Origin of the sequence: Streptomyces sp. NPDC088350 (assembly GCF_044753545.1) — a bacterium.
In the GTDB taxonomy this organism is placed as follows: domain Bacteria; phylum Actinomycetota; class Actinomycetes; order Streptomycetales; family Streptomycetaceae; genus Streptomyces.
Window position 1 is genome coordinate 1 of the sequence record NZ_JBIVNL010000024.1, and the last position, 56,457, is coordinate 56,457.

The following is a 56,457-nucleotide window of genomic DNA, read 5'->3' on the forward strand; positions in this document are numbered from 1 at the left end:
CCCGTCACCCGCACCCCGCTCGGTAGGTCCGTCCCCACCGGCGGTTGGCCGCCGAGACGGCCCGGCGTGCAGGCGAGACGCGGGCGCGCCCCGCCCACCGGCCCGGCGCATGCACCGCAGCCCGGGATGCCTCCCCGATACGCCCGGGCGGCCTCCCCCGATACGGATGTCCCCACCAGGCGTTGGCCGCCGAGACGGCCCGGCGTGCAGGCGAGACGCGAACGCGCCCCCACCACCCCCGCCCGGCATGCAACGCAGCCCGGGCAGCAGCCCCCCTCCGTCAGTCCCCACCGGGGGTTGGCCGCTGAACCGGCCCGGCGTGCAGGCGAGAGGCGGGCGCGCCCCGCCCCCCCCGGCCCGGCATGCCACACAGCGTGGGCGGCATCACCCCCTCCGTCAGTCCCCACCGGGGGTTGGCCGCCGAGCCTGCCCGGCGTGCAGGCGAGACGCGAACGCGCCCCCGCCACCCCGGCCCGCAGCGCAGCCCACCCCACGGGATACCTGCCTGGCCACCCATTCCTCCGGGCCGCCCGCTCGCTTCTGAAACGGGCTGGAGCGGCCCGAGTCAAGGGTGGAGCGCAGCGGAATCGGCGTAGCCGACGCGACCGCAGGGAGCGCCCTTTACTCGGGGCGCGGAAGCCCGACACTGGCAAAGAAGCGGGCGGCCCAACGGCCACCTCCAACGACTCAGGGCCACAACAACACCGCCCCTTGCCTTCCCCTCCCTCTCACCCCACCCCCACTCAAATAATGCAAGCGCGCTTGATTGTTTATCCCGCCCCTGCCATGCTCCCCCCATGTCCGATCCGACGCACGTGTTCGATGACCTGCGTGAGGAGAGCGAGGAACTCGACCGGCTGGTAGCCGAGTTGAGCCCGGAGGGCTGGGCGTTCGCGACCCCCGCCGCCCGGTGGACCGTCGCCCACCAGATCGCCCACCTGGCCTGGACCGATCACTCGGCTCTGCTCGCCGTGACGGACGAGGAAGCGTTCCGTGCGCTGGTGGAGAAGGCGCTCGCCGCTCCGGAGTCGTTCGTGGACGAGGGGGCGGAGGAGGGCGCCGCGAAACCGCCGGCACAGCTCCTCAGCGGTTGGCGAGCCGGGCGCGCGGCCCTGCTCGACGCCCTGTACTCCGCACCCACAGGAACCCGGTTCCCCTGGTACGGGCCACCCATGTCCGCCGCCTCCATGGCCACCGGCCGTCTTATGGAGACCTGGGCCCATGGCCAGGACGTTGCTGACGCGCTCGGTGTGGTCCGGTCACCCACGGACCGGCTCCGGCATGTGGTGCGCATCGGTGTGCGGGCACGTGACTTCGCCTTCGGTGTGCATGGGCTCACTCCGCCGAGTGAGGAGTTCCGCGTTGAACTCCTTGCTCCCTCGGGTGAGTTGTGGGCCTATGGCTCCGAAAACGCTCCCCAACGCGTCACCGGTCCCGCCCTCGACTTCTGTCTCCTCGTCACCCGGCGCGCCCACCGCACCGACCTCGCGGTGGAGGCGGTAGGCCCGGACGCCGACCGATGGCTCGACGTCGCCCAGGCCTTCGCGGGCCCACCCGGCGCCGGGCGCCCGCCGAAGCCGAAGGGGGCCGGTCAGTGAGTCCCCGGAGTGAAGTCCCTCCCAGATCACCTCTCACACCCCGGCCCGCACCCCTCCGCATAGGCAACGCCTCCGGCTTCTACGGCGACCGCTTCGACGCCCTGCGCGAGATGCTCACCGGCGGCCAGCTGGACGTCCTCACCGGTGACTACCTCGCCGAGCTGACCATGCTCATCCTGGGGCGGGACCGGCTGAAGGACCCCGGTGCCGGGTACGCCCGTACCTTCCTGAAGCAGTTGGAGGAGTGCCTCGGTCTCGCCCATGAGCGCGGGGTGCGGATCGTCACCAACGCCGGGGGGCTCAACCCCGCCGGACTCGCCGACGCCGTACGGAAGTTGGCCGATCGGCTCGGGGTTTCCGTGCGCGTCGCGCATGTGGAGGGCGACGATCTTGCCGCCCGGTATCCGGATGCCCTTGCCGCGCACGCCTATCTCGGCGGCTTCGGGATCGCCGCCTGCCTCGACGCGGGGGCCGATGTCGTGGTCACCGGGCGCGTCACCGATGCCGCGCTGGTCACCGGGCCCGCAGCCGCCCACTTCGGGTGGGGGGCGGGCGACTACGACCGGCTCGCGGGGGCTGTGGTCGCCGGACATGTGCTGGAGTGCGGTACCCAGGCCACCGGCGGCAACTACGCCTTCTTCACCGAGTGCGCGCCCGAGAAGCTCCGCAGGCCCGGGTTTCCGCTCGCCGAGATTCATGAGGACGGCTCCTGCGTCATCACCAAACACCCCGGCACGGGTGGGGTCGTGGACGTCGGTACCGTCACCGCGCAGCTCCTCTACGAGACGCAGGGCGCCCGGTACGCCGGTCCCGATGTCACCGCTCGCCTCGACACCGTACGGCTCGGTGGGGACGGGCCCGACCGGGTTCGGATCGAGGGGGTGCGTGGCGAGGCTCCGCCGCCCTCCCTCAAGGTCGGGCTCAACCGGCTCGGCGGCTTCCGCAACGAGGTCACCTTCGTGCTCACCGGGCTCGACATCGAGCGTAAGGCCGCTCTCGTCCGGGAGCAGATGGAGGCCGCGTTCGGCGAGGGGAACGCCAAGTCCCGGCCCGGTGAACTCCGTTGGGATCTCGCCCGTACCGACCATGCGGACGCCTCCACCGAGGAGACCGCCAGTGCGTTGCTGCGGCTCGTCGTGCGGGATCCCGATCAGGAGACCGTCGGGCGGGCGTTGAGCGCGGCTGCCGTCGAGCTCGCGCTTGCCAGTTACCCCGGCTTCCATGTGCTGACCCCACCTGGAAAGGGAGCGCCCTATGGCGTCTTCGACGATGTGTATGTCCCCCATAGTGCCGTCGACCATGTGGCCGTCCTCTACGACGGGCGCCGGGTTGCTGTGGCCCCGGCCCACCACACCCTCGTACTGGAAGACGTTCCGCAGCCGGCCCTCCCCGAGCCGCTGCCGGAAGGGCCCACGGCGCGGGCGGCCCTTGGTGTGGTCGCCGGGGCCCGTAGCGGTGACAAGGGAGGCAACGCCAACGTGGGGGTGTGGGCGCGTACGGATGAGGCGTGGCGCTGGCTCGCCCATGCGCTGACCGTCGAGAGGTTCCGTGAACTCCTGCCGGAGACGCGTGAGTTGACAGTCGTCCGGCACGTGCTGCCTCACCTCCGTGCCCTCAACTTCGTCGTCGAGGGGATTCTCGGCGAGGGCGTCGCCGCCCAGCATCGTTTCGATCCGCAGGCCAAGGCCCTGGGCGAATGGCTGCGTTCCCGTCGTCTGGACATCCCGGAGGTCCTCCTGTGACCGTCCTTCCGACCGCCCTCGACACCAACGGTCCCGACTGCACGGCCAACCGCGAGGCCATGCTCGCCAAGCTCGGCGAACTCGACGCCGAGCACGCCAAAGCCCTTGCGGGGGGCGGGCCGAAGTACGTCGAACGGCACCGTGAACGCGGCAAGTTGCTCGCCCGCGAGCGCATCGAGCTGCTCCTGGACCCCGACACACCCTTCCTCGAACTGTCACCGCTCGCCGCCTGGGGGAGCGACTACGCGGTCGGTGCCTCGCTCGTCACCGGCATCGGCGTCGTCGAGGGCGTCGAGTGCCTGATCACCGCCAACGACCCGACCGTGCGCGGGGGAGCCAGCAATCCCTGGTCGCTGAAGAAGGCCCTGCGCGCGAACGACATCGCCCTCGCCAACCGGCTGCCCTGCATCAGCCTCGTCGAGTCCGGAGGCGCCGATCTCCCTTCCCAGAAGGAGATCTTCATCCCCGGCGGCGCCATCTTCCGCGACCTGACCCGCCTTTCGGCCGCCGGCATCCCCACCATCGCCGTCGTCTTCGGCAACTCGACCGCCGGCGGCGCCTACATCCCCGGCATGTCCGACCACGTGATCATGGTCAAGGAGCGCGCCAAGGTGTTCCTCGGCGGGCCGCCGCTCGTGAAGATGGCCACCGGCGAGGAGAGCGACGACGAGTCGCTCGGCGGCGCCGAGATGCACGCACGCGTGTCGGGGCTCGCGGACCACTTCGCCGTCGACGAGCAGGACGCGCTGCGGCAGGCGCGCCGCGTCGTCGCCCGCCTCAACCACCGCAAGGCGTACGGCGATCCGGGCCCGGCCGCACCCCCCAAGTACGACGAGGACGAGCTGCTCGGCATCGTCCCGGGGGACCTCAAGACCCCCTTCGACCCGCGCGAGGTCGTCGCCCGGCTCGTCGACGGCTCCGACTTCGACGAGTTCAAGCCCCTCTACGGCACGAGCCTCGTGACGGGTTGGGCCGGCTTGCACGGCTATCCCGTCGGCGTACTCGCCAACGCGCAGGGCGTGTTGTTCAGCCAGGAGTCCCAAAAGGCCGCCCAATTCATCCAGTTGGCGAATCAGCGCGACATCCCCCTCCTCTTCCTGCACAACACCACCGGCTACATGGTCGGCAGGGAGTACGAACAGGGCGGCATCATCAAACACGGCGCGATGATGATCAACGCCGTCAGCAACAGCCGCGTACCGCACCTGTCCGTCCTCATGGGCGCCTCGTACGGCGCCGGGCACTACGGCATGTGCGGGCGTGCCTACGATCCCCGCTTCCTGTTCGCCTGGCCCAGCGCCAAGTCCGCCGTCATGGGCCCCCAACAACTCGCCGGCGTCCTGTCGATCGTCGCCCGCCAGTCGGCGGTCGCCAAGGGGCAGCCGTACGACGAGGACGCGGACGCGGCGCTGCGTGCCATGGTGGAGCAGCAGATCGAGTCCGAGTCCCTGCCGATGTTCCTGTCGGGGCGGCTGTACGACGACGGTGTCATCGACCCGCGCGACACCCGCACCGTCCTCGGCCTGTGCCTGTCCGCCATCCACACGGCGCCCTTCGAGGGCGCGCGCGGTGGCTTCGGCGTCTTCCGGATGTGAGGCCCATGACCGACACGAGGGACCACATGATCGCGACCGTCCTCGTCGCCAACCGGGGCGAGATCGCCTGCCGGGTCTTCCGCACCTGCCGCGAGCTGGGCATCCGCACGGTCGCCGTGCACTCGGACGCGGACGAGAACGCGCTCCACGCGCGCATGGCCGACGCGACGGTACGGCTGCCGGGGTCGACACCCCAGGAGACGTATCTGCGCGGGGAGTTGATCGTGAAGGCGGCCGTCGCGGCGGGCGCGGACGCGGTGCACCCCGGCTACGGATTCCTCTCCGAGAACGCCGACTTCGCCCGCGCCGTCCTGGACGCCGGCCTGGTGTGGATCGGGCCGCCCCCGGAGGCGATCGAGGCGATGGCGTCCAAGACCCGCGCCAAGGAACTCATGGGCATCGCCCCCCTGGAGCACGTCACCGAGGCCGACCTCCCCGTGCTGGTGAAGGCGGCGGCGGGCGGCGGCGGACGCGGCATGCGCATCGTCCGCCGACTCACCGACCTGGAAGCCGAGTTGACGGCCGCCCGAGCCGAGGCGATGAGCGCCTTCGGCGACGGCGAGGTCTTCGTCGAGCCCTACGTGGAGGGCGGCCGGCACGTCGAGGTGCAGATCCTCGCCGACACCCACGGCACGGTATGGGCCCTCGGCACCCGGGACTGCTCCCTCCAACGCCGCCACCAGAAGGTGATCGAGGAGTCCCCGGCACCGGGCCTGACGGAAGAACTCACCCAGGAATTGCCCGAGTTGGCGATCCGCGCCGCCCGCGCCGTCTCCTACGAGGGCGCCGGCACGGTCGAGTTCCTGATCTCCCCCGACGGCACGGCCCACTTCCTGGAGATGAACACCCGCCTCCAGGTCGAACACCCGGTCACGGAGGCGGTGTTCGGCATCGACCTGGTTGCCCTGCAACTGAGGGTCGCGGAAGGCCGGCCCCTGGAAAGCAGCCCTCCCCACCCCCACGGCCACGCCATCGAGGCCCGCCTCTACGCCGAGGACCCCTCCCGCGACTGGACCCCCCAGACCGGAACCCTGCACCGCATGGCCGTCCCGAACGGCGTCCGCCTGGACACCGGTTACACCGACGGAGACGAGATCGGCGTCCACTACGACCCGATGCTCGCCAAGGTCGTGGCCCACGCCCCCACCCGAGCCGAGGCCGTCCGCAAACTGGCCGGAGCCCTGGACCGAACGACGATCCACGGCCCCCTCACCAACCGCGACCTCCTCGTACGCTCCCTGCGCCACAAGGAGTTCACGACGGCCACGATGGACACCGGCTTCTACGCCCGCCACCTCCCGGAACTCACGGAGGCCGCCCCCGATCCGCACGCCCCCCTCGCCGCCGCCCTGGCCGACACCCACGGCCGCTCCCGCTTCGCCGGCGGCTGGCGCAACATACCGTCCCAGCCGCAGGTGAAGCGGTACGCCATGGCGGGCGAGGAACACGAGGTCCACTACCACCACACGAGGCAGGGCCTGACCGCGGACGGGGTGCGCGTCATCCACGCGGACGCCGGTTTCGTCGTACTCGAAGTGGACGGCGTACGAAGGAAGTTCGAGGTAGCGCGCTACGACACCGATCAGGTGTACGTGAACACGACGACCCTGACGGCCCTCCCTCGCTTTCCCGACCCAACCGCCCAACTCGCCCCCGGCTCACTGCTGGCCCCCATGCCGGGCACGGTGGTGAGGGTCGCGGAGGGCCTGACCGTAGGAGCCGCCGTAAAGGCCGGAGACCCCCTCCTCTGGCTGGAGGCAATGAAGATGGAACACAAGATCACAGCTCCGGTCACAGGTCAGCTGACGGCCCTGAACGCAGTACCTGGCCAACAAGTACACCTCGCTGCCCTATTGGCGGTAGTGAAGCCAACTTAAGGGGCGCGGGGAACTGCGCGACCAGCCACAACGAAGGAGCCACATGCCCACGACCGAAACAGACGAGCACAAAGCCCTACGTGACGCTGTATCCGCCCTAGGCAAAAGGCACGGCCGCACCTACGACCGAGAGCAACTCTGGTCAGAAGCAGCAAAACTCGGCTACCTGGGAGTCAACCTCCCCGAGGAATACGGAGGCGGAGGCGGCGGCATCTCCGAACTCTCCATCGTCCTGGAGGAGTTGGGCGCCGCAGGCTGCCCCCTCCTCATGATGGTCGTGTCACCAGCCATCTGCGGCACGGTAATCGCCCGCTTCGGCACGGAAGAACAGAAGCAGACCTGGCTCCCCGCGCTGGCGGACGGCACCCGAACCATGGCCTTCGGCATCACCGAACCCGACGCCGGCTCCAACAGCCACCGCATCACCACCACCGCCCGAAAAGACGGCACGGACTGGCTCCTCACCGGCCGCAAGGTCTTCATCTCCGGCGTGGACCTGGCCGACGCGACCCTCATAGTCGGCCGCACAGAAACTGTGTCCCATAGAGAGGGCCGCACAGGCCACCTCAAGCCCTGCCTGTTCATCGTCCCGCGCGACGCACAGGGCTTCACGCGACGCCAGATGGACATGGAACTCACCGCCGCCGAGAAGCAGTTCGAGCTGACCCTGGACGACGTACGACTGCCCGCCGACGCCCTCGTCGGCGACGAGGACGCGGGCCTGCTGCAACTCTTCGCCGGTCTCAACCCCGAACGCGTCATGACGGCCGCCTTCGCGATCGGCATGGGCCGCTACGCGCTCGCCCGAGCCGTCGAGTACGCGCGCGACCGCACCGTGTGGGACGCCCCCATCGGCGCCCACCAGGCCATCGCCCACCCCCTCGCACAGGCGCACATCGACCTCGAACTGGCGCGCCTGATGATGCAGAAGGCGGCGTATCTGTACGACGCCGGTGACGACGTCGGCGCGGGCGAGGCCGCGAACATGGCCAAGTACGCGGCGGGGGAGGCATGCGTGCGGGCCGTGGACCAGTCGGTGCACACCCTGGGCGGGAACGGGCTGACGCGGGAGTTCGGACTCGCTTCGTTGATAACCGCCGCGCGCGTGGCTCGTATTGCTCCGGTGAGCCGGGAGATGATTCTCAACTACGTCTCCCACCAGACCCTGGGTCTGCCCAAGTCGTACTAGCGGCGAGCCCAAAGCCCGTGCTGTGCCAGGAGGAACCATGTTCCGCAGCGAGTACGCAGACGTTCCGCCCGTAGAACTCCCCATCCACGACGCGGTGTTGGCCCGCGCCGCCGAGTTCGGGGACGAACCCGCCCTGATCGACGGCACGGACGGCACCACCCTCACGTACACCCAGGTGGACCGGTTCCACCGCAGCCTCGCGGCCGGGCTGGCGGAGGCGGGCGTACGCAAGGGGGACGTCCTCGCCCTGCACAGCCCGAACACGGTCGCCTTCCCGCTGGCCTTCTACGCCGCCACGCGCGCGGGTGCCTCCGTCACGACGGTGCACCCGCTCGCCACGCCGGAGGAGTTCGCCAAGCAGCTGCGCGACTCGGCGGCCCGCTGGATCGTCACCGTGTCACCGTTCCTGGAAGCGGCCCGCCGGGCCGCCGAACTCGCGGGCGGCGTCCAGGAGATATTCGTCTGCGACAGCGCGCCCGGACACCGTTCACTGGCCGACATGCTCGCCTCGACGGCCCCCGAGCCGGTGGTCGACATCGACCCGGCGGAGGACATCGCGGCGCTCCCGTACTCGTCGGGAACGACCGCCCTCCCCAAGGGCGTGATGCTCACCCACCGCCACATAGCCACGAACCTGGCCCAGTTGGAACCGGCGGTCCCCATGGGCCCCGGCGACCGCATCCTCGCCGTACTGCCCTTCTTCCACATCTACGGTCTCACCGCCCTCATGAACGCCCCGCTGAGGAAGGGCGCCGCGGTCGTCGTCCTCCCGCGCTTCGAGCTGGAGACCTTCCTCGCGGCCATCGAGAACCACCGCATCACCGGCCTCTACGTGGCCCCGCCGATCGTCCTGGCCCTGGCCAAACACCCGGCGGTCGCGCAGTACGACCTCTCGTCCCTGAAGTACGTCATCAGCGCCGCCGCACCCCTCGACGCGAACCTCGCCGCCGCCTGCGCACAGCGCCTGGGCCTGCCGCCCGTGGGCCAGGCGTACGGCATGACGGAACTGTCCCCGGGCACCCATGTGGTCCCCGTACGGGACATGGCCACCGCACCCCCCGGAACCGTCGGCAAGCTCATCGCCGGCACCGAGATGCGGATCGTCTCCCTCGACGACCCCGACAAGGACCTGGGCATCGGCGAGGCCGGCGAGATCCTCATCCGCGGCCCCCAGGTGATGAAGGGCTACCTGGGACGCCCCGACGCCACCGCCGCGATGATCGACCGGGACGGCTGGCTGCACACCGGTGACGTCGGCCATGTGGACGCCGGCGGCTGGCTGTTCGTCGTCGACCGGGTCAAGGAACTCATCAAGTACAAGGGCTTCCAGGTGGCCCCCGCCGAACTGGAGGCCCTCCTGCTCACCCACCCCGGCATCGCCGACGCGGCGGTCGTGGGCGAGTACAACGACGACCACAACGAGGTCCCGCACGCGTACGTGGTCCGCCAACAGCCGGCCGTAGCCCCTTCGGACCTGACGGAGGGCGAGGTCATGATGTACGTCGCCGAGCGCGTCGCCCCCTACAAGCGGGTCCGCCGGGTCACCTTCATCGACGCCGTCCCGCGAGCCGCCTCCGGCAAGATCCTGCGCCGGGAACTGCGGGGCCGGGCATGACGTCGATCGGTCGTGCACGCGCGCGTGGCATCGAGACCCTGAGCCTGGACTCACCGTCCACCCGGAACGCGCTGTCGGCGCCCCTGGTGGCCGAGTTGGCGGACGCGCTGACGGAGTGCGCCAAGGACCCGGACGTACGGGCGATCGTCCTCACCCACACGGGGAACACGTTCAGCGCGGGCGCGGACCTGCGGAACCCACCGCACCCCGACGCCCTGGTGGCCGTACTCCGCCGGATCGTGGAACTCCCCAAGCCGGTGATCGCCCGAGTGACCGGCCACGTACGGGCGGGCGGCCTCGGCCTCCTCGCGGCCTGCGACATCGCGACGGCATCCGCGGAGTCCACCTTCGCCTTCACAGAGGTACGGATCGGAGTCGCCCCGGCGGTGATCTCCCTCCCCCTCCTGCCCCGCACGGACCCCCGCGCCCTGGCCCGCTACTACCTCACCGGCGAACGCTTCGACGCGACGGAAGCAGTCGCCGTAGGCCTGCTGACGACGGCGGGCAAGGACGTCGACGAGACTCTCACCCCGATCCTCGACGGCCTGCGCCGAGCCGCCCCCGAGGCCCTGGCCGAGACGAAACGGCTGCTCACGGCTAGGGTGCTGGAAACCTTCGACCGGGACGCGGCCGACCTGACCGCGCTCTCGGCACGGCTGTTCGCCTCCGCGCAGGCCCGCGAGGGGATGACGGCCTTTCTCGAACGACGGGATCCCGCATGGGTGGTGTGAGCGCGGCGGCGCCGACGGGCACGGTCGACCGCAGACCCAAGCAGGACCGCAGCCGGGCCACCCGGCAGCGCCTCCTGGAAGCCGCCGTGTCCTGCCTCGCCGAACACGGCTGGGCAGGCTCCACGGTCTCCGTCGTCGCCGAACGCGCCGGCGTCTCCCGAGGCGCCGCCCAACACCACTTCCCGACCCGCGAGGACCTCTTCACCGCGGCCGTCGAATACGTCGCCGAGGAACGCTCCACGGCCCTCCGGGCCCTGTTCCCACAGGGCGCCGAAGACCGCCGCATCGTGATCGAGGCCCTGGTGGACCTCTACACGGGCCCCCTGTTCCGAGCCGCCCTCCACCTCTGGGTAGCCGCCTCGAACGAGGAGCAACTCCGCCCCCGGGTAACGGAGTTGGAGGCGAAGGTGGGCCGTGAGACTCACCGTATCGCGGTGGAGTTGCTGGACGCGGACGAGTCGAGACCGGGCGTGCGCGAAACAGTCCAGGGCCTGCTCGACATGGCAAGAGGCCTGGGCCTGGCCAACCTGCTCACGGACGACAGGGGCAGGCGGGAGCGGGTGGTAGCCCAATGGGCAGCACTGCTGGAGCACGCCTTGGGGCGATCCACCTAGGGGCGCGGGGCTGTGTCAATTTGCGGCTCCGCCGCGCGGGCGCGACCAGCCACATCAGGCCCGCAGTCGCCCACGCTCCTCAAGCCCCTCTTCAGTGGGCGATATCCGAGTACCCCTCGATCGACTGAGGCCCACGAGACTCCGGCCCCACATACCGAGCAGAAGGCCGCACAAGCCTCCCCGTCCGCTTCTGCTCAAGAATGTGCGCCGACCACCCCGCGGTCCGCGCACACGTGAACATCGACGTGAACATGTGCGCCGGCACCTCCGCGAAGTCCAGCACGATCGCCGCCCAGAACTCGACGTTGGTCGCCAGCACCCGATCAGGCCGCCGCGCATGCAATTCCGCCAGCGCCGCCTTCTCCAACGCCTCCGCGATCTCGAACCGCGGCGCCCCCAACTCCCGCGCCGTGCGCCGCAGTACACGAGCCCGAGGATCCTCGGCCCGGTACACCCGGTGCCCGAACCCCATCAACCGCTCACCCTTGTCGAGCGCCTGCCGGACATACGCCTCCGCGTCCCCCGTCCGCTCGATCTCCTCGATCATCCCGAGCACACGAGACGGCGCACCCCCGTGCAACGGCCCGGACATCGCCCCCACGGCCCCGGACAGCGCGGCGGCCACATCCGCACCAGTAGAGGCGATGACCCGAGCCGTGAACGTCGACGCGTTCATGCCGTGCTCGGCGGCGGACGTCCAGTACGCGTCCACGGCGGCGACATGCTTCGGATCGGGCTCACCCCGCCACCGGATCATGAACCGCTCGACAACGGACTGCGCCTTGTCGATCTCCCGCTGCGGCACCATCGCGTTGCCCTGCCCGCGCGCGGACTGCGCGACGTACGACAGCGCCATCACGGCCGCGCGGGCGAGGTCGTCGCGGGCCTGCTCCTCGTCGATGTCGAGGAGGGGCTTGAGGCCCCACACGGGCGCGAGCATGGCCAGCGCGGACTGTACGTCGACGCGGATGTCACCGGAGTGCACCGGGATCGGGAACGGCTCGGCCGGCGGCAGCCCGGGGTTGAAGGCGCCGTCGACGAGCAGCCCCCAGACGTTGCCGAACGAGACGTGACCGACCAGATCCTCGATGTCGACGCCCCGGTACCGCAGGGCGCCGCCTTCCTTGTCCGGTTCGGCGATCTCCGTCTCGAACGCGACGACTCCTTCGAGTCCGGGTACAAAGGAGGGGTCGAAGTCGGGCATCAGGCGGCTCCTCATGCTGTGGCTCCACGGTCGCTCGGGACTCGCGGGCCGAAGATAGAGACATCAGCACCATAACGCCGAGTGCCACGCGGGGGGAGGGTCTGCGGCACTGAGTGCCACCCGAACTCGTGGCCGCACCCGGTCGTACGGCAAGATGACCGCCGTGACCGACCGCGATCCCACCGACGGTGAAGCCGCCGCCCGCGATACCGCCGCCCGTGATCCCCGCCTCGACCCCGCCGCGATGCGCGAGCAGTACCGCGCGGAGGGCCTCGACGAGAACGACGTGGCAGCCGACCCCATGGCACAGTTCGGCCGCTGGTTCGAGGAGGCGGCGCTCCAGGAGCTGGTCTACGAACCGAACGCCATGGTCGTCTCCACCGCCGACGCCGAGGGCCGCCCCAGCTCCCGCACGGTCCTGATGAAGCACTACGACGCACAGGGCTTCGTCTTCTACACGAACTACGGCTCCCGCAAGGCCCGCGAACTGGGCGTCAACCCGTATGTCTCGCTGCTCTTCCCCTGGCACCCGATGGCCCGCCAGGTCCTGGTCACCGGCACCGCCCGCCGCACCGGCCGCGACGAGACCGCCGCGTACTTCCGCACCCGCCCGCACGGCTCCCAGCTCGGCGCCTGGGCCAGCACCCAGTCCTCGGTGATCCGCTCCCGCACCGAACTGGAGTCGTCGTACGCCGACCTCCTCGCCCGCTACCCCGAGGGCGAACAGGTCCCGGTCCCCCCGCACTGGGGCGGCTTCCGCATCGCCCCGCAGACGGTCGAGTTCTGGCAGGGCCGGGAAAACCGCCTCCACGACCGCCTCCGCTACACAGCCGAGCCGGCCGGCACCTGGCGCGTGGACCGCCTGAGCCCCTGACCGACGGGCCCTGAGGGCAAACGCAGGCGACCCGCGAGCTCAGGTCCCTCCGCCTCACGGCGGGGGAGCCGGCCGGACGTACCGGCGAGCTCGCGGGTCGGGTGACTGCGTTGGGTTAGGCCGGCTGCGCGCAACTCGCACACGCTGGTCCGGCGCCGAACCGAGTACGACGGCGGGCCACTAGCCCGCAGTCACCTCGTACGTCCGGGTTTCACTCATGTACCCGATCACCTCCTTTCCTACGTAAGCCACACCCTAAGAAGCCGTCGGCCGTCGATCAACCGCTTTTCCCGGTTGTTGACCGCGCCGGTTCCGGCCTCGTGCTGTACCCGTATCCGTCGCCCCGCTGGAGGAGCCGCAGATTCCGGTGCGAGACGTTGATGCGGCCTCCCGGCGTCGTCAGACTGTGCTGCCCCCTGGACCGGACGGAGATGCGGCCGGTCCACGGGCCCGCCCACCTGCCGGAGGGCACCGTGGCCCGTACGAGATCACCGGTGACGTACCCGAAGTGCCGCTTGGCACGAGCCCGGTGAAGCCGCGGGAAGCCGAACCGATCCGGGGTCGTACGGGCGTAGGAGCCGCGCCCGGTGGCCGTGGCCACGAGCACCTGTCCGGGATGGCGCACGATGGCGTCGCCGCGCTCGTGACGCAGGCGGCCGACGGACAGCGCGTCGAGGGTGTGCGTCTTCGCGAGCCCCATGGCCTCGCGGTTCCTCTTGGTACGCCCGCCCGACCAGGCGTGTACGGGCCTGCCGAGGGCGCCCATGGCCTCGGCGAGACGCCATCGGGTCGCGTTCATGGCGGCGGCGTCACGGAGCGGTGCCCTGGTCTGTTCCAGGATTTTCGCGAGGCGGTCGGGCCGGTCGGCGAGGAACGTCTCGACCGGGTTACTGCCCTTGGCCTCGTTGCAGGGGACACAGGCGAGGACGAGGTTGGCGATGTGGTCGGAGCCTCCTCGGCTGCGGGGGCTGAGGTGCTCGACGTTCAGCGGTACGTCGGTGGCGTCGCAGTAGGCGCAGGCGCTGTTCCCCTTGGTGTGGAGGTAGGCGCGTGCGGTGGTTCCGGCGAGTGTGCCCTGCCCGTACTCGGCTCCGGAGAGCCGTCTCCCCGCACTCATGGAATGGGTGTCGAACGCGACGCGCTCGACGTGGACTTCGGTGACGGGTGCGTAGCGGCACAGGCGGGTTGCCAGGGACCGGGTGGTGTCGACCCGGTGGCGCAGGGAGGGCGGCAGCCATCCTGCGGGACGGGGACGGTTGTCCGAACGGGGCGCTCGGTAGCGGCAGTTGGCCGAGCGTCGTCTGCGCCGGTAGCCGGCGCGTCGCCGTATGCCCAGGTGGATCTGATCGCCGCGGTGCTGGAGTTCGATCGCGATCAGCCCTCGTCTGACGGTGATGGTGGCGCCCTGTCGGTCGACCTCCCTCTTCTCGTCGGTGAGGACGAGACCAGTGCCTCTTGAGCCCGGGTCGATGCGTAATTGCACTCCGTCGACTTCCGAGCCGGCGAGCGTGCGGTCTTTCAGCCGGATGGTGAACGGCACCCGCCGGGCGACCGCGGCCCGTCCCTTTCCCAGGAGTTCGCGGGCGCGGGCCGGATGGCAGGGCATGAGAGGCCGTCCGTCCTTGGCGAGCACGAAGACTCTGCTCGCGCCGATCCCACTCGTGTCCGACGGGTTGTGCGCGGGAGCGTCACCGCTCCGGTTCTCTGCCGCCTCCGCCGCCGTGGCAGCGTGCTCGGCGTGACGCCGACGGGCACCGGTACCGCGCCCGTCGGTCTCCCCTCGCCCATGTTCCCCGACGGTGCCCCGCGCGGTGGCGGGGTGTCCGTGAGCCGTTTCGTCCCTGCTCCCAGGGGTGTCTGCTCCCACGGATTCCAGAGCGGGCTGCTGAGGAAGCACAGCCTGGTGGGTCTGTTCGCCTGCGGGAAACGTAGTCATCGGGGTACCTCCCTGATCTCCTCGATCGTGATGACTGGGGCTGGCCACTCGGCGTCCGCCCGCCGGGCGGCACGGACTCCGGTCGATGTCCGGGGAGCGAGTGGCCTCCTTTCCGAAGTGTGTGGTCGACGTTAGGGAAGGAGATCTGCCCTGGGGGAGTGATCCAACCAAAGTCGCCCCTTCGTGCGAACAGATCGAATTGATCGAACGCGCGGCCGATCTTTCTGCTACCTAGAGACGGGGTGCGGCTTCGAGCCGTGCCGGATCGAGGCGCACGTGCGCAGTGGAGGGGTGACTGGTGACCGAGCTTCGGATCGAGTCGGTGGACGGGGAGGACGCGCTCCAGGACTGGCGGTACGTCCACAACCTGATCGTGCCGCCCGCCGCGCTGTCCCTCGACGAGGTGCGGGAGCGGAGCGGCCGGAACCGGCTGGAGAACGCGTACCTGGGGGACACGCTCGTGGGCTGCTCCACCGTCCGCCCGCCGCAGGGCGAGGACGCGGTGGCGACCGTCATCGCGCGCGTGCTGCCCGGGTTCCGGAGGCGCGGCTACGGAGTGGCCCTCTACGAAAACGCCCTCACGCGCGCGCGTGCGCTCGGCGCCGGGGTGATCGAGACCGTCGTCCTGGCCGCCAACGCGGACGGGGTGCGGTTCGCCGAGGCGCGGGGTTTCGTCGAGACCGAGCGGTATGTGCTGGACGGGGAGACCGACCTGTGGATCACTCTGCGGTTGATGTGGTGACGTGGGGACGGGCCGGCGTCGTACAACGATTCCCTCAATCTTGCGGGAACCCGGTGTGTGCTGCGTCACGTTCGAGTTGAATGAGGGGGAGTGAGTGAACCGACGCGTCGTGTCCGCGGACGCAGCCTGCAGGGGGTCCAGGTGAGTGCTTCCCGGCGTAGTGGGACCACCGACGAGTTGGGTCCCGACGAGCCCGAGCGGGACGGCGGGCCCGAAGCGGTCGGTGGGTCCGATCTGCTGGCCGCGTTGCTGGACGGGATGGACGCGGCACTGTGTGCCTTCGACGCGGATGGGGTGCTGACGCACTGGAACCGTGAGGCGGAGCGCATCCTCGGCTGGACCGCGGCCGAGGCCGTGGGGCGGCACGGGCTGGCCGGGTGGGCCGTGCGGAGCGCGGACGCCGAGGAGGTCGAGGGGCGGCTCATGTCCGCCATGCGGGCGCCCGGGCGGCAGGTCAACGAGTTCGCGCTGCTGACCAAGGATGGCGGGCGGGTGCTGGTGCGGACCCAGTCCGCCGCCGTGCGTGGGCCCGACGGGAAGCCCGCCGGGGTCTACTGCGCCTTCAGTGAGGTGCATGCCCAGATCGACCTGGAGAGGTCGATCGCCCTCAGTGAGGCCCTCTTTGAGGATGCCTCCTGGGGGGTCGTGCTCGTCGATGCCGATCTGCGGCCCGCCGTCGTCAACTCGCATGCCGCGCGTGCGCTCGGTACCGGGCGCACCTCCGTGCTCGGGCGGCCCCTCGGCGAGTTGCTCGCCCAGGGCGTCGAGGAGCTGGAGGCCGCGCTCACGCATGTGCTCGCCGAGGGCGCGCCACCGGCGCCCGCCGAGATCTGGGTGAGCGTACGGACGCCGGAGGGGCATCAGCGGCGCTGCTGGCGGAGCGGCTTCCTGCGGCTGGCCTCGCCGCTCACCGAGGAACCGGTGCCGCTCGGCGTCGGCTGGCTCTTCCAGGACGTCACCGAGGCCAAGCAGCTCGAACAGGAGGCCTCGCTGCTGCGCTTCCGCGCCCAGCAACTGCACCGCGCCGCCCGCGCCGCCGCCGAGTGCGAGGACCCGCGCGACGCGGCGACCGTCCACCTCGACTTCGCCCTCGCCGGTTTCGCCGACCACGCCATCGTCGACCGGGTCGTGGGCGGATCGTTGAACGACAACGACAACGAGGGGCCGCGTACTACGGGCGTACGGCTCGTCAGGGTCGCCGCCACGCCCACGGGTGCGCCGGGACCCAGCCTGCTCGCCGGCGCGGCCGGGCTGCCGGTGCGCTACGGAGAGGGGCATCCCGCCCTCCAGTGCGTCGAACGCGTCGGCTCCGTGCGGGCCAGCATCGGCACCGCCCCGCCCGAGCAGGCACGGGAATGGGCCCGCGTCCGCCAGTGGCCCGTGGACGCCGTGCACGCGCTGTGCGCGGTGCTGCGCAGCCGGGGGCGGACGCTGGGGGTCGTGACGTTCCTGCGCGGCGGCGGACGCAGCCCGTTCGAGCGGCCCGACTCGATCTACGCCGAGGACGTGGCCGTACGGATCGCGGCGGCGCTGGATCTCGCCGGGGAGGCGGGCGAGAAGCGGTAGGGGCGGCTCAGCGCTGGTAGAAGATCCGGTCCCGGTACTCCTCGAACACCCGGCCGTTCCACTCGTGGCCGCCGTCCACGTTCCCGGAGCGCAGCAGCGGCGGTTCGATGCCGCGCTCGGCCAGGGCCGTCGCCGCCGTCGCCATGACCGCCTGGAGGAGGGCCGTGGTGACGACTGTGGACGCGGGGGCGAAGGGGGCCGGGATGGCGTCGAGGGTGAGTTCCGCGTCGCCGATCGCGATCTTCGAGTCGAGGACGACATCGCAGTGGTCCTTGAGGTACGTCCCGGAGACGTGCCGTGACGTCGTCTCCGAGGCGTACGCCACCGACGTCACGCCGATGACCCGTACGCCGAGGGAGCGGGCCTTCATGGCCATCTCGACCGGCAGGGCGTTGCGGCCCGACAGGGAGATGATCACCAGGGCGTCGCCGGAGCGCAGCGGTGACGTCTCCAGGACGACGCCGGCGAGGCCGTCGACGCGCTCCAGGGCGGAGCCCAGCGTGGCCGGCATGACGTCGACGCCGACGACTCCGGGGACGGCGAGCAGGTTCATCAGGGCGAGCCCGCCCGCGCGGTAGACGATGTCCTGGGCCGCGAGCGAGGAGTGCCCGGCACCGAAGGCGAAGAGGCGCCCGCCACCGCTCACCGTGTCCGCGAGCAGCGTGCCGGCCGCCTCGACGGAGTCGGCCTCTTCGTCGCGGACCCGCTGGAGGAGGGTGATCGCGGCGTCGAAGAACTGGCCGGCAGGCGTACGGTCGCTCATGCGGAAGTCCCCTCGGTGAGTGTGTGTCGCGGATCACCGTGCGGTCTGGACCAAGGGGATGTCAATACGGCGGTCGGGGCGATCCGGCCCGCCGCGGAGCATGTCGGGAGGGGCGCCGCAGCCGGTTGTAACCGGCTGGTTCCAACGGCGCGGCACGGTTGTCAGTGCTATGCGTCAGAATTGAGTCCAGGGCCAGCGCACGCGCCGCGGAGCCGTCGAGCTTCGGGCAGAGGTAATCGAGGGGCACGTATGTCCGGACTGATCGACACCACGGAGATGTATCTCCGCACCATCCTCGAGCTGGAGGAGGAAGGTGTGGTCCCCATGCGCGCCCGCATCGCCGAGCGGCTCGACCAGAGCGGGCCGACGGTGAGCCAGACGGTGGCGCGCATGGAGCGCGACGGTCTGGTGGCCGTGGCCAGCGACCGCCATCTGGAGCTGACGGACGAGGGGCGCCGTCTCGCCACGCGCGTGATGCGCAAGCACCGGCTCGCCGAGTGCCTGCTCGTCGACGTGATCGGCCTGGAGTGGGAGCAGGTGCACGCCGAGGCCTGCCGCTGGGAGCACGTGATGAGCGAGGCCGTGGAGCGGCGCGTGCTGGAGCTGCTGCGCCACCCCACCGAGTCGCCGTACGGCAATCCGATCCCCGGTCTCGAGGAGCTGGGCGAGAAGGACGGGGCGGACCCGTTCCTGGACGAGGGCATGGTGTCGCTGGCCGACCTCGACCCCGGCGTCGACGGCAAGACGGTCGTGGTGCGCCGGATCGGCGAGCCCATCCAGACGGACGCGCAGCTCATGTACACGCTGCGCCGGGCGGGTGTGCAGCCCGGTTCGGTGGTGAGTGTGACGGAGTCGGCGGGCGGGGTGCTGGTGGGCAGCGGCGGTGAGGCGGCCGAGCTGGAGTCGGACATCGCCTCGCATGTGTTCGTCGCCAAGCGCTGACCTGTTCTTCTTCGCGGTGGGTCGTCAACTCGTGGGGCGCGAGGGGTAGTTGTGGCGTTCCGCGGGACCGGTCGGCGATCTCGGCGAATCCAAGATTCAGTGAGCTGAATCGCAGCGCTCGGACGCTTCGCGTGCCAGGCTGTCGCGTGAGGCATATGACCGTGAGGGGGCGGGAGGATGTGCCGCAATCGTGGAGAGGGCCCCGGCGCCGCACGGCGCCGGGGCCTGTCCTCCCCTGTGCTGACCCGGAGCCCCGAGCTCTCAAGGTCATCCCCTGCGGACCGGTTTCCCCGAGCGGTCCGCCTCCCGCTGAAGATCTCCCCTCGGCAGCGGCGATCATTCCTTGAGTCCGGTCACTCGAACGAGGGGTGTTGCGGCCGGAAACAGCGTTTTCGAATCTGTATTCGATAACCTGTGGGTGATGAAACGCGCGGGGCGTGAGCTGTAGGAAGAGACGAGCAAGAGAAGAGAGAGACGGAAGCAAGAAGAAACGGCACGAGCGGCAGAGCGTGGTTCACAGGACCGGTGGGCTCGAAGCGGGAGCGAGCGGTCCGTGCGGAGCTAGGGGGGTGCCAGGACCAATGGCGCGGCGCATCGACGTGACCGGAGCAGGCGGCGTACGCCTGGCCGCATGGGAGTTCGCGGACCCTCCCAAGTCGGGGGAGATCGAGCGGGCACCCGGAGTTCTCTTACTGCACGGCCTGATGGGCCGTGCCTCGCACTGGGCGTCCACCGCCCGCTGGCTCGCCGAGCGGCACCGGGCCGTCGCGCTCGACCAGCGAGGCCACGGCCAGAGCGACAAACCGCCGCAGGCGGCCTTCACCCGCGAGGCCTACGTCGAGGACGCGGAGGCCGCGCTGGAGCAGCTGGGGCTCGCCCCGGTCGTCCTCATCGGGCACGCGATGGGCGCGCTGACCGCGTGGCAGCTCGCCGCGAAGCGGCCCGATCTGGTGCGGGGGCTGATCATCTGTGACATGCGGGCGTCCGCGTTGGGGGCGGCGTCGCAGCGGGAGTGGGCCGACTGGTTCGAGTCGTGGCCCGTGCCCTTCGCCACGCTCGCGGATGTCCGTAAGTGGTTCGGCGAGGACGATCCCTGGGTGGAGCGGCCGAATCCCTCCCGTGGGGAGTTCTACGCCGAGGTGATGCACGAGTCTGCCGACGGGTGGCGGCCGGTGTTCGAGCCGGAGCAGATGCTGAAGTCCCGGGAGACGTGGGTGTACGACGCGCACTGGGAGGAGTTGGCTCAGGTGCAGTGTCCTTCTCTTGTGGTGCGGGGGCTGGACGGGGAGTTGGGGCGGGCGGAGGCGCAGGAGATGGTTCGGGTGCTGCCACGGGGGGAGTACGCGGAGGTTGCCGATGCCGGGCATCTGGTGCACTACGACCAGCCGGCGGCTTGGCGGGCGGCTGTCGAGCCGTTTCTTGATGGGGTGCTGGTGTGATTTCTGCGCCTAGGAGCTCGGGGGTTCTCTGTCGTGGGCGGGTGCGGGTGCGTTGGGGCTGGTCGCGCAGTTCCCCGCGCCCCTAAAAGAACGCGGCTCCCGTGGCCTGAAAAGTCAGCCCTTGCTTACCGCCGCCAAGATCTCCGGTAGGCGCCTCGCCGTTCCCGGTGCCGCCAACCGCAGTCCCGCATACGTGATCGTCGCCCCGTAACCCGCCCCCACCGGCAGCAGGACCCAGCTCCACTGGTCGCCGTCCGCGCTGACGTTGGCCCAGATCGTCAGGGCGATGACCGGGGCGCACAGGAGGGCCGCTGAGATCATGCCGCCGAAGATGGAGATCCAGGCGAGGCCGGACTGGCCGGGGGCGACGTTTTTGTGGCTGCCCTGGGGGATGGAGTAGGGGAAGCGGGCGGAGGTCCAGGCGCCGGTGGCGAGCATCGCGCCGAGGAGGGCGAAGGAGAGACCGAGGACTTCCGGGAGCCGGGGCCAGTCGCCGAGCATCGCTGTCGTCAGGACGGTCACGAGGACCGCGTACGGGAGGGTGATCACCAGCAACGCGAGGGCGCGGGCGCGGAGTTCGACGTAGGCGTCCCGGGTCGTGGAGATCGTCATCGCGACCATCCAGAACGCCGAGGTGTCCTGGCCGAACTGGTTGTACATCTGGATGCCGAGCATCCCGGCGGCGAAGCACGCGAAGTAGACGGAGCCGGTGCCCTGCAGCGCGTTGAACACCGGCACGATCAGGCCGATCGCCAGCGAAGTCACCCACGCGGCCTTGGTCTTGGGGTCGCGCCAGACGTAGCGCAGGCTGCGTTCCATGACCGTGCCGGTGCGGCCGGACGGGAGGAGACGGGCCAGGCCGCCGGTGGCTGTCCTGTCCTTCGCGGCCGGTTCGGCGGACTGGAGGGTGGAGCCGTCGGGTGCGGTCATCAGCCGGGTCAGCGTGCGCGACCAGAGGGTCAGCAGGCCCGCCAATGCGCCGACGGACAGGGCGAGTTGGGTTGACGCCAGGCCGTACGAACCCCTGCTCGCCGAGTCCACCGCGCCGACCGCCGACGCGGGTGGCACCCAGCGCAACACCTCGCCCGCCGGGTCGAGTTGAGCCAGTCCGGACGAACCAAGCCGCTGCGCGCCGAAGTTGACCAACTGCGCCCCGACCGCGATCACCAGCCCGCTCAGCACCGCCAGGTCCCGCCCCTTCCTGCTGGTCAGCAGGCGGATGTTGGCGGTGGCGACGGCCCGCGCGAGCGCCACGCAGATCAGCAGGGCGAGCGGGAGCGCCAGGACCGCCGTGACGTACGCGGCGGCGCCGTGCGCGACCGCGATCACCGACCCGAGTAGCAGCACCAGCGTGAACAGCGGCCCGATACCGACCAACGAGGCCGCCAGCAGCGCCCGTACCAAGGGTTGGGGCCGAAGTGGCAGCATCACCAGGCGAGTTGGGTCGAGGGTCTCGTCGCCGGACGGGAAGAACAGCGGCATCACCGCCCAGCCCAACCCCAGTACCGCCACGAGGAGTACGACCACGGAGTCCGCGTGCGCGTCCCCGCGCAGCGAGATCAGGCCGAGCAACTGGAGCGCCGCGAACAGCAGCGCCACCACCGCCGACGCGGCATACGCGGCCCGCCGGCCACCGGACTGCCGTAGACCGTTGCGGAGCAGGGACAGCTTCAGGCGTACGACGACGGGGGTGATCGAGGCGGGTGTCGTGGTGTCGTTCATCGGGTGCCGCCGCCGAGCCAGTCGAGGTCGGAGCCGTGGTCGCGGGCGCCGGCGCCGACGAGTTCGAGGAACGCCTGCTGGAGGGTGGGCGCTTGGCCGCGCACCTCGGCGAGGGTGCCCTGGGCGCGGATGCGGCCGGCGGCCATCACGGCGACCCAGTCGCAGAGCGACTCGACGAGTTCCATGACGTGGGAGGAGAAGACGACGGTGGCGCCGGAGGCGGTGTAGCGCTCCAGGACGCCCCGGATGGTCTGCGCGGAGACCGGGTCGACGCCCTCGAACGGCTCGTCCAGGAACAGGACTTCGGGGTTGTGGAGGAGAGCGGCGGCGAGCCCGATCTTCTTGCGCATACCGGTCGAGTAGTCGACGACGAGCTTGTGCTGGGCACCGGCCAGATCGAGCACGTCGAGCAGCTGCGCGGCCCGCTTGTCCACCTCGGCCCCGGGCAGCCCCCGCAACCGCCCGCTGTAGCCGAGGAGTTCCCGCCCCGAGAGCCGTTCGAAGAGGCGAAGTCCCTCCGGCAGCACCCCGATCCGTGCCTTCACGGCCACGGGGTCCGCCCATACGTCGTGCCCGACGACCTCGACAGTCCCCTGATCGGGCCGCAGCAACCCGGTCACCATGGAGAGGGTGGTGGTCTTTCCGGCCCCGTTGGGCCCGACCAGCCCAATGAACTTCCCGGCAGGCAACTCCAGATCGATCCCGGCAACAGCGACTTGCTGCCCGAACCGCTTCCAGAGCCCATGTACGCGCACAGCGGCTGACGTCATGAATCAACCCTACGGTCACTGCAGCGCCCCGATAGGGGCGCGGGGAACTGCGCGAGCAACCACAACGGACCCGCAGCCGCCCGACCTACCGATCCCGCCCACACGCATAGGCGAGCGGCGAGATCAACTCCTCCGCATCCGGCAGCCAACGGTTCGCCGCGGTCGGCCGGCAGGCCCACTGCACAGCCCCCCGAGACCCGAACCGGGTAGGCGGCGCGGCCACATACCCACCCTCACCCAGCACCACAAGATCCAACGACGCCGGCGACCACCCGATCTTCCGCACCAGATCCGGCACCTTCACCGAAGCCCCGGGAAGAACGAAGAACTCCATCCGCCGGGCCGGCGTCAACGTGACGGGACCCAGCGTCAACTCCATGCGCTCCATACGCGCCAGCGCGAGGAACCCCGCGGTCTCCGGAACGGAAATCGCGTCGAAGGTCCGCCCGGTCGGCAGCAGAATCGATGCGGCCGGCTGCTTCTGCCACATCCGCCGCGCGACCGTCGCACTGCCCGTCGCCTGCGTCGCCCAGTCCTCACGCGCCGGATGTGCGCCGGGTGCGGCGCACGCGCGGTCGCCGCACGAGCAGTGCTGCACCCCGTCGACGGCTTCCAGCCAGGTGCCGGGGAAGACGTCCCAGTGGCGCTCCTCGGCGTAGCGTACGGCTGTCTCCAGCAGCGATTCCCCGCGCTGCTTCGGAATCTGAGCGGCTTCGGTGCCCGCGATCGTCTCTTCCACGCCCAACACAACTCCCGCACCCACCTGGAGTTACGGGGGTAGCGCGCGCGGGGGAGGAGCATCGATTCCGCAACTGGGGCGCATGGAGGCATGTGCGGGGGCGCGCGGGAGGAACGACGGCGGGAGTTGGGTAGCCACGTGTGGGGCGGGCACCAGCTTTTACCCCGGCATTCCTCGCATGCTTCGCATTTTCGCCATGTTCGCTGGGCATTGATCTTCACGGCCGGATCTTTTCGCTTCAGGGGTTGTTCCCAGGGGGTACGCCATGGCCGCAAGGCCACTTGTCGCGCGGCAGCCGAACGAACGGCTGCAGGCGCTCATCCAGGAGGCGGGGTGCTCGAACGCCGGGCTGGCCCGCCGGGTCAACATGTGCGGCGCCGAGCACGGTCTCGACCTGCGCTACGACAAGACGTCCGTGGCCCGTTGGCTGCGGGGACAGCAGCCGCGCGGGCGGGCTCCGGCGATCATCGCCGAGGCGCTGGGCCGCAAGCTGGGCCGTACGGTCACGATCGACGAGATCGGCATGGCCAACGGCAAGAACCTCGCGTCGGGCGTGGGCCTGCAGTTCTCGCCGACCGTCCTCGGGGCCATCGAGCAGGTGTGTGAGCTGTGGCGCAGCGACGTGGGGCGCCGGGACTTCCTGTCCGGTTCGTCGGTCGCCGCGTCCGCGCTGGTCGAGCCGAGCCGTGACTGGCTGATCTCCTCGCCGGACTCGCAGGTCGCGCGCGCGGCGGGGCCGAGGGTGGGCCCGTCCGACGTGGCGGCGGTCCGCGCGATGACCCAGGCGCTCAGCGACCTGGACCATCAGTACGGCAGCGGGCATGTGCGCCCGGTCGTCGTGCACTACCTCAACAGTGTCGTCTCCGGGCTGCTCGCGGGGTCGTACCGGGAGGCCGTGGGGCGTGAACTGTTCGCCGCCGTCGCCCGGTTGACGGAACTCGCCGGCTACATGGCCGTCGACACCGGTCAACCCGGCCTGGCGCAGCGGTACTACATCCAGGCGCTGCGCCTCGCGCAGGCGGCCGGGGACCGGGGATACGGCGGGTACGTCCTGGCCGCGTCCATGAGTCACCTGGCCGCGCAGCTCGGAAACCCGCGTGAGATCGCGCAGTTGGCGCGGGCGGCGCAGGAGGGGGCGCGCGGGCGCGTGACCCCGCGGGCCGAGGCGATGTTCTACGCGGCGGAGGCGCGCGGGCACGCCCTCATGGGTGACGCGCGGTCCGCGCAGCTGGCGTCGGGGCGCGCGGTGAGCGCGCTGGACGCGGCGGATCCGTCGTCCGGGGACGACCCGGCGTGGATCGGGCACTTCGACGAGGCGTATCTCGCCGACGAGTTGGCGCACTGCCACCGCGACCTGGGGCAGGCCGAGGCGGCGGCCAGGTGCGCGCAGGAGTCCCTGGACGGGCACCCGGAGTCGCGGGCACGCCGTCGGGCCATCGGGTACGTGCTCCTCGCGAGCGCGCAGGTGCAGCAGCGCGAGGTCGAGCAGGCCTGCAACACGGGCCTGAAAGCGGTGGAGTTGCTCGGTTCGCTCCGCTCCAACCGGGGCGCCGAGTACCTGGACGACTTCCAGCAGCGCCTGGAGCCGTACCGGGACGAGCCGGTGGTGCGGGAGTTCGGGGCGCGGATGGAGTTGCAGGCCGCCGCGTGAACAGGGAGTGAACGAAGCGTCCGGTGGTCTTCCACTGGTGAAAGGGGGCGTACAGCGGGATTTGGAGCGGTTCTCGGTGCTGATGGGGGCCCGGAGCTGTTACCGGGGTCACAAGTGGAGAGGTCCAGTCCAGTGCTGCGTGGCACCGGGCTCGGGGTACCCGGTAGCGTGAGCCGACGATCCCGAAGGTCCCCCATTCGTAGGAGTCCCGGTGACGCAGAGTGGACAGGGCGAGGAGCCCTCGGCGCGGCCCGCGCGCGAAGGCATCGTGCTGCCCTCCGACGGAGGCGCACCCCTCCTGCCGGGTATGACGGGCGGGCACGGTGACCAGCGGTCGGGCGGCCAGCCGGCGACAGCACCCCCGGGCGGCGGCCAGCCCTGGGGCGGGTCGTGGGGCCCGGACCAGCAGCACGACCCACAGCACCAGACGCCGCCCCCGCCGCCGGGACAGGGCTGGGGCGACGCACCACAGCAGCCGCAGCAGCAGTGGGGCACCGCCCCCGAGCAGCCGTCCCCGTGGGGCGCCCAGGACGGCATCCCGGCCCAGCCGGGGGCCCTGCCCCAGGAGAGCGCCTACGGGGCGCAGGCACAGCCGTACGGCACCCCGCAGTCGTACACACCGGAGTACGCCTCGGGCTACCCGTCGGACCAGGCGCACGCGATACCGGCCGGGACCGACCCGCAGGCCTACGGCGGATACGGATACGGCGCTTCCGGTGCGGGCGCGCCGCTGCCGCCCGCCTCGCCCGCGTTTCCGAGCGCCCCGCCGCCGTCCGCCGACGAGGGGGCGACGCAGTTCATCCCGCCGGTGGTCAACCCTCCCGGCGACGAGGGCGCCACGCAGTTCCTGCCGCCGGTCCCCGCCGTCGGCATGGACGAGGGCGCCACCCAGTTCATCCCGCCCGTCGTGCCGGGGGCGCTGCCGCCCGAGGTGCACGCCGGGCCCATGCCGCAGGCCTCCCACCCCGACGCGCAGCCCACGCAGTTCCTCCCGCCGGTGCCCGCGCAGGGCGCCGCTCCCGGGTACGGGGCGCAGCCGGGCGGGTCCGGGGAGCGGCAGCCGCCCGTCGAGTTCGACAACCTCTTCCGCGGCGGCTCCGGGAGCGAGGCCCCGGCCGGGTCCACGCAGCAGATTCCCCGCTACCAGCAGCCGCCGCAGCCCGAGCGACAGGGCTACGCGCAGCCTTCGTACGCCCAGCCGTCGTATGCCCAGCCGTCCTACGCCCCGCCCGGGGGCGGGGGGCCGGGCGCGGCGCAGGGCGACGACGGGGGCCGGGGCGGGCGTCGCTCGCGGGTGCCGCTGATCGCCGGTGTCGGGGTCGGGATCGCCGTCCTCGGGGTCGGCGCGGGCGCGCTGCTCAGCGGTGGCGGCGGCAAGAGCGACGCCAACAAGACCGTCGCGGCCACGTCGGCCGCGAGTTCCTCGTCGGCGGGCACCGACGGCGCGAAGGAACAGGCCGTCGCCCTGGACAAGTTGCTCGCCGACAGCGGCGGCAGCCGTGCCTCGGTGATCAACGCCGTGGGCAATGTGAAGGCCTGCAACAACCTCGACGGCGCCGCCTCCGACCTGCGGGACGCGGCCAAGCAGCGCACCGAGCTGGTGACCAAGCTGTCCGGGCTCACCCTGGACAAGCTGCCGTCCAACGAGGCGCTGACCACCGCTCTCACCAAGGCGTGGAAGGCGTCCGCGTCGGCCGACACCCACTACGCGGCGTGGGCCGACCAGGCCGCGGGCAAGCACGGCTGCAAGAAGGGCAACGCCCGCACCACCGGCCAGACCGCGGCCGGCAACGCGGCGAGCGGCACCGCCAGCAACCAGAAGGTGAAGGCCGCCGCCCTCTGGAACACGATCGCGAAGACGTACGGCCTGACCGAGCGCCAGCCGACCCAGCTCTGAGGGAACGCGGGAGCAGCGGAACAGGGCGGCGCGGGTCTCAGTCGAGATCCGCGCTGTCCAAGATCTTCGTCATGTCGAAGAAGCCGTTCTTCGCCGACACCAGAACGCCCTTCCGTACGACCTGAAGCGTGATGTCGGCGTTGACGAGGCGGGCCAGTCCGACGGACGCGAGATTGTCGTCCGCGGAGCTCCACTGGAGTGTCGGCGTGAGCCCGCCCGTGTTGACCTTGACGCCGTCGTCGAGGGCGCGCCGCACGTTGTCGGCGGTCACGTCGCCGCCGCCGAGCGATTTCACGACGGCCCTGAACGCGGTGTACGCGATCCAGGTGGTCTGCACCCCCGCGTCCGCCGGGTCGATGCGGTTGTCACCGAAGGCCACCTCGTTGACGGCCTTCTTCATCGGGTCCCAGCGCGCGTCGCTCGCGACCGGGTACCAGCCGGTGATGTACGACCCCTCGTACGGCCCGGACTGCCCGCCCGTGGAGTTGATCTCGGTCTGGTCGACGCTGCCGAGCACGGTCGCGGTCCGTACCGCGGGATAGCTCTGGCGCTCGCGCCGGAAGGAGTCCATGAAGGTGTCGGTGCGGTCCCCGAGGGAGGGCACCACGCACCCCTTCTTGCCCGAGTCGCCGCTCGCGCTCTCCAGCGCGCGCGCCGACTGGTCCGCGTACTCGGTGGCGTCGTCGGCCGCGAGCTGGTCGCTCGCCGGTCCGTGGCCGCCCGCCTTGAGCCCGGCGTTCAGCAGCGGGGGCAGGTCGTCGCCGGCGATGGAGTCGGGCCGGACGAGCGTGACCGGGCCGCAGGAAGGGGCGAGTTCCTTGCCGAGGCCCGCCAGGAGCGCGGGCTGGCCGCCGTTGACGGGGTAGGACAGGGCGCGGGTGAACTCCTCGTTCGTCACGCCGTAGCCGCCGATGTACGGGATGCCGGCGCCCTCCAGCGGGGCGAAGTACGAGTCGCTGAACTCGCTGTAGGAGCCGACGACCGCGACGACGTTCTCCTGCACGGCCTGCCGGGCGCATCTCGCCGCGGACACACTGGTGTTGTGGTCGTTGCAGGTCAGGACCTTGAGTTTGCGGCCGTTGAGACCGCCGTGCTTGTTGATCCACTTCGCGTACGCCGTCGCCATGGCGGGCATACCGGGCTTGTTGGTCGCGTTGGTGTCCCACGGCGCCCAGGTCATCACGGTGATCGCGGCGTCCCCGGAGCCCCCCGTGGTACCGGGGATCACCCCGCAGCCGGCCGCGAGCGACGCACATGCCACCAGAGCGGCCGCCGACGTGACGGATGCTCTGACGGGCCGGGTGATCGTGGGGAGGAAGGTGCTGCGCTTGCGCCGCCTGCCGGTCATGTACACACACGCTTCCGCCACACAGCTAACCCGGGAGTGACTCGTGGTCAATGAACGGTGACGTGGAGGTGAATTACGGGGGGTGTTCCTGTGTGTGTGACAAGGAACGTACGATCGATGACCGTGCAAGGTTCGGAGAACTCTTCCCGTCGCCCCCGTCGCTCCTCCACCATGGGCGGCATGCCACTGAACGACATGCCCTGGTGGCGCTGGCGCAGCAACGTGCGTTCCGCGCTGCACATGCTCTCGGACCCGGCGTTCCAGAGAGACGTCTGGCTGGCCGGCGTCGACGGCTACGGTGACGTCACCGACGCCGTCTACCGGCTCGTCGAGGACACCTGGCTCGACAACTGGTCCGCCGAGAAATACGTCGGCACGATCTTCCGCGACTCCCAGGAGGCGGCCCTCGTCGACACCGCCGTCCTGCGCGTCCTGCGGATCATGCACCAGGTCGGCCCGGACGCGCAGGTCGCCGCGTACGTCGACCACCAGGCGTGGCCGGAGGCGGTGCGGGCGGCACGGGACGCCCATGTGCGGATGGCGGTGAGCGACGGGGAGGACCCGGACGCGCCGCCGCGCACGCTGGAGGTCCTCCAGATCATGACGCGGTCCGCGTAGGCAGAGGGCTGACGCGGGTCCGCGTGGGGCGACGGCTGACGCGGTTCGCGTAGGGCGACGGTGGGTGCGGTCCGCGTAGGCCGGCGGTGGGTGCGGGGCGTCGGTCCGGGTGGCGGACGCCGGTCCCTCCGATCGGGGGGATATGGGACCCTGTCCCGCATGAACGCGCAGTCCACCCCAGCCGCGGCACCCGCCGACCAGTACGTCCTCACCCTGTCCTGCCCCGACAAGCAGGGCATCGTGCACGCCGTGTCGAGCTATCTCTTCATGACCGGCTGCAACATCGTGGACAGCCAGCAGTTCGGCGACCAGGACACGGGACTGTTCTTCATGCGCGTCCACTTCTCGGCGGAGCCGCCGGTGACCGTGGACAAGCTGCGCGCGAGCTTCGCGGCGATCGGTGACTCCTTCCACATGGACTGGCAGATCAACCGGGCCGACGAGAAGATGCGCATCGTCCTCATGGTCAGCAAGTTCGGCCACTGCCTGAACGACCTGCTGTTCCGGGCGCGGATCGGTGCGCTGCCGGTGGAGATCGCGGCCGTGGTGTCCAACCACACCGACTTCGCCGAGCTGGTGGAGTCGTACCACATCCCCTTCCACCACATCCCCGTGACGAAGGACAACAAGGCCGAGGCCGAGGCGCGGATTCTCGACCTGGTCCGCGAGGAGAACGTCGAACTCGTCGTCCTCGCCCGCTACATGCAGGTCCTCTCCGACGACCTCTGCAAGGCGCTCAGCGGCCGGATCATCAACATCCACCACTCGTTCCTGCCGAGCTTCAAGGGCGCGAAGCCGTATCACCAGGCGCACGCGCGGGGCGTCAAGCTGATCGGCGCCACCGCCCACTATGTGACTGCCGACCTCGACGAGGGGCCGATCATCGAGCAGGAGGTCGAGCGGGTCGGGCACGACGTGACCCCGGACCAGCTGGTGGCGATCGGACGTGACGTGGAGTGCCAGGCGCTGGCGCGAGCGGTCAAGTGGCATGCGGAGCGCCGGATTCTGCTGAACGGGCGCCGGACGGTCGTGTTCGCCTAGGGGCGAGGGGGGTGCGGTTTCGGGGCGACTGCGGGCGCGTTGTGGCTGGTCGCGCCCACGCGGCGGAGCCGCATATCGATACAGCCCCGCGCCCCTGGAACTGAGCCGGCGTTTCGAAGGGGCGCGGGGAACTGCGCCACCAGCTCCACCCACCCGCAGCCGCCCCCGAAACCCGCCCCCTACATCCGGCTCAACGACGCCGTCGCGAACAGCACATCCCTGATCGCCTCCCGGTCACCGAGCTGCCCCGCGGCCGCCTCCTCCGGCGACACATGTCCCGCGGCCAGGTGGCAGAACTCCACGCCGTCCAGGGCGATATGGGCCACCTCACGCTCCGCGGAAGCCACCGCCCCGGGTGAGTCAAGGGCGATCAACCACTCGCCCCCACCATGCCCCTCGATCTCCAGCCGCAGACTCCGCCCGGGCTCCCCCGCACCGACGAGATGCCGCCCGTTCCCCTGCGAAGCCAACCCGTGTCGCCGCCGCTCGGCCAGCACCGCGGGAAGCATCCGCGCGGCGAGGTCGATCATCCGGTTCAGGTAGCGCGGGGACGGCGGCTCGTACGGATAGTCCACCGCGTCCGCGATGTCCTCCGCGTGCACCCAGCACTCGAAGGCCCGGTCGAGCATCGCATCGTGCAACGGCAGCTCGAAGTCGCCGTAGGAGACGGCGAGTTTGCCGGTGGTGCCGCCAGTGAACGACACCGTGCGGACGATGTCGTGGCTCTGCTCGCGCCAGGGCGCGCGGATGGACCGGGTCGGCGGGAAGTACGACGCCCGCCAGTACGCCTCGGTGCGCGAGGCCGGCGTCGCGGGCTTGGGAGCCTCCCCGGACAGCGGGTCGTCGAGGCCCAGCGCCGCCGCGACCAGGCCGTCGACGGTCAGCAGATGCGCGATGACCCCGGCGACGGTCGTACGGCGGCTCGTCGGACCCTCGCCGTCGAACCAGCGCAGCCGCACGGGCGCGTGCCACTCGGCGTCGCCTATGTCCTGGAGCAGCGCGTCCAGCCGCGCGGTCTCCGCGTCGTACGGTGTCGCCCACTCCGGCACGGGTATGCGCGGCGGCCGGCGGTCGAAGGAGCCGGTGAGGACGCGGGTACGCAGACCGGGGTCGAGGTCGAGGGGTTCGACGGGGTGCAGCAGTCCTACGGCGCCGCGCAGCCGCAGCGCCTCGTCCGCGCAGGCCCCGCACTCACCGAGGTGCTCCTCCACGGCCGCCGTCTCCTCCGCCGAACACGCGGCCAGCGCCCACGCGCCGAGCAGCGCCTTCAGCACCCGGTGCTCCAGGACCAGCGGCACCGGCCGGGACTCCGACGCGTCGAGCTCGGGCAGTGGGCGCCCGGTGTCCTCCACGGAGGCGCGGGGCATCGGAATCCGCGGCGACTCACCTTCACCGCTCACGGAACCCGCGTCCGCGGAACCGTCACCGGGACCGCCCGGCCCACGGTACGAGCCGTCACCGCTGTCACCGGGGCCGCCCGCCGCACCGTGCGAGCCGTCCCCACTCGCCGAACCGTCACCCCCAGGCTCGCCCGGCCCACCCTGCGTGCCCTCGCCGTCGCCACCACCGTCGTTCACCGAACCGCCGTTCCCGGAGCCGTAGTTCACCCGGTGGTCGTTCCCGGAACCACCCTGCGCGGAGCCGTCGCCCGCGGAGTCACCGGGCTCACCCGGGGCACCCCTGCTCCCCGGCCCACCCTGCGCCGGCACGACCTCCGCACCTTGCCCGGCCCCTTCCCCTTCTCCGGCGCCTTCGCGGTACCCCTTGTGACCCTTGTGACCCTTGTATCCCTTGCGCTCCTCGAAGCCGTCGCGCTGTGCGTCGGTCACGCCCCACCCCCCGCTCCCGGCGGTGCGCCGGCGTCGTGGGCGGTGGAGAGGAGCTGGAGGCCGAGGCGGAGGCGGCGGCGGGCCTCGTCCTCGGTGACGCCGAGGTCGACGGCGGTCTGGCGGTAGTCACGGCGCTGGAAGTAGGCCAGCTCCAGGGCGGCCCGCAGCGGGGCGGGCATGGACGTGACGATGTAGTCGGCGCGGGCGGCGACGGAGGCGCGGCGGACCTTGCGCTCCAACTCCTCGGTGGTGCCCTGGCCGCCCTGCGCGAGGGCGGCGGTCTCGGTGGCGCGCAGCCGCTGCACGGCGAGGCGGTGGGTCAACGCGGCCACCCAGGAACGGAGGGTGCCCTGCTTGGGGTCGTAGGTGTCGGGGTGTTCCCACACGTGGGCGAAGACCTCGCGGGTGATGCCGTCGGCGGCGGTCTCGTCGCCGAGGACGCGGTGGGCGAGGGAGTGCACCAGGGAGCCGAAGCGGTCGTACAGCTCACCGAGGGCCGCCGCCTCGCCGCGTGCGAGCCGCTGCTGCATCTTGCGGTCCCAGCGGGGCGGTGCGTCCTTCGTCGCCATGCGGCCCCCTCACCGTGCCTGTGCCCACGTCAAGCGTGCGCTCACCGTCTCTTCGAATGTAGTGGGCACGTCTGACAGCGCACCCCCCATTCTGCAATTGCACGCCCCCGAAGGGACGCAGGTGGTAACGGATCTGCGCCTACCCTGCCCACACCTGATCGAACAGGATCGAAGGCGACCAAAACAAGCCTCTTCCGACCGTTTTCCGTTTCTGGCGCCATGTTTCAGGGAACGGCCGCTGGGCAGCCGCGCTGCAAGGAAGCGTAGGTACGGCTTCCGTTTCCGGACGGTTTCCGGGAGTTCCGGCTAGCGAGAGGCGCGATGGTGGCCTTCAAAGTGAACGACGGCGAGCGCGGCGGCTGGTCCGTGCTCCTCGTGTCCGGCGAACTGGACCTGGTGACCTCGCCGGTGCTGCGCCAGCGCGTGCACGACGTGGTGGCCGACGGTCACCACAGCCTGGTCGTGGACCTCTCTGAGGTGCTGTTCTGCGACTCCAGCGGGGTCGGCGTGCTGATCGCCGCCCGCCGGCTGATCCGGTCCTGCCAGGGCAATCTGCGCCTCATCCTGCCCGCGCACGGGGCCGTCGACGGTTCGCACGTCAACCGGGTCCTCGGCGCCCTCGGCGTGCGCCGCCTCTTCGACGTCTACCCCGATGTGATGGTGGCCACGGAAGAGGCGCCCGAGGAAGAGGCGGACCCCCTCTCGGCGTGACGCCACGGGGTTCCGCCGTGACGCCGCGGGTTTCCCGCGTGACGCCGTTGTTTCGGAATTTCCCCGGTCTTGGTACAAGCGACGTTTTCCCACTCCCGGACCCGCCCCGGCGTCGTACGCTCCCTGCCAAGCGCACCCACATGAGTAAGGCGGCCCGAAACACATGGTCAGCACCGAGTACGAGCGACGGATCGCCGCCCGGTTCGCCACCTTCGACCAGGACGGCAACGGCTTCATCGACCGGGAGGACTTCAACTCGGCGGCCAAGGCGCTGCTCGCGGAGTTCGGTACGGCGGCCCGCTCCGACAAGGGACAGGCCCTGTACATCGGCGCCGAGGCGTTCTGGCAGGGCATGGCGGGCATCGCCGACCGGGACGGCGACCAGCGCGTCAGCCGCGAGGAGTTCGTGGGCGGCGCGGTCAAGCGGTTGCGCGACAACCCGGAGCGCTTCGCCGAGATCGGCCGCCCCTTCCTGCACGCGGCGCTCGACGTCGCGGACCCGGACGGGGACGGCTCGGCCACCATCGCGGACACCGTGCGTGTCCTCAAGGCCCTCGGGGTCCCCGACGACATCGCCGCCATGGCCGCCGCCGCCCTCGACACGGACAGCGACGGCAAGGTCGGCGAGGCGGAGATCGTCTCCTCCTTCGCCCGCTACTTCACTGTCCCGGAGTAGTCCTGGGATCCGTCCTGGGATCCGTTCCGGGATCCGTTCCGAGACCCGAATAGCGCTCCCGCAGCTTGTACTTGAGCACCTTGCGCAGCGTCTCGTTGCGCGGAAGGGCGTCCACGATCTCCAGCTGCTCTGGCAGCTTGTGCACGGACAGCCCTTCCGCGCGCAGATAGTCCGTCACGGCGGACAGGGTCAACTCCCCGGCTCCCGGCGGCTGTTCGACCACCGCGCAGACCCGTTCCCCGCGCTCCGCGTCCGGCAGCCCCACGACGGCCACGTCCCCGACGCCCGGATGCGCGGCCAGCAGATCCTCGATCTCCTTCGCCGAGATGTTCTCGCCCTTGCGGATGATCACGTCCTTGAGCCGCCCGGTGAGGACGAGATGCCCGCTGTCGGTCACCCGCCCCAGGTCCCCGGTGCGCAGAAACCCGTCCGCGTCGAAGGCCTCGGCCGTCTGCGCCGGGTCCAAGTACCCCTGGCACACGGCCTCCCCGCGCAGCCGCACCTCCCCGCCCCCGGCGATCCGGATCTCCATCCCCTCGGGCGGCCGTCCCTCGGTCGTGGCGAGGTTCTCCGTCGTGTCGTCCGGGTCCCCCATGGTGATCATCGGCACCTCGGTCATGCCGTATCCGTGGGTGAGCTGGACCCCCATCTCCCGTACGACGGAGTGGTAGACCTCCGGCGGCTTGGGCGCCCCGCCGCCCGCGAGCAGCCGTAGCGAGGGAATGACCTTCGTCCCCGGCTGCTTGCGCTGCTCGGCAAGGAACATGGAATAGAAGGCGGTTGAGCCGCCGGCCACCGTCACGCCGTGCTTGCGGTACCCCTCCAGCGCGTCCGGCAGCGCGAACTGCTCGAACATCACCGCCGGGAAGCCGTACAGCAGCAGCATCACGGTGTAGTCGGGCCCGGCGATGTGCGCGTACGGGAAGGCCATCGAGCCCACGTCGTCCGCCGTCAGCCGCAGCGCGTGCGCGAGGCACGAGCCGCCCGCGATCAGCGAACGGTCCGTGTGCAGCACGCCCTTGGGGTCGGAGGTGGTGCCGGAGGTCCAGTAGATCCAGCGGACGGAGGTGCCGTCGGCGGGCGGAGGGGGGAGTATGTCCGGTTCGCCGTACGGGAGTTGGGCGTTGTCGTACGCCTCGAAGATCCCGCGTGCGCCGAGCCGCCGTGCCATCTCCGTGTGGTCGAAGCCGCGCCAGGTGCCGGGGACCGCGAAGTACTCCGCCTTCGACTCCCTCAGCGCGAAGCCGACTTCGCGGTCGCGGTAGAAGGGGATCACCGGTGTCTGTACGGCGCCGAGGCGGGCCAGGGCGAAGGAGAGCAGGGCCGTCTCGATACGGGTGGGCAGCTGCCAGGCGACGACCGTGCCGGGGCGTACGCCCATGCCGTACAGGCCCGCCGCCACCCGCTCCGACCGGTCCCGCAACTCGCCGAAGCTCAGGGCGCGGTCGTCCTGGAGGAGGACCGGGCGGTCGGGGGTCAGGTCGGCGCGGCGGACGACCAGTTCCCACAGGGTGCGGGAGGAGCTCAGGGAGTGCGGCGTCTCGTTCATGGTCCCCTCCTTGGCTGACGACTCGTCAGGTGACATGCTATCTGACGGGTCATCAGATAAGTACCGTCCCGGCGGAGGGGAACCCATGGCCACCGAACTGCCCCGCATCATCAGCGTCGACGACCACGTGATCGAACCCGCGCACCTCTTCGAGACCTGGCTGCCGAAGAAGTACCGGGACCGCGGCCCCCAGCCGCTCACCGCCGGCATCGGCGAACTCGCCTACGTGGCGGGCAAGTACCAGATCACGATGGACCCGGACGGCCCGCCCACCGACTGGTGGATCTACGAGGACCTCAAGTTCCCGTACAAGCGCAACATCGCCGCCGTCGGCTTCGACCGCGACGAGATGACCCTGGAGGGCATCACCCGCGAGCAGATGCGCCGGGGTTGCTGGGACCCCAAGGCGCGGCTCGCGGACATGGACCTCAACCATGTCGAGGGCTCCCTCTGCTTCCCGACCTTCCCGCGCTTCTGCGGCCAGACCTTCGCCGAGGCGCACGACAAGGAGGTCGCGCTCGCCTGCGTCCGCGCCTACAACGACTGGATGGTCGAGGAGTGGTGCGGCGACAGCGGCGGCCGGCTCATCCCGCTGTGCCTGATCCCTTTGTGGGACGTCGAGTTGGCGGTCGAGGAGATCCGGCGCAACGCGGCACGCGGCGTACGCGCGGTGACCTTCAGCGAGATTCCGACGTATCTGGGACTGCCGTCGATCCACTCCGGCTACTGGGACCCGTTCTTCGCCGTCTGCCAGGAGACCGGCACGGTCGTCAACATGCACATCGGCAGCAGCTCCCAGATGCCCGCCGCCTCCCCGGACGCGCCCCCCGCCGTACAGGCCTCGCTGTCCTTCAACAACGCCATGGCCTCGATGATGGACTTCCTCTTCAGCGGGGTCCTGGTGAAGTTCCCGACCCTCAAACTCGCCTACTCCGAGGGCCAGATGGGCTGGATCCCGTACGCCCTGGAGCGGGCCGACGACGTGTGGGAGGAGCACCGCGCGTGGGGCGGCGTGCGGGACCTCATCCCGGACCCGCCCTCCACTTACTACTACCGGCAGATGTTCTGCTGCTTCTTCCGCGACAAGCACGGGGTCGCTTCGCTGGACGTGGTGGGGCGGGACAACGCCACCTTCGAGACCGACTATCCGCACGTCGACTCGACCTTCCCGCACACCAAGGAGGTCGCCCTCGACCATGTGAAGGGCCTCGACGACGAGACGGTCTACAAGCTGATGCGGGGCAACGCGATCCGCATGCTGGGCCTGGACCTCGACAAGTAATGGACCTCTCGTACACGCCCGAGGAGGACGAATTCCGGGCGCGCCTGAGGGAGTGGCTGGCCAAGGTGCTGCCCACCTTGCCTTCGAAGCCGTCCCCGGACGACTGGCCGGCCCGGCGCGTCTACGACCTCGGCTGGCAGCGGATGTTGTACGACGCCGGGTACGCCGATGTGCACTGGGGCGCCTCCCCGACCACCCGGCTGATCTTCCTGGAGGAGACCGAGAAGGCGGGCGCACCCTACGTAGGGGCCAATTTCGTGGGGCTGTTGCACGCGGGGCCGACGATAGCCGCCGAGGGGACGCCCGAGCAGCGGGAGCGCTGGCTGCCGCCGGTGCTGCGCGGCGACGAGGTGTGGTGCCAGGGCTTCAGCGAACCGGAGGCGGGGTCCGACCTCGCGTCGTTGCGCACGCGCGCGTGGCGGGACGGCGACGACTACGTGGTGACCGGTTCCAAGATCTGGACCTCGCACGCCGAAGTCGCCGACTGGTGCGAGCTGTTGGTCCGGACGGACACGTCGGCGCCGAAGCATCGGGGGATCACCTGGCTCGCCATGCCCATGGACGCGGCGGGCATCACCGTACGGCCGCTGCGGACGCTCGCCGGGTCCGCGGAGTTCGCCGAGGTGTTTCTCGACGAGGTGCGGGTGCCTGTCGGCAACCGGGTGGGGGACGAGAACGACGGGTGGCGCGTGACGATGGTGACGTTGTCCTTCGAGCGCGGTACGGCCTTTGTGGGGGAGGTCGTCGCCTGCCGACGGGTGTTGGGGGAACTGGCTGCGGAGGCGCGGCGGAACGGGAGTTGGGACGATCCCGCGCTCCGGCGGCGGCTGGGGCGGTTGAACGCGGAGTTCCGGGCGTTGTGGCGGCTGACGCAGTGGAATGTCAGCGAGGCGGAAGCCTCCGGCGGCGTTCCGGGTGTGGGCGGCTCGGTCTTCAAACTCCGCTACTCGCACGCCCGTCAGGAGCTGTATGACGCGGCGGCGGAGGTTCTGGGGGCGGAGTCGCTGGATCTGGAGCGGCCTTGGGTGCTGGATCGGCTGTCCTCGCTTTCGTACACCATCGCCGCCGGTACCTCGCAGATTCAGCAGAACATTGTGGCCGAGCGGATTCTTGGGTTGCCGAAGGGGAGGTGAGCCATGCGGTTTCAACTGACTGATGATCAAAGGGTCTTGCGGGATGCGGTGCGGGATGTGATCGGTCGGTGGTCGGGTGCGGGTCCGTCGTGGCTGGTCGCGCAGTTCCCCGCGCCCCTAAAAGCTCCTCGGCTGGACCGGGGTTTGTGGAGGGCCCTCGGCGACCTTGGGGTGTTCTCCCTGCGGTTGGCCGAAGCCGACGGCGGAGCCGGACTCGGGCTGCCCGAAGCCGTGTTGGTGTTTGAGGAAGTGGGGGCGGCGTTGGTGCCGGGGCCGTTGGTGGCTACGCATCTTGCTGCGGGGGTGGTGCCGGGGGCGGCCACGGGGGAGACAGTTGTCGCCGCTGCCGACGGGAGGCTTGTGGAGTGGCTGGAGGAGGCCGATGTCGTGCTGCCGGGGGCCGAGGGGGCCGTAGCGCTGCGGTCGGTGGATCCGTTGACGCCGTTGCATCGGGTGCCGGCTCCGGCGCGTACCGATCCCGTCGCCGTTCTTCTCACCGCCGCGGAGCAGCTGGGTACCGCCACGCGTGTCTGTGGGCTCGCGGTGCAACACGCCCGGACTCGGGAGCAGTTCGGGCAGCCGATCGGGGCTTTTCAGGCCGTGAAGCATCTGTGCGCGCAGGCGTTGGTGCGGGTCGAGGTGGCGCGGGTCGCCGTCTACGCGGCTGCCGTGACCGGTGATCCGGTGGACATCGCGGCGGCGCGGCTGCTGGCCGACGAGGCCGCCGTACGCGGGGCCCGGGACTGTTTGCAGGTGCATGGCGGGATGGGCTTCACCTGGGAGTCCGAGGTCCATCTGCATCAGAAACGGGCGTGGGTGCGCGCTCGGCGTGGTGGTGGCGGTACGGAGAGTGAGGATGTGCTCGCGGCGGATCTGGTGGCCTGAGTGGCGTGACGGGCCGCTGGGCTGCGGCGACCGGATCGGGCTCGACAACGGTGTCACGGATCGTGGCACACCGGAATCACGGAGCGTTGATATCGGGTTGTGTCCTACGCGTGACTCGTCACGGCCCGGAGTCGGCTGCGGGCTCCGGTACCTTCTGTGGGATGCGAGTGGTTCAAGGTACGAGCCATGCCGGTGTTGCCTGTGAGGCGGCCCCGGACCGGGCGGCGCGCTCCGCCGCTCGTACGGTAGAACGGGCTTTCACCCCTGCCTGTTCGACTCCCTGCGGTGAGCGTCGCACAGTATCCCGCACACGTACTCCTTCGCGCTGGAATATGCCCGAAGCGCTTGTTGGGGTGACTGAACGTCAACCATGCTGTCTCGCAAGGGATTCACGTTCCGTGACCCTTGCTCTGACCCTTGCCCTGGCCATTGTTCTGGCCATGCAGGAAATGGCTACGATCGTGGCCCTCGTGAGGCGCGAGGCTATGTGTCCGCCGGTTCGGATGGTGTGAGCGGTGCAGGTGCTTCAAATGCAGCTGGAGATCCGGCCCGACCCCGCGGAGGTGGGGCGAGCCCGACGGTGGGCGCGCTCGCGGCTCGCCGGGTCCGGGATAGAGGCCGACGAGCCGCTCGCCGAGACGCTGATCCTCCTCGTCTCCGAACTCGTCACCAACGCCGTGGTGCACACCGGTTGTCCGGCCGTGCTGCGGCTCTCCCTGCCGGGGGTGGCGACCGAGTCGGCGACCGTGCGCCTTGAGGTCGCGGACACCAGCTGTCAGGCCCCGGTGCCGCGGTGCGCGGAGGGCGACGAGACCGGCGGGCGCGGCCTGGCCCTGGTGGACGGCCTCGCCGACCGCTGGGGCTGGAGCGCCGAGGGCACCGGCAAGCGCATCTGGTGCGAGATCGACCGGAACAGCGAACCCCGGGAGGCCGCTGCGGCGTTCGGGGGCGGCGTCACGGCGTACGAGGGCTTCGAGTTCGAGGGCTTCGCGTACGAAGCGGTGTAGGTGCCCTGTGCAAGTGCCGGGCGGAGATGCGCCGGGCTGTGCTTCCGTGCGCGCCCGGTGACAAATACGGCTTACGGAACAAATCCCCGGATGGGCGTTGACGCGACGTGACCACGTGGTCACGCTTGTGGGCAGCGATTCGCCGCGAGGGGACGGCGAGGGCTTCGGTGACGGGGGCCCTCGGCGAGTGTGGGTCGCGTTCGGCGTGGGCTCCCTCGGGGCCGGGGGCCAGGACGGGGCGCCGGAGTCGGATGGCGGCACGCGGTGCCGTGCTCGGGGCGGGCAGCAGCGCGCCGCCATCCGACCGTAAGTCCGGCCCTCGTCAAAACCGGACTGCCTTAGAGGATGGCGATCGGGGCCACCGGGGTTCCCGTCGCGCCCACGAAAGGTTCGGGCATGGCCGACAGGAAGAACGCGTAGCGGTTTTCTTGTCCACAGGCTGTGGACAACTCTTCGAGATTCCAGTTCTGGCCCTGCGGCATTCCCATCTCGACCAGATCGAGGGCGTGCACCGGCAGCCACAGGTCCTCGATCTCCGGCGGAAATATCTCAAAGGTCAGCGTGTCATTGGCGACGGCCGCGACATCGCGCGCGTGGAACCATTCCGGCGTACGGATCGACAGGCCGGGCGACGGGTAGCCGTAACCGTGCTTGTCGCCGGACAGATACACCTGGACCTGCCCGGTCCGTACGAGCACGATGTCTCCCGATCGGACCTGGGTTCCGGCGAGTTGCTCGGCGGCCTCCAGGTCCTCCGGGGTGACCGCGTGACCGCCTTCGAGGCGATCGACGCCGCGTGCGCGTGCCACGTCGAGCAGTACCCCGCGCGAGACGATGTGCCGCGCCTTGTCGATACCGCTGAACTCGGCCCCGCCGTGCGGGGTCACGGTGCCGGCCGGGCGGCCGTTGTAGAGCTTCCCGGAGTGCGAGACATGGGTCAGCGCGTCCCAGTGGGTGCCGGCCTGCAGTCCCATCGTCACGGCGTCGTCGCTGCACGCCACCGTCCCCGGGCCGAAGAGTTCCTGGTTGATCTGCACCATCGCGTGCAGGGGGTTGATCCGGCCGGGGATCAACCCCGTCTGTACGCCGTCGTGTTGGAGGGGCAGGGCGAGGGGGACGCGGCGACCGGTCCGGATCTCGGCGGCAGCCTCGCGGATCACCTCGTCGGTGATCAGGTTCAGGGTGCCGATCTCGTCGTCCGACCCCCAACGGCCCCAGTTGTTCACGCGCTTGGCGATGTCGTGGAACTCCGGACCAAGTGTCGGCTGTGACATCGGGGCCTCCCCGGGGCTTGTCTCCAGGCATCTGACGGGTCGTAGAATCTGAGTCGAATCTAACGGACCGTCAGAAACTGCGGGAGGGGCCGGGCATGGGGAACTTCTTGGCAGGCAAGGTCGTCGCCGTCACGGGCGCGGGCCGGGGCATCGGTCGTGCGGTCGCGCTCGCGGCGGCGGCCGAGGGGGCGCGGGTCGTCGTCAACGACTACGGCGTCTCGATGGACGGCGCGTCGCCGACGAGTGAGATCGCCGAGGGCGTGGTCAAGGAGATCGAGGCGGCGGGCGGGGAGGCCGTCGCCGTCGCCGATGACATCTCAACCATGGCTGGCGGGCAGCGGGTTGTCGATGTGGCGCTGTCTTCGTACGGGCGGATTGACGGTGTGGTGTGCGTTGCCGGGATTCTTCGGGAGCGGATGCTCTTCAACATGTCCGAGGAGGAGTGGGATCCCGTTCTCGCCACCCATTTGAAGGGGACGTTCACCGTTTTCCGGGCGGCCTCGGCGGTGATGCGGAAACAGCGGGCCGGGACCTTGATCGGGTTCACCAGCGGGAACCATCAAGGGTCGGTTTCCCAGGCGAATTACAGTGCGGCGAAGGGGGGGATCATCTCGCTCGTGCGGAGCGCTGCGCTCGGTTTGAACAAGTACGGGGTTACCGCCAATGCGGTGGCGCCTGTCGCTCGTACGCGGATGTCGGCCAATGTCCCCATGGAGTTGGCGGAGATCGGGTCGGCGGAGGATGTCGCGGCGCTGGTGGTGTATCTGCTGTCGGATTCGGCTCGGGAGCAGGGGATTACCGGGCAGGTTTATACCGTTGCCGGGCCGAAGATCGCGGTGTGGGCTCAGCCTCGGGAGTTGCGGACGGCGTATGCCTCCGGCGGGTGGACGGCTGAAAAGATCGCGGAGTTCTTGCCGGGGTCGGTCGGGGTGGATCCGATGCCGATGCTTTCTCGGTTGCAGGAGATGGAGAGGGCTGCGCGGAGTGGGGAGCGGCCTAACGCCTAGTGGGGTGGGGGTGCGGTTGTATGGCGGGTGCGGGTGCGTTGTGGCTGGTCGCGCCCACGCGGCGGAGCCGCAAATTGATACAGTCCCGCGCCCCTGGGTAGGTCGACCTGGCCGGTGTTGGAAGGGAACCCCCTGTGGATTTTGGATTCGCTGCCGAGGATGAAGTGTTTCGGGCAGATGTGAGGGCCTGGCTGTCGGAGCATGCCGAGTCCGGCCAGGATCGGCGTAGTTGGGAACGGGTGCTCGGTAAAGCCGGGTGGATAGGGCTCGGTTGGCCGGAGCCGAGTTATGGAAATCGGACCGGCAGTCTTACCCAACAGGTCGCCTGGGCCGAGGAGTACGCGCGGTCGGCTGCTCCGCCACGGTCCGGGCATATCGGGGAGAATCTGCTCGCCCCCACTCTCATCGCGCACGGTACCGACGAGCAGAAGTCCCGTTTCCTGCCCGCTATTGCTGCCGGGGACGAACTCTGGTGTCAGGGGTACAGCGAGCCGGGGGCCGGGTCGGATCTCGCCGGGGTGCGGACCGCTGCCGTGTGGGATGCGGGGGAGGGGGCGTATCGGATCACGGGGCAGAAGATCTGGACCTCGCTCGCTCATGAGGCCGACTGGTGTTTTGTGCTGGCGCGGACCGAGGTGGGGTCGCGGCGGCATCGGGGGCTGAGTTTTCTGCTCGTGCCCATGGATCAGCCGGGGTGCGTCGAGGTGCGGCCCATACGGCAGTTGACCGGGACGAGCGAGTTCAACGAGGTGTTCTTCGATGGGGCACGTGCGCGCGCCGAGCATCTCGTGGGGGGTGAGGGCGGGGGCTGGGGTGTGGCGATGAGCCTGCTCGGGTTCGAGCGGGGGGTGTCGACCCTTGCCCAACAGATCGGGTTCGCGGGCGAGTTGGGGCGGGTTGTGGAGGCCGCCGTCGCTTCCGGGGCCGTGCTCGATCCCGTGGTGCGTGATCGACTCGTGCGGCAGTGGGCCGAGTTGCGGGCCATGCGGTGGAACGCCCTGCGGACGCTCGGGCGGGCCGGGGACGCGGGGGCGCCCAGCGTGGCCAAGCTGTTGTGGGGCGGGTGGCATCAGCGGCTCGGGGAGCTGGCGATGCTGGTGCGGGGGGCCGCGGCGACGGTGGGGCCGGTGGACCGGTCGCCGACCGTGTCGTACGAACTCGACCTGTTCCAGCACCTGTTCCTCTTTTCGCGGGCCGACACGATCTACGGCGGCTCGGACCAGGTTCAGCGCACGATCATCGCCGAGCGGGTGCTCGGTCTGCCCAGGGAACCCAAGGGGGTCGTCTGATGCGCGGTGTGGTCTTCGACGGCAAGCAGATCCAGGTCGTGGGGGATTTGGAGGTGCGGGAGCCGGGGGCGGGAGAGGTGCTGGTCGCCATCTCGGCGGCCGGGTTGTGTCATAGCGACCTGTCCGTGGTGGACGGGACCATACCTTTTCCCGTTCCTGTGGTGTTGGGGCATGAGGGTGCCGGGGTGGTGGAGGCCGTGGGTGTGGGCGTCACCCATGTGGCGCCCGGGGACCATGTCGCCCTGTCCACGCTCGCCAACTGCGGGACCTGCGCCGAGTGCGACCGGGGGCGGCCGACCATGTGCCGGCAGGCCATCGGGCGGCCGGGGCAGCCGTTCACGCGGGGCGGGCAGCCGGTCTACCAGTTCGCCTCCAACTCGGCTTTCGCGGAACGGACCGTGGTGAAGGCCGTGCAGGCCGTGCGGATACCGAAGGACATCCCGATGCCGTCCGCCGCGCTCATCGGGTGCGGGGTGTTGACGGGGGTCGGTGCCGTGCTCAATCGGGCCAGGGTCGATCGCGGGGACAGTGTGGTGGTGATCGGGACCGGGGGGATCGGGCTCAACGTCATCCAAGGGGCCCGGATCGCGGGGGCGTCGCGGATCGTCGCGGTCGACGCGAACCCGGCGAAGGAGGAGGCGGCGCGGAAGTTCGGCGCGACCGACTTCCTGAAGTCCACGGAAGGGGTGCGGGATCTGCTGCCCACGGGCGCGGACCACGCCTTCGAGTGCGTCGGGCGGGTCGAACTGGTCCGGCAGGCCGTCGACCTCCTCGACCGCCACGGCCAGGCGATCCTGCTCGGCACGGCACCGGCGACGGCGGAGGCGTCCTTCCTCGTCTCGTCGATGTTCCTGGACAAGTCGATCCTCGGCTGCCGGTACGGATCGTCCCGACCCCAGCGGGACATCCCGCTGTACACCCAGCTCTACCGCCAAGGGCTGCTGCTGCTCGACGAGTTGGTCACCAGGACGTACCCGGTGGAGGACTTCGAGAAGGCGGTGGGGGACCTGGAGGCGGGGCGGGTCGCGCGGGGGGTTCTGACGTTCTGACCGATTTACGGGCTGCTTTGTCGGTGGCATGCCGGGAGTTGTCCACAGGCGCGGATAATCCGTGGGCGCTGTCAGTCCCGGCCCGTAGCGTTTCGGCATGACCTACCGCGATGTCGTCTCCCGACAGGTCCTGACCTGGGCCTGTACCGCCGTCGGCGCCCGTATGCCCGTGGCCATGGCGCCGCTGGCCCTGGTCTTCCTGGTGCGCGAACGGCCGGGCGGCTACTCGCTGGGCGCGATACTCGCGGCGGCCTTCGTCCTCGGGGAGATCGGCGGTGCGCCGGTACTCGGGATGCGGTTGCGGCCGGAGCGGGCTCGGGTCCAGCTGGCTGTCGGGCTCGCGGTCGGGGCGGTCGGGTTTCTGGGGCTCGGGGTGTTTCCGGGGGCGCATCCCGCCGTGCTCGCCGGGTTCGCGTGTGTCGCCGGGGGCGCGCCGGCCGCCGCCACCGGTGGACTGCGCACCCTGCTCACCGAGTTGGTGCCCGCACGGTCCGTGGCGCAGGCGTTGTCCGTCGAGTCGATACTCATGGCCGGCGTGTGGGCGCTCTCCCCGGCCGCGGTGGCCGGGCTGGCGCTCGGTGTCGCGCCGCGCGTTCCGCTGCTGCTCGCGGCCGGTCTGATGGCGTGGTCGGTCGCGGGGCTGTGGCTGCTGCCGGGCAGGTGGGGCGTGGATGGTGAGGGAGAAGGGGGCGCTGCTCCGCTGCTCCGGGTGCTCGTCGGTGCCTGGCCGGTGTACGTCACGGGCGCGGCCAGCCTCGCCCTGCTCGGCCTGTCGGAACTCGTCCTGCCGGCCCTGCTCGAACAGCGCGGCATCGCCGTCGGCTGGTCCGGCCCGCTGCTGGCCGGGATGGCGATCGGCGGTGGGCTCGGCGCGTTCGGCTACGGCCTGCGGAACTGGCCGGGACTGTTGCGCACCCGCAGCGTGGTGCTGATGGCGGGAACCTCGGCGTGTGTGGCGCTGGCCGCACTGATACCGGCCACGGCGGGGATCGCGACCACGGCGGGAATCGCGGTCGCGCTCGTCGTGGGCGGCGCGCTCCAGTCGGGTGCGATGCTCACCCGGAATCTCTCCCTGCGCGAGGTGCTGCCGCCGAGCGCCCTGGCCGCTGGCTACTCGGTCATGTACGCGGCGGCGGGCGCGGGTTACGCGGCGACGGGTTCACTGGCCGGGGCGCTGCTGCGGGTGGTGGCACCCTCGACGGCGATCCTGGCGGGGGTCTGCCTGACCGTGGCGCTGGTGGTCACCGGCTGGTGGGGTGAGACGCGGCGGGCGGGCCGTGCGACGGGGCGTGCCGGGGTTGCCGTAGCAGTCGGGGGCGTGGGTGCCGGACCGGTCGCCGATGGTGCGGGAGGTGCGGCGATACGTGGTCGGGGTGAGTCCGAGGGGCGCCCGTAGATCTGCGGAGTCGCGTGCTCCGGCGTGGAGTTGGCGGTGCCGGCGGTTGCGCCGGTGATCCGGGTCGGCTCCCGGGGCGAGTTGACCGCGCTGGGCAACACGGCCACCGACGCCGGCACGGTGGACGCGGCGGCCTCGTCGGACGGCCGGTACCTCTGTGTGCAGACCGGCGCCAAGGGCATCGTGGACGAGTTCCGGGTCGGCAAGGACGGCTCGCTCACCGCGATCGGCTCGTTCGTGGTGCCGGGTGCGGTGGGCGGCGAGGGGATCGGCGCGGGCCGACAGACGGGGGGAGAGACGGTCGGGGTGCGGGTTCAGGGCGCGGTGCCGACACCGCCGTAACTCCGGGACCCGCTGCCCTGGGTGCCGGTGCCGGTGCCGGTGCCGGTGCCGGTGCCCGTGCCGGTGCGGAAGGTGCGGCGGTACGTCGTCGGGGTGACTCCGAGTGCCGTCTGGAGGTGCTGGCGCATCGACTGGGCCGTGCCGAAGCCGGCGTCTGTGGCCACCTGGTCCATGGAGAGGTCGGTGGACTCCAGGAGGTGCCGGGCGCGTTCGACGCGCTGCTGGGTGAGCCACTGGCCGGGGCTGACGCCGACCTCCTCGCGGAAGCGGCGGGTGAAGGTGCGCACGGACATGGCCTCCTGCTCGGCCATGTCCCGCAGCTGGATGGGTTCGTGGAGCCGGCCCAGCGCCCAGGCGCGGGCGGCGGTCGTGGTCGCCAACTGCGGGTCCGGGACCGGGCGGTGGATGTACTGCGCCTGACCGCCGTCGCGATGGGGCGGTACGACCGTGCGGCGGGCCACGTCGTTGGCGACCGCTGTGCCGAAGTCCCGGCGCACCATGTGCAGGCACAGGTCGATGCCGGCCGCGACACCCGCCGAGGTGAGCACGTCGCCGTCGTCGATGAACAGGACGTCCGCGTCGACCTCGATCCGCGGGAACAGCCGCTGGAAGCGGTCGGCGTCCGCCCAGTGCGTGGTCGCCGGGCGGCCGTCGAGGAGACCGGCGGCGGCGAGGACGTAGACGCCGGTGCAGATGGAGGCGAGGCGGGTGCCCGGGCGGATGCGGGCGAGGGCGTCCGCCAGTTCCGGGGTGAGGACGCCCTCCTCGAAGACCGGGCCGAGTTCGTACGACGCCGGGACGATCACCGTGTCGGCGGTGGCCAGCGCCTCCGGGCCGTTCGGGACCTGGATGGCGAAGTCGGCGTCGGTGTCGACCGGGCCGGGCGGGCGGATCGAGCAGGTGACGACCTCGTACAGGAGCCGACCGGTCTCGGGGTCCCTGGGGCGGCCGAAGATGCGGTGCGGGATGCCCAGCTCGAAGGGGAGGAGGCCGTCGAGGGCGAGCACGACGACGCGGTGCGGGCGGAAACGGTCGGTGGCGGTGGCTGTGGCCATGGCCCGATACTATCGAATACTGCCCTTCGGGCCAGGGGTGAACTCCTCACTGCGGTGTGGTCGAGTACCGCTCGATGCTCGCGCGGCCTGTCGATCGGTCGAGTAGGCGCAGCTCCCACGGACCCGTGTTCACGTCGAAGTCTTTGCCGAACCCGACCCACTTGCCTGTCATGCGTCGGCCTGTCGGCTCCGTGAGCAACTGAACGGCACCGTGGTAGCGGGCGCCCTGGTAGTACCCGTTGGCCGCTGTCTGCTCGGTCCACGTACCGGTGACGACGTTCCGGTCAACGGTGAGATCCAGAGACAACGGGCTGTCCGGGTTGGTCGACGCTCCGGGCAGGCTCTGGGCTGTCAGCCGATTGCCGTGCTGGACGATCACGACGTGATGCTTGCAGTCGAACGTCTCGTCACGGCTGGACGAGTAGAACTCGTACCGGGACAGCCAGATACCCGCGTACTCGCTCTGCGGGTCTGACTCCGGGCCCGTGATGACGTCGTCGGCCGTGCCGACTTCGCCAGCCTCCATGTCGTGGCCTCCTGCCTTGTCCGAGTGGACGCGTGCCATCGGGATCGCGAAACCCAGCGACTCAGGGGTGCGACCGGTGAACCGCTTCAGTGCCCGTGCGTACAGCGGGCGGCACGTCCTGGTCTCCCCGGACTCCCAGCGTTGCACGAGTCGCTTGGAGGCGTCGTTCGGTTCCCCCAGTTCTTCTCCCGCACCGCGCAGACCCTGGGCGAACTCGTCTTGGCTCAGGTTCATCGACTTGCGTACGGAGGCCAGCACGTCGTTGGGGATTCGCCCACGCTCTGCCGTAGTCGTCATGATCCGAGGGTAGCCACGTCCCGCCTCCAATGACACCGGTTTGACGCCCTGGAGGTGACGTCGACGCAACGCCCGAGGGACGCCTCGAACGTCGCCGCGATGGCCACGCCCGATCCGGAACATGGTCGGCATGTCCATCCGCATCAGCGCTTACACGGTGAAGGCCGACGGCACTCGGACCACATCACGAACCCTGTACGAGGGTGAGGGCGGGGAACCTCTCGCAACCGGCCTCATGCCGCCGTGCCTGTGTTCCCGGTGCGCGGGTGGCCGGCGCAACCGGAGCACCACGGAACCCCAACTACGTGGAGGCAAGCGAGCATGAGTACGGCAGTAGTGATCCGCGACCCGAAGGCGTACGTCACCTCGGACGTGTGGGAGCGGGAGGTGGCCCTCCTCCTCCGCAACCCGGAGAACACGCGCGAACTGGCAGAGGCCAAGTTCGGACAGGCCATCGCCTACCTGGTCACGTGTGGTGAGAATCCGGATCTTCTCATGGGCCCGTCCGGGCAAGTGGACGAGGCGTGGCATTCGTTCATGCTCGACTCGATCCCCTACCACCACTTCACTAACCGGCACTTCGGCCGGTACATCCACCACGTTCCGGAGCTTCCCGGAATGACGGCCAGGGTCCAGCGCGTCAGCGACGACAGGGCAACACGGGACGGGCACGACCCCGAGACCGGCGGCCCGCTCGTCCTGGAACGGACGATCAAGGCCATCAAGGCGGCCGGATTCGAGATCGCCCCGGACCTGTGGGGCATGGCGGACGCGGCCGACTGTAACCAGTGCCACGCCGGCTACCACGACTCGCCCAAGTAGCAGTGCGCGGCAAGTGAGTTGGGGCTTGCCGCCGTACGTTTGGGGTGGGCCCCTCTTGCTGGAAAGGATCACCGCATGTCATTGGCTGAGCCCTGGGACAGGTACGCGGTCGGGAGCAGGCCACGCAGGACAGTGAACGCCAGGGGCGAGACGACGTGGCTGAACTGGACGCAGTACGCCGACCACGGGCCGGACGAGAGCGTTCTGGGTCCTGTGGCTGGACGCCGTGTACTGGAACTCGGTTCGGGGAGCGGGAGTAATCTGGCCCATCTGGTGGCCCTGGGCGCCACAGGTCTCGGAGTGGACGTTGCCCCCGCCCGCGAGCCGGTCGCGCGGGAGCGCTGGGGTGATCTGCCGGGCCTTGAGTTCCGTACGGCGGAGGCGACGGCGTTCCTGAATGAAACGGCCGAGACGTTCGATGTCGTGCTCTCGATCTTCGGTGCCGTGTGGTTCATCGATCCGGACACCCTGCTCCCATTGGTCCGCTCGCGTACGGCGCCGGGCGGCACTCTGGCCTTCTCGCACCTGCCTCCCGGCAGCGAAGGGCTCAAGCCCACCAAAGTCGGGCTTCGGCATGACCGCACCCCGGACGAGTGGGATCGCATCCTGACGGGGCACGGCTTCTCTGACGTGCGCGTTTCTCTGATCGACCCGCCGGAGGGCAGTGCCGTGGGCACGATGCTTGTCCGCGCCGCCCGTTGGTGATGGCCCGATACTAGCGAATACTGTCCTTCGGGCCAGTAGATGGGGGAGGGCTGAGGCCGGAAGCTGTATGTCGTGACCCAGACAACCGAAGCCGCCACCGCCCTGAGCGGGCCTCGGCCCGCCCGACGGCGGCGCCCGTGGCGGAGCCGTGACATGTCCCTGCACCGCGCCTGGTTCGTCGCCGCCGTCACCTTCGTGACGATCATCGGCGCGGCGGCCTTCCGTTCGCTGCCCGGGCTGCTGATCGATCCGCTGCACCAGGAGTTCGGCTGGTCGCGCGGCACGATCGGGGCGGCGGCTTCCATCAACCTCGCGCTGTACGGGCTGACGGCCCCCTTCGCGGCGGCGCTCATGGACCGCTTCGGCATCCGGCGTGTCGTGGCGGTCGCGCTGACCGTGATCGCGCTCGGGTCCGGCCTGACGGTGTGGATGACGGCGCCCTGGCAACTGCTGCTCTGCTGGGGCCTGTTGGTGGGTCTGGGGAGCGGTTCGATGGCTCTCGCGTTCGCGGCGACGGTCACCAACCGCTGGTTCACCGCGCGGAAGGGCCTGGTCACCGGCATCCTCACGGCGGCCTCGGCGTCCGGCCAGCTGATCTTCCTGCCGCTGCTGTCGTGGATAGTCGAGAAGCACAGCTGGCGCCCGGCCGCCGTCACGGTGTCCCTCGCGGCCCTCGCGGTCGTCCCCTTCGTGTGGCTGCTGCTGCGCGACCACCCGGCCGACGTGGGCGTGAAGCCGTACGGCTCGACCGAGTTCGTACCGAAGCCCGAACCGGTGCCGGGCGCGGCCCGCCGTACGGTCGCCGTGCTCTTCAAGGCGGTGCGCACCGGCCCGTTCTGGCTGCTGGCCGGCACCTTCGCGATCTGCGGCGCCTCCACGAACGGTCTGATCCAGACCCACTTCGTGCCCGCCGCCCACGACCACGGCATGCCCATCACGGCGGCGGCCTCGCTGCTCGCGGTGATCGGTGTCTTCGACGTCGTCGGCACGGTGGCCTCCGGCTGGTTCACCGACCGCTTCGAACCCCGCCGCCTGCTCGCCGTCTACTACGCCCTGCGCGGCATCTCCCTCCTCTTCCTCCCCATGCTGCTGGCCCCCACGGTCCACCCGCCGATGCTCTTCTTCATCGTCTTCTACGGCCTCGACTGGGTCGCCACCGTCCCGCCCACCCTGGCCCTGTGCCGCGAGCAGTACGGCGAGGACAGCGCCATCGTCTTCGGCTGGGTCCTCGCCTCCCACCAGGTCGGCGCGGCCCTGGTCGCCTTCCTGGGCGGGGTCGCCCGGGACGCGTTCGGGTCGTACGACATGGTCTGGTACGTGTCGGGGGCGTTGTGCGCGGTGGCGGCGCTGATGGCGTTGGTGATCCGGCGGCGGGGCGCGGTGCCTCCAGCGGTGGTGATGCCAGTGGCCGCGTGAGAGGGGCCCGCCCCCGGGGCCGTCAGCCGGTCGTCCGCACCGGGGCGCTGCTGCGCCCGTGACCCCGGCCCCCGAGTTCGGCGTCGAACGTCTCCTGGGCGACGCGCATGGCCTCGGCGTACTCGGGTTGCCGCAGCCGCCTCCACATCTCGTCCTCGGGGACGTCCTCCACGTGGGCGACCACCCACCAGATGTTCCCGAAGGGGTCCCTGACCCGCCCTCCGCGCTGTCCGAAGGCCTGGTTCGCCAGGGGCGTGACGACACGGGCGCCGGCGGCGACGGCCCGTGAGAACGCCTCGTCCGCGTCGGGCACGAACACGCGGAGCAGGCTCGGCAGGACGGGCCAGTCCGCGGCCCGGTCGAAGGCCAGCACGACCGTGTCCCCGACCCGGATCTCGCCGTGCCCGACCGCCCCGCCCTCGGTCACCACCCGCCCGAGCTCCTCCCCGCCGAACGCCGCGGCGACGAAGTCGAGAAAGGCTCCGGTGTCGTCGGTGACGACCCAGGGCGCGACCGTGGTGTAGCCCTCGGGCGCGGGGGTGGTCTGCTGGTGGGGCATGGGGGTTCCCTTCGTCGCTGCCGGGTGTCGGGGCGACGATAGGGGCGGGGTAGGTCAGGTTCTGTCCTACTGGCGGGCTGTCCCGCCGACGCTCTGTGCTACCGGCGTTCTGTCCTGCCGGCGGTCAGAGGAACCGGCCCCGGTGGAACAGTAGCGGCGCCCCGCCGCCGTCGTCCGGCGTCCCGAGCGCGTCCACCCGCCCCACCACGATCAGATGGTCGCCCCCGGTGTGCACCGCGTGGATCGTGCAGTCGATCCAGGCGGCGGCGCCGGTGAGCCGGGGAGAGCCGGAGGCCGGGGACGCGTCGTACGGTACGCCCGCGAACTTGTCCGTGCCGCTGATCGCGAAGCCGCGGCACAACTCGCCCTGGTGGGCGCCGAGGACGTTGACGCAGAAGACACCGGCGCGGGCGATGCGCGGCCAGGTCGTGGAGGTGCGGCCGACCATGAACGCGACGAGGGGCGGGTCGAGGGAGAGGGAGGAGAAGGACTGGCAGGCGAAACCGGCGGGGCCGGACCCGCCGTCCGCCGCCGGGGCGGTGATCACGGTCACGCCGGTCGCGAACGAGCCCAGTACGCGCCGGAATGCACCCTGGTCGAGCGGCGCCCGCTCGTCGTCCCCGACGCACCGGAGCTCCGGCCGCGGCAGCGCCTCGACAGGCTGCGCGGCCGGAGCGCTTCCGGAAGACCTGAGGTAGCGGACGGCGGCGGCTGCCGCTCCTGCTTGTCCCATCACACCACCCATTGAAGCTGACGGGCCATCAGATAGGAAGGGGCGCGGACAGCGGGACAGCACGGGTCCTGACGGCGGATTCACAGACTCCCGGTCAGAACATGGGAGTTGTGTCGCCGCACGGACCTCTCGGTGTCACCTGCAGCACACCCGCCCCGAGCAGCGTTGCGGAACGACTGCCGCCGGTACCCCACCGATGGCTGCCGTGACCTGAGGAGCACCCACACGATGAACCGTCCCACCGCACGCGGCGGCGCCGTGGCCGCCGTGGCCGGCCTGGCCCTGGCGCTCGCCTCCGCCCTGCCCGCGCAGGCCGCCGACTCGACCGTGACCGAGTCCCAGTGGCTGACCGACGTCGCCGCCGTCACCGGCCCCGCGCAGACCTACATCGACTCCCGTGCCGCCGCCAACACCTCGGGCGCCAAGCAGGCGATCGTCCTCGACATCGACAACACCTCGCTGGAGACCTACTTCGAGGGCGGCTACCCCACCCCGGCCACCGCACCGGTACTCACCCTGGCCGAGGACGCGCACGCCAAGGGCGTCAGCGTCTTCTTCGTCAGCGCCCGCACCAACCTGATCGACCTGGCGACCAGCTACAACCTGAAGCACGTCGGTTACACCGTCGACGGCCTCTACACCCGCACGCTCAGCCAGATAGCGAGCGAGAGCGTCGCCGACTTCAAGACCTCGCAGCGCAAGGCGATCGAAGCGAACGGCTACGACATCATCGCCAACATCGGCAACAACACGACCGACCTGTCGGGCGGTTACGCCGACACGACGTACAAACTGCCCGACTACGACGGCCTGTTGGACTGACCGGAAGATCTCAGCTCTTGTTCAGTGACCGGGTCACGCCCGCGACCACGGCGGTCGTCAGCAGCCAGCCCGCCGCGATCAGGCCGTAGGAGAGCCATTGCGCGGGGCTTCCCTCCGCCCAGTACCAGGCGGTGCGCTGGCCCAGGCCGCCGATGGGGATCAGCAGGTCGAGGGTGTAGACGAGGGCGTTGAACGGCGGGCCCTGGCCGGCCTGGACGCGGATCGGGGTCCGGCCGCCGAAGACGACCGTGCCGAGGACGGCCAGGGCCACGATCCACACTCCGGCCAGCCAGGGGCGGTAGCCGTAGCCGACCAGGCCGTCGAGCAGCTGCCCCCACACCCGGCCGGCCGGCCGCAGGGTGCCGCGGCGGTGGCGCTGCTTGGCCAGGAGGACCTTGCGGGCGTCGTCCTCATGGCCGACCTGCCGGTACCAGCTCGCCAACTGCTCGTAGGGCTGCGGGGCGTAGCCGGGCTCGCGCCGGATCCACTCGACGCGGCGCGTGACGTCGTGCGGTCGCGCACCGTCCTCGGACTGGAGGGAGGCGTAGTCGAACCCCTGGAGCCGTACGACGCCCGGCCAGCTGTTCTCGCCGTCGTGCAGGACCGAGACGTGGGCCCCTCGCAGGTCCACCGCGCCGGCGGGCGGTGCGGCGGGGGTGAAGTGGAGGTCCGCCGCCTGCATCCGCGAACAGTCCAGGGCCACCTCCTCGCCGTTCAAGTGGGCGCCGTCGAAGGTGAGTTGGTCCGACACCTGCGCACCGCGCAGACGTACGGCCCCCTGCGCGGTGAAGCCGTCGGAGAAGACGAGGGTCTGCGCCACGGCGTTGTCCGCGAGGAGCGCCGGGCCGTCGGGGTTGTCCAGCCGGGCTCCCTCCATGAACAGGCCGCCGGGCAGGTGTGCCCCGAGCAGCCGTATCCCGCCGTGTGCGGTGAAGCCCCTGCGGCAGAAGACCCCGCCCTCCATGACCAGGCCACCGGCGAACAGCGCCCAGCCGTTCGGGGCGGACAACGTCGCCCCGCCCAGCTGCAGTTCGCCCGCGATACGCGCCCGCATGAGCGAGAGCCTGCCGTGGAGGACCGACCGCTCCAGGTCGAGGGTGCCCTCCATGGAGGCCAACCTCGCGTCGATGCCGGGCACTTGGCAGCCGATGATCCCGATCGTGCGCGTGGCGGCTCCGTAGAGGCTCGGCGCCTCCTCGAACCAGCAGTCCTCGAACCACAGCATGTGCCCGATGTCCGCGTCGGCGAGGTCGAGTCGACCCGTGATCCGCGCGCCGGCCACCCGCAGCGCGCTGACCGCTCCCGGCGGTGCCGCGTTCGCCCCCCGCGCCAGAGCCGTCACGACGGCCGCCCGAAGCGTGCGCTCCGGCCCCCAGTCCGCCCCTTGGGCCGGATCGTCCCCGCTCGGCGCGCCCACCCGCAGGTCCACCCGGCGGCCTTCGGGGAAGGCGTCCCACAACTCCCGCTCGGGCGGGGTCATTTCCTCGTACGGCAGCATCGACACAGCGTAGAGAGTGCGGGCCGGGAGAGCCCGTCAGCGCCCCCGGTACCCGGGGCTCCTGCGCTCCACGAAGCTCGCCACCCCCTCCCGCGCGTCCTCCGTCGTCATGTTGATCTCCTGTGCCGCCGCCTCCGCCGCGAACGCGGTCGCCCGGTCGCCGTCCAGCGAGGCGTTCACCAACTGCTTGGTGAGGGCGAGGGCCCGGGTCGGGCCGGTGGCGAGGCGTTCCGCCCATTCCCGGGCCGTCTTCTCCAACTCCCCGTCCGGGACGACCCGGTTGACGAGTCCGAGCCGTTCCGCGTCCGCCGCGCTCACCGCGTCGCCGAAGAACATCAGCTCCTTCGCGCGCTGCGGGCCGACCAGCCGGGGCAGGAGATACGCGCCGCCGCCGTCCGGGACCAGGCCCCGTCGTACGAACACCTCGATGAACCTCGCCGACTCCGCGGCCAGTACGAGGTCGCAGGCCAGGGCCAGATGGGCGCCGAGGCCGGCCGCCGTGCCGTTCACCGCCGCGATCACCGGTTTCTCGCAGTCCAGGACGGCGGAGACCAGGCGTTGCGCGCCCTCGCGGATCACGCGGGCCACGTCTCCGGCGACCCGCTCCCCGGAAGCCGTGGATCCCCGCAGGTCCGCGCCCGCGCAGAAGCCGCGTCCGGTGCCGGTGAGGACCACCGCCCGTACGCCGGGGTCGGCCGACGCCTCGCCCAACAGGGCGATCAGGCGGTCCCGTTGGTCCGGGGTGAGGGCGTTCAGGGTCTCGGGGCGGTTGAGGGTGAGGTAGGCGACCTGGCCCGCGATCGTGTGCGTGACCTCCGTCATCGGCACACCGCCAGCGCGTCCAGCGCCACCGCGCCCTGTCCCCGGGGCAGCACCATCAGCGGGTTGATGTCCAACTCCGAGAGCACGTCGCCCAGTTCGAGGGCCATGCGCTGGACACGCAGGATCACCTCCACCAGCGCGTCCAGGTCCGCCGGCGGGCGTCCCCGTACCCCGTCGAGCAACGGCCGTCCGCGCAGCTCGTCCAGCATGTCCCGGGCGTCGTCCTCGCCGAACGGCGGCACCCGTACCGCCGCGTCCCGCAGCACCTCGACCAGCACCCCGCCCAGCCCCACCGTCACGGTCGGCCCGAACAGGTCGTCCTGGGTGACGCCGACCACCATCTCGACGCCCCGCTCGACCATCTGGCAGACGAGGACACCGTCCAGGGTCACGTCCTCGTAGCGGGCGATGTCCGTCAACTCGCGGTAGGCGTCCCGGACTTGGCTCGCCGACGTCAGGCCCACCTTCACCAGGCCCAGCTCGGTCTTGTGCGCGATCCGCGCACCCGACGCCTTCATCACCACCGGGTAGCCCACCAGGCCCGCCGCCCGTACGGCCGCCGCCGCGCTGGTCACCAACTGCTCGCGGGGGACCCGGATGCCGTAGGCGCGCAGGAGCTGTTTCGCCGCGTGCTCGCTGAGTTGCTGGCCCGGGCGCATCAGGGCCTCGGCCTTGCGGAAGGAGGGGGAGACGGCGCGGGGGGCCTCGTCGAAGGGGGAGTGGTAGGCGCGGACGAAGCGGTGGTGGGAGAAGTAGGCGCGCAGCGCGGTGATGCAGTTGCCCACCGTGCGGAACGTCGCCACCCGCGACGAGCCCAACAGCGCCTCGCGGTACGCCGGTTCCGTGCCCACCGGTGAGCCCCACACCACGCACACCAGCTTGTCCGTGCGTTCGGCCGCCGCCACCAGGTCCGCCACGAGCCTGTCGCTCAGCGGCGGGAACGGGCCGGTGACGGGGCAGACCAGTACCCCCACCTCCGGGTCGTCGAGGA

Annotated in this window: 50 protein-coding genes (1 of these 50 only partly in view); 32 read left to right on the top strand and 18 right to left on the bottom strand. The window is 70.7% G+C overall.

The window, feature by feature from the left end; all coding sequences use genetic code 11:
* The first annotated feature begins 797 nt into the window (after nt 1–797).
* Genes ACIQBL_RS47105 through ACIQBL_RS47140 form a run of 8 tightly spaced genes read left to right on the top strand, consistent with a single transcriptional unit; the run spans nt 798 to nt 10,961 of the window.
* Nucleotides 798–1,598: a TIGR03084 family metal-binding protein gene (locus ACIQBL_RS47105; protein WP_401955007.1), complete on the top strand. Its 801-nt coding sequence runs from the start codon at nt 798–800 to the stop codon at nt 1,596–1,598.
* A complete protein-coding gene (locus ACIQBL_RS47110; protein ID WP_401955009.1) occupies nt 1,520–3,340 on the top strand; it encodes an acyclic terpene utilization AtuA family protein in 1,821 nt (606 codons plus the stop codon). The genes ACIQBL_RS47105 and ACIQBL_RS47110 overlap by 79 nt, the downstream gene beginning before the upstream one ends.
* Nucleotides 3,337–4,935: an acyl-CoA carboxylase subunit beta gene (locus ACIQBL_RS47115; RefSeq protein ID WP_401955011.1), complete on the top strand. Its 1,599-nt coding sequence runs from the start codon at nt 3,337–3,339 to the stop codon at nt 4,933–4,935. The genes ACIQBL_RS47110 and ACIQBL_RS47115 overlap by 4 nt, the downstream gene beginning before the upstream one ends.
* A 26-nt stretch (nt 4,936–4,961) precedes the next feature.
* Nucleotides 4,962–6,812 (top strand): biotin carboxylase N-terminal domain-containing protein, encoded by a 1,851-nt coding sequence (locus ACIQBL_RS47120; RefSeq protein WP_401955112.1) that lies wholly within the window; start codon nt 4,962–4,964, stop codon nt 6,810–6,812.
* A gap of 43 nt (nt 6,813–6,855) precedes the next feature.
* Nucleotides 6,856–8,001, top strand: coding sequence for an acyl-CoA dehydrogenase family protein (locus ACIQBL_RS47125; RefSeq protein WP_401955013.1), 1,146 nt, complete (start codon nt 6,856–6,858; stop codon nt 7,999–8,001).
* A gap of 37 nt (nt 8,002–8,038) precedes the next feature.
* Nucleotides 8,039–9,616, top strand: a complete 1,578-nt coding sequence (locus ACIQBL_RS47130) for a 4-coumarate--CoA ligase family protein (protein ID WP_401955015.1) — start codon at nt 8,039–8,041, stop codon at nt 9,614–9,616.
* On the top strand, nt 9,613–10,347 hold the full coding sequence (locus tag ACIQBL_RS47135; RefSeq protein WP_401955017.1) for an enoyl-CoA hydratase family protein: 735 nt from the start codon (nt 9,613–9,615) through the stop codon (nt 10,345–10,347). Before ACIQBL_RS47130 ends, ACIQBL_RS47135 begins: the two co-directional genes overlap by 4 nt.
* A complete protein-coding gene (locus ACIQBL_RS47140) occupies nt 10,335–10,961 on the top strand; it encodes a TetR/AcrR family transcriptional regulator (RefSeq protein WP_401955019.1) in 627 nt (208 codons plus the stop codon). The genes ACIQBL_RS47135 and ACIQBL_RS47140 overlap by 13 nt, the downstream gene beginning before the upstream one ends.
* 91 nt (nt 10,962–11,052) lie before the next feature.
* Here the strand turns inward: ACIQBL_RS47140 and ACIQBL_RS47145 are convergent, their stop codons facing one another.
* Nucleotides 11,053–12,165, bottom strand: coding sequence for a citrate synthase 2 (locus tag ACIQBL_RS47145; protein ID WP_401955021.1), 1,113 nt, complete (start codon nt 12,163–12,165; stop codon nt 11,053–11,055).
* Nucleotides 12,166–12,319: 154 nt separating this feature from the next.
* On the opposite strand from ACIQBL_RS47145, the gene pdxH reads away from it, so the two are divergent.
* Entirely contained in the window at nt 12,320–13,039 is a 720-nt protein-coding gene (pdxH, locus tag ACIQBL_RS47150) for a pyridoxamine 5'-phosphate oxidase (RefSeq protein WP_401955023.1), read from the top strand.
* Nucleotides 13,040–13,316: 277 nt separating this feature from the next.
* Here the strand turns inward: pdxH and iscB are convergent, their stop codons facing one another.
* The gene (iscB, locus tag ACIQBL_RS47155) at nt 13,317–14,672 is read right to left on the bottom strand and encodes an RNA-guided endonuclease IscB (RefSeq protein ID WP_401955025.1); all 1,356 of its coding nucleotides are present in this window, start codon (nt 14,670–14,672) and stop codon (nt 13,317–13,319) included.
* Nucleotides 14,673–15,273: 601 nt separating this feature from the next.
* On the opposite strand from iscB, the gene ACIQBL_RS47160 reads away from it, so the two are divergent.
* Nucleotides 15,274–15,717, top strand: coding sequence for a GNAT family N-acetyltransferase (locus ACIQBL_RS47160; RefSeq protein ID WP_401955027.1), 444 nt, complete (start codon nt 15,274–15,276; stop codon nt 15,715–15,717).
* A gap of 141 nt (nt 15,718–15,858) precedes the next feature.
* Nucleotides 15,859–17,283: a PAS domain-containing protein gene (locus ACIQBL_RS47165; protein ID WP_401955029.1), complete on the top strand. Its 1,425-nt coding sequence runs from the start codon at nt 15,859–15,861 to the stop codon at nt 17,281–17,283.
* 7 nt (nt 17,284–17,290) lie between these two features.
* Here the strand turns inward: ACIQBL_RS47165 and ACIQBL_RS47170 are convergent, their stop codons facing one another.
* Nucleotides 17,291–18,046 (bottom strand): SIS domain-containing protein, encoded by a 756-nt coding sequence (locus ACIQBL_RS47170; protein ID WP_401955031.1) that lies wholly within the window; start codon nt 18,044–18,046, stop codon nt 17,291–17,293.
* A gap of 249 nt (nt 18,047–18,295) precedes the next feature.
* Between ACIQBL_RS47170 and ACIQBL_RS47175 the strand changes: the two genes are divergently transcribed.
* Both ACIQBL_RS47175 and ACIQBL_RS47180 read left to right on the top strand, forming a co-directional pair.
* Nucleotides 18,296–18,988 carry a metal-dependent transcriptional regulator gene (locus ACIQBL_RS47175; RefSeq protein WP_352183275.1) on the top strand — a complete coding sequence of 231 codons (693 nt, stop codon included), beginning with the start codon at nt 18,296–18,298 and terminating at the stop codon, nt 18,986–18,988.
* Between the two features lie 581 nt (nt 18,989–19,569).
* The gene (locus ACIQBL_RS47180) at nt 19,570–20,427 is read left to right on the top strand and encodes an alpha/beta fold hydrolase (protein ID WP_401955033.1); all 858 of its coding nucleotides are present in this window, start codon (nt 19,570–19,572) and stop codon (nt 20,425–20,427) included.
* A 114-nt stretch (nt 20,428–20,541) separates the two neighbouring features.
* Here the strand turns inward: ACIQBL_RS47180 and ACIQBL_RS47185 are convergent, their stop codons facing one another.
* The 3 genes from ACIQBL_RS47185 to ACIQBL_RS47195 form a co-directional block, all read right to left on the bottom strand.
* A complete protein-coding gene (locus ACIQBL_RS47185; protein WP_401955035.1) occupies nt 20,542–22,149 on the bottom strand; it encodes a transporter in 1,608 nt (535 codons plus the stop codon).
* Entirely contained in the window at nt 22,146–22,919 is a 774-nt protein-coding gene (locus ACIQBL_RS47190) for an ABC transporter ATP-binding protein (RefSeq protein ID WP_401955037.1), read from the bottom strand. The genes ACIQBL_RS47185 and ACIQBL_RS47190 overlap by 4 nt, the downstream gene beginning before the upstream one ends.
* Before the next feature lie 85 nt (nt 22,920–23,004).
* On the bottom strand, nt 23,005–23,667 hold the full coding sequence (locus tag ACIQBL_RS47195; protein ID WP_401955039.1) for a bifunctional DNA primase/polymerase: 663 nt from the start codon (nt 23,665–23,667) through the stop codon (nt 23,005–23,007).
* A gap of 256 nt (nt 23,668–23,923) precedes the next feature.
* Between ACIQBL_RS47195 and ACIQBL_RS47200 the strand changes: the two genes are divergently transcribed.
* Entirely contained in the window at nt 23,924–25,309 is a 1,386-nt protein-coding gene (locus ACIQBL_RS47200; protein ID WP_401955041.1) for a transcriptional regulator, read from the top strand.
* Between the two features lie 211 nt (nt 25,310–25,520).
* Nucleotides 25,521–27,206 (top strand): hypothetical protein, encoded by a 1,686-nt coding sequence (locus ACIQBL_RS47205; protein ID WP_401955043.1) that lies wholly within the window; start codon nt 25,521–25,523, stop codon nt 27,204–27,206.
* 37 nt (nt 27,207–27,243) lie between these two features.
* Here the strand turns inward: ACIQBL_RS47205 and ACIQBL_RS47210 are convergent, their stop codons facing one another.
* A complete protein-coding gene (locus ACIQBL_RS47210) occupies nt 27,244–28,554 on the bottom strand; it encodes an ABC transporter substrate-binding protein (protein ID WP_401955045.1) in 1,311 nt (436 codons plus the stop codon).
* A 117-nt stretch (nt 28,555–28,671) separates the two neighbouring features.
* Here ACIQBL_RS47210 and ACIQBL_RS47215 point away from each other — a divergent pair, with 117 nt between their 5' ends.
* Nucleotides 28,672–29,172: a hypothetical protein gene (locus ACIQBL_RS47215; protein WP_401955047.1), complete on the top strand. Its 501-nt coding sequence runs from the start codon at nt 28,672–28,674 to the stop codon at nt 29,170–29,172.
* 159 nt (nt 29,173–29,331) lie between these two features.
* Nucleotides 29,332–30,213, top strand: coding sequence for a formyltetrahydrofolate deformylase (gene purU / locus ACIQBL_RS47220; protein ID WP_401955049.1), 882 nt, complete (start codon nt 29,332–29,334; stop codon nt 30,211–30,213).
* Nucleotides 30,214–30,392: 179 nt separating this feature from the next.
* On the opposite strand, the gene ACIQBL_RS47225 is transcribed toward purU, so the two are convergent.
* Nucleotides 30,393–31,790 (bottom strand): zf-HC2 domain-containing protein, encoded by a 1,398-nt coding sequence (locus tag ACIQBL_RS47225; RefSeq protein WP_401955114.1) that lies wholly within the window; start codon nt 31,788–31,790, stop codon nt 30,393–30,395.
* Nucleotides 31,791–32,038: 248 nt separating this feature from the next.
* On the bottom strand, nt 32,039–32,611 hold the full coding sequence (locus ACIQBL_RS47230; RefSeq protein WP_401955051.1) for a sigma-70 family RNA polymerase sigma factor: 573 nt from the start codon (nt 32,609–32,611) through the stop codon (nt 32,039–32,041).
* Between the two features lie 321 nt (nt 32,612–32,932).
* Between ACIQBL_RS47230 and ACIQBL_RS47235 the strand changes: the two genes are divergently transcribed.
* Nucleotides 32,933–33,322, top strand: coding sequence for an STAS domain-containing protein (locus tag ACIQBL_RS47235; RefSeq protein WP_401955053.1), 390 nt, complete (start codon nt 32,933–32,935; stop codon nt 33,320–33,322).
* 163 nt (nt 33,323–33,485) lie between these two features.
* The gene (locus tag ACIQBL_RS47240) at nt 33,486–33,998 is read left to right on the top strand and encodes an EF-hand domain-containing protein (protein WP_200689302.1); all 513 of its coding nucleotides are present in this window, start codon (nt 33,486–33,488) and stop codon (nt 33,996–33,998) included.
* Here ACIQBL_RS47240 and ACIQBL_RS47245 read toward each other — a convergent pair.
* The gene (locus ACIQBL_RS47245; protein ID WP_401955055.1) at nt 33,982–35,547 is read right to left on the bottom strand and encodes a class I adenylate-forming enzyme family protein; all 1,566 of its coding nucleotides are present in this window, start codon (nt 35,545–35,547) and stop codon (nt 33,982–33,984) included. The two genes, ACIQBL_RS47240 and ACIQBL_RS47245, sit on opposite strands and share 17 nt — an antisense overlap.
* Nucleotides 35,548–35,632: 85 nt before the next feature.
* Between ACIQBL_RS47245 and ACIQBL_RS47250 the strand changes: the two genes are divergently transcribed.
* The 4 genes from ACIQBL_RS47250 (at nt 35,633) to ACIQBL_RS47265 (ending at nt 39,854) form a co-directional block, all read left to right on the top strand.
* Nucleotides 35,633–36,829, top strand: coding sequence for an amidohydrolase family protein (locus ACIQBL_RS47250; protein ID WP_043673793.1), 1,197 nt, complete (start codon nt 35,633–35,635; stop codon nt 36,827–36,829).
* Nucleotides 36,829–37,962, top strand: coding sequence for an acyl-CoA dehydrogenase family protein (locus ACIQBL_RS47255; protein WP_401955058.1), 1,134 nt, complete (start codon nt 36,829–36,831; stop codon nt 37,960–37,962). Before ACIQBL_RS47250 ends, ACIQBL_RS47255 begins: the two co-directional genes overlap by 1 nt.
* Nucleotides 37,963–37,965: 3 nt before the next feature.
* Nucleotides 37,966–38,847: an acyl-CoA dehydrogenase family protein gene (locus tag ACIQBL_RS47260; RefSeq protein WP_401955060.1), complete on the top strand. Its 882-nt coding sequence runs from the start codon at nt 37,966–37,968 to the stop codon at nt 38,845–38,847.
* Nucleotides 38,848–39,377: 530 nt separating this feature from the next.
* Nucleotides 39,378–39,854 (top strand): ATP-binding protein, encoded by a 477-nt coding sequence (locus ACIQBL_RS47265; RefSeq protein ID WP_401955062.1) that lies wholly within the window; start codon nt 39,378–39,380, stop codon nt 39,852–39,854.
* A 338-nt stretch (nt 39,855–40,192) separates the two neighbouring features.
* Here ACIQBL_RS47265 and ACIQBL_RS47270 read toward each other — a convergent pair whose 3' ends face one another.
* Nucleotides 40,193–41,128 (bottom strand): cyclase family protein, encoded by a 936-nt coding sequence (locus tag ACIQBL_RS47270; protein ID WP_401955064.1) that lies wholly within the window; start codon nt 41,126–41,128, stop codon nt 40,193–40,195.
* Between the two features lie 95 nt (nt 41,129–41,223).
* Here ACIQBL_RS47270 and ACIQBL_RS47275 point away from each other — a divergent pair, with 95 nt between their 5' ends.
* The 5 genes from ACIQBL_RS47275 to ACIQBL_RS47295 all read left to right on the top strand — a co-directional run bounded on the left by ACIQBL_RS47275 (nt 41,224) and on the right by ACIQBL_RS47295 (nt 46,211).
* Nucleotides 41,224–42,135: an SDR family NAD(P)-dependent oxidoreductase gene (locus ACIQBL_RS47275; protein WP_401955066.1), complete on the top strand. Its 912-nt coding sequence runs from the start codon at nt 41,224–41,226 to the stop codon at nt 42,133–42,135.
* 134 nt (nt 42,136–42,269) lie between these two features.
* Complete coding sequence (locus ACIQBL_RS47280; protein ID WP_401955068.1) at nt 42,270–43,424, top strand: acyl-CoA dehydrogenase family protein; 1,155 nt, start codon at nt 42,270–42,272, stop codon at nt 43,422–43,424.
* A complete protein-coding gene (locus ACIQBL_RS47285; RefSeq protein ID WP_401955070.1) occupies nt 43,424–44,473 on the top strand; it encodes a Zn-dependent alcohol dehydrogenase in 1,050 nt (349 codons plus the stop codon). The genes ACIQBL_RS47280 and ACIQBL_RS47285 overlap by 1 nt, the downstream gene beginning before the upstream one ends.
* 97 nt (nt 44,474–44,570) lie before the next feature.
* Nucleotides 44,571–45,869 carry an MFS transporter gene (locus ACIQBL_RS47290; protein ID WP_401955072.1) on the top strand — a complete coding sequence of 433 codons (1,299 nt, stop codon included), beginning with the start codon at nt 44,571–44,573 and terminating at the stop codon, nt 45,867–45,869.
* Between the two features lie 36 nt (nt 45,870–45,905).
* A complete protein-coding gene (locus ACIQBL_RS47295; protein WP_401955074.1) occupies nt 45,906–46,211 on the top strand; it encodes a hypothetical protein in 306 nt (101 codons plus the stop codon).
* Here ACIQBL_RS47295 and ACIQBL_RS47300 read toward each other — a convergent pair.
* Entirely contained in the window at nt 46,184–47,266 is a 1,083-nt protein-coding gene (locus ACIQBL_RS47300; RefSeq protein ID WP_401955076.1) for a GlxA family transcriptional regulator, read from the bottom strand. The genes ACIQBL_RS47295 and ACIQBL_RS47300 overlap by 28 nt on opposite strands.
* Before the next feature lie 46 nt (nt 47,267–47,312).
* Nucleotides 47,313–48,089 carry a helix-turn-helix domain-containing protein gene (locus ACIQBL_RS47305; RefSeq protein ID WP_401955078.1) on the bottom strand — a complete coding sequence of 259 codons (777 nt, stop codon included), beginning with the start codon at nt 48,087–48,089 and terminating at the stop codon, nt 47,313–47,315.
* A gap of 321 nt (nt 48,090–48,410) precedes the next feature.
* On the opposite strand from ACIQBL_RS47305, the gene ACIQBL_RS47310 reads away from it, so the two are divergent.
* From ACIQBL_RS47310 to ACIQBL_RS47320, 3 genes are all read left to right on the top strand, one after another.
* Nucleotides 48,411–48,911, top strand: a complete 501-nt coding sequence (locus tag ACIQBL_RS47310) for a glycine-rich domain-containing protein (RefSeq protein ID WP_401955080.1) — start codon at nt 48,411–48,413, stop codon at nt 48,909–48,911.
* Nucleotides 48,912–48,986: 75 nt separating this feature from the next.
* Complete coding sequence (locus ACIQBL_RS47315; protein ID WP_401955082.1) at nt 48,987–49,616, top strand: class I SAM-dependent methyltransferase; 630 nt, start codon at nt 48,987–48,989, stop codon at nt 49,614–49,616.
* A gap of 72 nt (nt 49,617–49,688) precedes the next feature.
* On the top strand, nt 49,689–51,032 hold the full coding sequence (locus tag ACIQBL_RS47320; protein ID WP_401955084.1) for an MFS transporter: 1,344 nt from the start codon (nt 49,689–49,691) through the stop codon (nt 51,030–51,032).
* 22 nt (nt 51,033–51,054) lie between these two features.
* Here ACIQBL_RS47320 and ACIQBL_RS47325 read toward each other — a convergent pair whose 3' ends face one another.
* Nucleotides 51,055–51,591, bottom strand: a complete 537-nt coding sequence (locus ACIQBL_RS47325; RefSeq protein ID WP_401955086.1) for a VOC family protein — start codon at nt 51,589–51,591, stop codon at nt 51,055–51,057.
* 124 nt (nt 51,592–51,715) lie between these two features.
* Entirely contained in the window at nt 51,716–52,324 is a 609-nt protein-coding gene (locus ACIQBL_RS47330; RefSeq protein WP_401955088.1) for a flavin reductase family protein, read from the bottom strand.
* Nucleotides 52,325–52,552: 228 nt separating this feature from the next.
* Here ACIQBL_RS47330 and ACIQBL_RS47335 point away from each other — a divergent pair, with 228 nt between their 5' ends.
* Entirely contained in the window at nt 52,553–53,146 is a 594-nt protein-coding gene (locus ACIQBL_RS47335) for an HAD family acid phosphatase (protein WP_401955090.1), read from the top strand.
* A gap of 10 nt (nt 53,147–53,156) precedes the next feature.
* Here the strand turns inward: ACIQBL_RS47335 and ACIQBL_RS47340 are convergent, their stop codons facing one another.
* The 3 genes in view from ACIQBL_RS47340 to ACIQBL_RS47350 are tightly spaced (at most 36 nt apart) and all read right to left on the bottom strand, a layout consistent with a single transcriptional unit that may run on beyond the window.
* Nucleotides 53,157–54,644 (bottom strand): oxidoreductase, encoded by a 1,488-nt coding sequence (locus ACIQBL_RS47340; RefSeq protein WP_401955092.1) that lies wholly within the window; start codon nt 54,642–54,644, stop codon nt 53,157–53,159.
* Nucleotides 54,645–54,680: 36 nt separating this feature from the next.
* Nucleotides 54,681–55,466, bottom strand: coding sequence for an enoyl-CoA hydratase/isomerase family protein (locus tag ACIQBL_RS47345; RefSeq protein ID WP_401955094.1), 786 nt, complete (start codon nt 55,464–55,466; stop codon nt 54,681–54,683).
* Nucleotides 55,463–56,457, bottom strand: partial view of an acetate--CoA ligase family protein gene (locus ACIQBL_RS47350; RefSeq protein ID WP_401955096.1) — the 3' end only. 1,231 nt of this gene lie beyond the right edge of the window; the window shows 995 of its 2,226 coding nt (coding positions 1,232–2,226); its start codon lies beyond the right edge, outside the window; its stop codon occupies nt 55,463–55,465. Before ACIQBL_RS47350 ends, ACIQBL_RS47345 begins: the two co-directional genes overlap by 4 nt.

Excerpts from the sequence above, each read along its gene's own strand:
- ACIQBL_RS47315 (WP_401955082.1), top strand. The coding sequence starts at position 48,987 with ATGTCATTGGCTGAGCCCTGGGACAGGTACGCGGTCGGGAGCAGGCCA.
- ACIQBL_RS47250 (WP_043673793.1), top strand. The coding sequence starts at position 35,633 with ATGGCCACCGAACTGCCCCGCATCATCAGCGTCGACGACCACGTGATC.
- ACIQBL_RS47230 (WP_401955051.1), bottom strand. The coding sequence starts at position 32,611 with ATGGCGACGAAGGACGCACCGCCCCGCTGGGACCGCAAGATGCAGCAG.
- ACIQBL_RS47145 (WP_401955021.1), bottom strand. The coding sequence starts at position 12,165 with ATGCCCGACTTCGACCCCTCCTTTGTACCCGGACTCGAAGGAGTCGTC.
- ACIQBL_RS47185 (WP_401955035.1), bottom strand. The coding sequence starts at position 22,149 with ATGAACGACACCACGACACCCGCCTCGATCACCCCCGTCGTCGTACGC.
- ACIQBL_RS47170 (WP_401955031.1), bottom strand. The coding sequence starts at position 18,046 with ATGAGCGACCGTACGCCTGCCGGCCAGTTCTTCGACGCCGCGATCACC.
- ACIQBL_RS47310 (WP_401955080.1), top strand. The coding sequence starts at position 48,411 with ATGAGTACGGCAGTAGTGATCCGCGACCCGAAGGCGTACGTCACCTCG.
- ACIQBL_RS47130 (WP_401955015.1), top strand. The coding sequence starts at position 8,039 with ATGTTCCGCAGCGAGTACGCAGACGTTCCGCCCGTAGAACTCCCCATC.
- ACIQBL_RS47275 (WP_401955066.1), top strand. The coding sequence starts at position 41,224 with ATGGGGAACTTCTTGGCAGGCAAGGTCGTCGCCGTCACGGGCGCGGGC.
- ACIQBL_RS47325 (WP_401955086.1), bottom strand. The coding sequence starts at position 51,591 with ATGCCCCACCAGCAGACCACCCCCGCGCCCGAGGGCTACACCACGGTC.
- ACIQBL_RS47135 (WP_401955017.1), top strand. The coding sequence starts at position 9,613 with ATGACGTCGATCGGTCGTGCACGCGCGCGTGGCATCGAGACCCTGAGC.
- ACIQBL_RS47340 (WP_401955092.1), bottom strand. The coding sequence starts at position 54,644 with ATGCTGCCGTACGAGGAAATGACCCCGCCCGAGCGGGAGTTGTGGGAC.
- ACIQBL_RS47345 (WP_401955094.1), bottom strand. The coding sequence starts at position 55,466 with ATGACGGAGGTCACGCACACGATCGCGGGCCAGGTCGCCTACCTCACC.
- ACIQBL_RS47305 (WP_401955078.1), bottom strand. The coding sequence starts at position 48,089 with ATGACGACTACGGCAGAGCGTGGGCGAATCCCCAACGACGTGCTGGCC.
- ACIQBL_RS47290 (WP_401955072.1), top strand. The coding sequence starts at position 44,571 with ATGACCTACCGCGATGTCGTCTCCCGACAGGTCCTGACCTGGGCCTGT.
- ACIQBL_RS47190 (WP_401955037.1), bottom strand. The coding sequence starts at position 22,919 with ATGACGTCAGCCGCTGTGCGCGTACATGGGCTCTGGAAGCGGTTCGGG.
- ACIQBL_RS47260 (WP_401955060.1), top strand. The coding sequence starts at position 37,966 with ATGCGGTTTCAACTGACTGATGATCAAAGGGTCTTGCGGGATGCGGTG.
- ACIQBL_RS47255 (WP_401955058.1), top strand. The coding sequence starts at position 36,829 with ATGGACCTCTCGTACACGCCCGAGGAGGACGAATTCCGGGCGCGCCTG.
- ACIQBL_RS47265 (WP_401955062.1), top strand. The coding sequence starts at position 39,378 with ATGCAGCTGGAGATCCGGCCCGACCCCGCGGAGGTGGGGCGAGCCCGA.
- ACIQBL_RS47300 (WP_401955076.1), bottom strand. The coding sequence starts at position 47,266 with ATGGCCACAGCCACCGCCACCGACCGTTTCCGCCCGCACCGCGTCGTC.
- ACIQBL_RS47245 (WP_401955055.1), bottom strand. The coding sequence starts at position 35,547 with ATGAACGAGACGCCGCACTCCCTGAGCTCCTCCCGCACCCTGTGGGAA.
- ACIQBL_RS47110 (WP_401955009.1), top strand. The coding sequence starts at position 1,520 with ATGGCTCGACGTCGCCCAGGCCTTCGCGGGCCCACCCGGCGCCGGGCG.
- pdxH (WP_401955023.1), top strand. The coding sequence starts at position 12,320 with ATGACCGCCGTGACCGACCGCGATCCCACCGACGGTGAAGCCGCCGCC.
- ACIQBL_RS47215 (WP_401955047.1), top strand. The coding sequence starts at position 28,672 with ATGACCGTGCAAGGTTCGGAGAACTCTTCCCGTCGCCCCCGTCGCTCC.
- ACIQBL_RS47240 (WP_200689302.1), top strand. The coding sequence starts at position 33,486 with ATGGTCAGCACCGAGTACGAGCGACGGATCGCCGCCCGGTTCGCCACC.
- ACIQBL_RS47105 (WP_401955007.1), top strand. The coding sequence starts at position 798 with ATGTCCGATCCGACGCACGTGTTCGATGACCTGCGTGAGGAGAGCGAG.
- ACIQBL_RS47330 (WP_401955088.1), bottom strand. The coding sequence starts at position 52,324 with ATGGGACAAGCAGGAGCGGCAGCCGCCGCCGTCCGCTACCTCAGGTCT.
- ACIQBL_RS47210 (WP_401955045.1), bottom strand. The coding sequence starts at position 28,554 with ATGACCGGCAGGCGGCGCAAGCGCAGCACCTTCCTCCCCACGATCACC.
- ACIQBL_RS47180 (WP_401955033.1), top strand. The coding sequence starts at position 19,570 with ATGGCGCGGCGCATCGACGTGACCGGAGCAGGCGGCGTACGCCTGGCC.
- ACIQBL_RS47270 (WP_401955064.1), bottom strand. The coding sequence starts at position 41,128 with ATGTCACAGCCGACACTTGGTCCGGAGTTCCACGACATCGCCAAGCGC.
- ACIQBL_RS47120 (WP_401955112.1), top strand. The coding sequence starts at position 4,962 with ATGATCGCGACCGTCCTCGTCGCCAACCGGGGCGAGATCGCCTGCCGG.
- ACIQBL_RS47175 (WP_352183275.1), top strand. The coding sequence starts at position 18,296 with ATGTCCGGACTGATCGACACCACGGAGATGTATCTCCGCACCATCCTC.
- purU (WP_401955049.1), top strand. The coding sequence starts at position 29,332 with ATGAACGCGCAGTCCACCCCAGCCGCGGCACCCGCCGACCAGTACGTC.
- ACIQBL_RS47125 (WP_401955013.1), top strand. The coding sequence starts at position 6,856 with ATGCCCACGACCGAAACAGACGAGCACAAAGCCCTACGTGACGCTGTA.
- ACIQBL_RS47200 (WP_401955041.1), top strand. The coding sequence starts at position 23,924 with ATGGCCGCAAGGCCACTTGTCGCGCGGCAGCCGAACGAACGGCTGCAG.
- ACIQBL_RS47140 (WP_401955019.1), top strand. The coding sequence starts at position 10,335 with ATGGGTGGTGTGAGCGCGGCGGCGCCGACGGGCACGGTCGACCGCAGA.
- ACIQBL_RS47235 (WP_401955053.1), top strand. The coding sequence starts at position 32,933 with ATGGTGGCCTTCAAAGTGAACGACGGCGAGCGCGGCGGCTGGTCCGTG.
- ACIQBL_RS47285 (WP_401955070.1), top strand. The coding sequence starts at position 43,424 with ATGCGCGGTGTGGTCTTCGACGGCAAGCAGATCCAGGTCGTGGGGGAT.
- ACIQBL_RS47335 (WP_401955090.1), top strand. The coding sequence starts at position 52,553 with ATGAACCGTCCCACCGCACGCGGCGGCGCCGTGGCCGCCGTGGCCGGC.